The organism is Chitinophaga deserti (assembly GCF_003149455.1).
Classification (GTDB): Bacteria; Bacteroidota; Bacteroidia; order Chitinophagales; family Chitinophagaceae; genus Chitinophaga; species Chitinophaga deserti.
Genome location: NZ_QFFK01000006.1, coordinates 57,672 through 115,342, shown reverse-complemented (window position 1 = coordinate 115,342; position 57,671 = coordinate 57,672). Strand labels below are relative to the sequence as shown.

50 protein-coding genes (1 of these 50 only partly in view) are annotated in these 57,671 nt (G+C 50.0%); 19 read left to right on the top strand and 31 right to left on the bottom strand.

All coding sequences use genetic code 11. From position 1 onward, the window contains the following. Together DEV76_RS14945 and DEV76_RS14940 are read right to left on the bottom strand one after the other, a co-directional pair. On the bottom strand, nt 1-698 hold the 5' portion of the coding sequence (locus tag DEV76_RS14945) for a tetratricopeptide repeat protein (protein WP_109698728.1). Its footprint begins 1,036 nt before the window's first position; only the first 698 of its 1,734 coding nucleotides appear in the window; its start codon is at nt 696-698; its stop codon lies beyond the left edge, outside the window. A 172-nt stretch (nt 699-870) separates the two neighbouring features. Next, nucleotides 871-1,284: a DUF3592 domain-containing protein gene (locus DEV76_RS14940; RefSeq protein WP_109698727.1), complete on the bottom strand. Its 414-nt coding sequence runs from the start codon at nt 1,282-1,284 to the stop codon at nt 871-873. 211 nt (nt 1,285-1,495) lie between these two features. On the opposite strand from DEV76_RS14940, the gene DEV76_RS14935 reads away from it, so the two are divergent. After that, a complete protein-coding gene (locus tag DEV76_RS14935; RefSeq protein WP_109698726.1) occupies nt 1,496-2,242 on the top strand; it encodes a GNAT family N-acetyltransferase in 747 nt (248 codons plus the stop codon). 78 nt (nt 2,243-2,320) lie between these two features. Here the strand turns inward: DEV76_RS14935 and DEV76_RS14930 are convergent, their stop codons facing one another. Further along, nucleotides 2,321-2,923 (bottom strand): hypothetical protein, encoded by a 603-nt coding sequence (locus DEV76_RS14930; RefSeq protein WP_109698725.1) that lies wholly within the window; start codon nt 2,921-2,923, stop codon nt 2,321-2,323. 272 nt (nt 2,924-3,195) lie between these two features. Here DEV76_RS14930 and DEV76_RS14925 point away from each other — a divergent pair, with 272 nt between their 5' ends. The 3 genes from DEV76_RS14925 to DEV76_RS14915 are packed head-to-tail and all read left to right on the top strand — an operon-like array spanning nt 3,196 to nt 6,056. Then, entirely contained in the window at nt 3,196-5,436 is a 2,241-nt protein-coding gene (locus DEV76_RS14925; RefSeq protein WP_157962905.1) for a hypothetical protein, read from the top strand. Between the two features lie 11 nt (nt 5,437-5,447). Then, nucleotides 5,448-5,789: a hypothetical protein gene (locus DEV76_RS14920; protein ID WP_109698723.1), complete on the top strand. Its 342-nt coding sequence runs from the start codon at nt 5,448-5,450 to the stop codon at nt 5,787-5,789. A gap of 12 nt (nt 5,790-5,801) precedes the next feature. Then, nucleotides 5,802-6,056 carry a hypothetical protein gene (locus tag DEV76_RS14915; RefSeq protein WP_109698722.1) on the top strand — a complete coding sequence of 85 codons (255 nt, stop codon included), beginning with the start codon at nt 5,802-5,804 and terminating at the stop codon, nt 6,054-6,056. 257 nt (nt 6,057-6,313) lie between these two features. On the opposite strand, the gene DEV76_RS14910 is transcribed toward DEV76_RS14915, so the two are convergent. After that, on the bottom strand, nt 6,314-6,691 hold the full coding sequence (locus tag DEV76_RS14910) for a hypothetical protein (RefSeq protein ID WP_109698721.1): 378 nt from the start codon (nt 6,689-6,691) through the stop codon (nt 6,314-6,316). Nucleotides 6,692-6,869: 178 nt separating this feature from the next. Between DEV76_RS14910 and DEV76_RS14905 the strand changes: the two genes are divergently transcribed. The 3 genes from DEV76_RS14905 to DEV76_RS14895 are packed head-to-tail and all read left to right on the top strand — an operon-like array spanning nt 6,870 to nt 8,228. Further along, nucleotides 6,870-7,322 carry a helix-turn-helix domain-containing protein gene (locus DEV76_RS14905; protein WP_109698720.1) on the top strand — a complete coding sequence of 151 codons (453 nt, stop codon included), beginning with the start codon at nt 6,870-6,872 and terminating at the stop codon, nt 7,320-7,322. Between the two features lie 41 nt (nt 7,323-7,363). Next, complete coding sequence (locus tag DEV76_RS14900) at nt 7,364-7,798, top strand: VOC family protein (RefSeq protein ID WP_109698719.1); 435 nt, start codon at nt 7,364-7,366, stop codon at nt 7,796-7,798. Next, nucleotides 7,782-8,228: a DUF1569 domain-containing protein gene (locus tag DEV76_RS14895; protein WP_109698718.1), complete on the top strand. Its 447-nt coding sequence runs from the start codon at nt 7,782-7,784 to the stop codon at nt 8,226-8,228. Before DEV76_RS14900 ends, DEV76_RS14895 begins: the two co-directional genes overlap by 17 nt. 182 nt (nt 8,229-8,410) lie before the next feature. Here the strand turns inward: DEV76_RS14895 and DEV76_RS14890 are convergent, their stop codons facing one another. From DEV76_RS14890 to DEV76_RS14845, 10 genes are all read right to left on the bottom strand, one after another. Continuing rightward, complete coding sequence (locus DEV76_RS14890) at nt 8,411-9,961, bottom strand: SusD/RagB family nutrient-binding outer membrane lipoprotein (RefSeq protein WP_109698717.1); 1,551 nt, start codon at nt 9,959-9,961, stop codon at nt 8,411-8,413. A gap of 30 nt (nt 9,962-9,991) precedes the next feature. Then, the gene (locus DEV76_RS14885; RefSeq protein ID WP_109698716.1) at nt 9,992-13,330 is read right to left on the bottom strand and encodes a SusC/RagA family TonB-linked outer membrane protein; all 3,339 of its coding nucleotides are present in this window, start codon (nt 13,328-13,330) and stop codon (nt 9,992-9,994) included. Nucleotides 13,331-13,361: 31 nt separating this feature from the next. Next, complete coding sequence (locus DEV76_RS14880; RefSeq protein WP_109698715.1) at nt 13,362-14,318, bottom strand: FecR family protein; 957 nt, start codon at nt 14,316-14,318, stop codon at nt 13,362-13,364. Nucleotides 14,319-14,375: 57 nt separating this feature from the next. Beyond that, nucleotides 14,376-14,963 (bottom strand): RNA polymerase sigma factor, encoded by a 588-nt coding sequence (locus DEV76_RS14875; RefSeq protein ID WP_109698714.1) that lies wholly within the window; start codon nt 14,961-14,963, stop codon nt 14,376-14,378. 408 nt (nt 14,964-15,371) lie between these two features. Further along, the gene (locus DEV76_RS14870; RefSeq protein ID WP_109698713.1) at nt 15,372-16,217 is read right to left on the bottom strand and encodes an ROK family protein; all 846 of its coding nucleotides are present in this window, start codon (nt 16,215-16,217) and stop codon (nt 15,372-15,374) included. 9 nt (nt 16,218-16,226) lie between these two features. Beyond that, the gene (locus DEV76_RS14865; protein ID WP_109698712.1) at nt 16,227-17,561 is read right to left on the bottom strand and encodes a GH36-type glycosyl hydrolase domain-containing protein; all 1,335 of its coding nucleotides are present in this window, start codon (nt 17,559-17,561) and stop codon (nt 16,227-16,229) included. A 49-nt stretch (nt 17,562-17,610) separates the two neighbouring features. After that, nucleotides 17,611-18,807, bottom strand: coding sequence for a DUF4998 domain-containing protein (locus tag DEV76_RS14860; RefSeq protein ID WP_198652080.1), 1,197 nt, complete (start codon nt 18,805-18,807; stop codon nt 17,611-17,613). Between the two features lie 25 nt (nt 18,808-18,832). Next, nucleotides 18,833-19,999, bottom strand: coding sequence for a DUF5000 domain-containing lipoprotein (locus DEV76_RS14855; protein ID WP_198652079.1), 1,167 nt, complete (start codon nt 19,997-19,999; stop codon nt 18,833-18,835). A 47-nt stretch (nt 20,000-20,046) separates the two neighbouring features. Next, nucleotides 20,047-21,951 carry a RagB/SusD family nutrient uptake outer membrane protein gene (locus DEV76_RS14850; protein WP_232826957.1) on the bottom strand — a complete coding sequence of 635 codons (1,905 nt, stop codon included), beginning with the start codon at nt 21,949-21,951 and terminating at the stop codon, nt 20,047-20,049. Nucleotides 21,952-21,996: 45 nt separating this feature from the next. Next, complete coding sequence (locus DEV76_RS14845) at nt 21,997-25,137, bottom strand: SusC/RagA family TonB-linked outer membrane protein (protein WP_109698708.1); 3,141 nt, start codon at nt 25,135-25,137, stop codon at nt 21,997-21,999. Nucleotides 25,138-25,393: 256 nt separating this feature from the next. On the opposite strand from DEV76_RS14845, the gene DEV76_RS14840 reads away from it, so the two are divergent. From DEV76_RS14840 to DEV76_RS14825, 4 genes are all read left to right on the top strand, one after another. Next, the gene (locus tag DEV76_RS14840; RefSeq protein WP_109698707.1) at nt 25,394-26,128 is read left to right on the top strand and encodes a GntR family transcriptional regulator; all 735 of its coding nucleotides are present in this window, start codon (nt 25,394-25,396) and stop codon (nt 26,126-26,128) included. Nucleotides 26,129-26,209: 81 nt separating this feature from the next. Further along, entirely contained in the window at nt 26,210-28,012 is a 1,803-nt protein-coding gene (locus tag DEV76_RS14835; RefSeq protein WP_198652078.1) for a class I mannose-6-phosphate isomerase, read from the top strand. Nucleotides 28,013-28,226: 214 nt separating this feature from the next. Beyond that, on the top strand, nt 28,227-31,982 hold the full coding sequence (locus tag DEV76_RS14830; RefSeq protein WP_109698706.1) for an ATP-binding protein: 3,756 nt from the start codon (nt 28,227-28,229) through the stop codon (nt 31,980-31,982). 18 nt (nt 31,983-32,000) lie between these two features. Further along, nucleotides 32,001-32,441 (top strand): response regulator, encoded by a 441-nt coding sequence (locus DEV76_RS14825; RefSeq protein ID WP_109698705.1) that lies wholly within the window; start codon nt 32,001-32,003, stop codon nt 32,439-32,441. A gap of 71 nt (nt 32,442-32,512) precedes the next feature. Here DEV76_RS14825 and DEV76_RS14820 read toward each other — a convergent pair whose 3' ends face one another. After that, a complete protein-coding gene (locus tag DEV76_RS14820; protein WP_109698704.1) occupies nt 32,513-33,328 on the bottom strand; it encodes a class I SAM-dependent methyltransferase in 816 nt (271 codons plus the stop codon). 449 nt (nt 33,329-33,777) lie between these two features. On the opposite strand from DEV76_RS14820, the gene DEV76_RS14815 reads away from it, so the two are divergent. The 3 genes from DEV76_RS14815 (at nt 33,778) to DEV76_RS14805 (ending at nt 36,150) form a co-directional block, all read left to right on the top strand. Beyond that, nucleotides 33,778-34,554: an alpha/beta fold hydrolase gene (locus DEV76_RS14815; RefSeq protein ID WP_109698703.1), complete on the top strand. Its 777-nt coding sequence runs from the start codon at nt 33,778-33,780 to the stop codon at nt 34,552-34,554. 244 nt (nt 34,555-34,798) lie between these two features. Beyond that, a complete protein-coding gene (locus DEV76_RS14810; protein WP_109698702.1) occupies nt 34,799-35,554 on the top strand; it encodes an SDR family oxidoreductase in 756 nt (251 codons plus the stop codon). Nucleotides 35,555-35,811: 257 nt separating this feature from the next. Beyond that, nucleotides 35,812-36,150 (top strand): YciI family protein, encoded by a 339-nt coding sequence (locus DEV76_RS14805; RefSeq protein WP_232826956.1) that lies wholly within the window; start codon nt 35,812-35,814, stop codon nt 36,148-36,150. Nucleotides 36,151-36,230: 80 nt separating this feature from the next. On the opposite strand, the gene DEV76_RS14800 is transcribed toward DEV76_RS14805, so the two are convergent. The 5 genes from DEV76_RS14800 to DEV76_RS14780 form a co-directional block, all read right to left on the bottom strand. Further along, a complete protein-coding gene (locus DEV76_RS14800; RefSeq protein WP_109698700.1) occupies nt 36,231-37,010 on the bottom strand; it encodes a succinate dehydrogenase cytochrome b subunit in 780 nt (259 codons plus the stop codon). Nucleotides 37,011-37,159: 149 nt separating this feature from the next. After that, complete coding sequence (locus DEV76_RS14795; RefSeq protein ID WP_109698699.1) at nt 37,160-37,618, bottom strand: carboxymuconolactone decarboxylase family protein; 459 nt, start codon at nt 37,616-37,618, stop codon at nt 37,160-37,162. Between the two features lie 85 nt (nt 37,619-37,703). Continuing rightward, nucleotides 37,704-38,711, bottom strand: a complete 1,008-nt coding sequence (locus DEV76_RS14790) for a bestrophin family protein (protein ID WP_109698698.1) — start codon at nt 38,709-38,711, stop codon at nt 37,704-37,706. Between the two features lie 13 nt (nt 38,712-38,724). Then, the gene (locus DEV76_RS14785) at nt 38,725-38,913 is read right to left on the bottom strand and encodes a hypothetical protein (RefSeq protein WP_157962904.1); all 189 of its coding nucleotides are present in this window, start codon (nt 38,911-38,913) and stop codon (nt 38,725-38,727) included. A 161-nt stretch (nt 38,914-39,074) separates the two neighbouring features. Further along, nucleotides 39,075-40,031: an alpha/beta hydrolase gene (locus tag DEV76_RS14780; RefSeq protein ID WP_109698696.1), complete on the bottom strand. Its 957-nt coding sequence runs from the start codon at nt 40,029-40,031 to the stop codon at nt 39,075-39,077. Between the two features lie 168 nt (nt 40,032-40,199). Between DEV76_RS14780 and DEV76_RS14775 the strand changes: the two genes are divergently transcribed. The 5 genes from DEV76_RS14775 (at nt 40,200) to DEV76_RS14755 (ending at nt 45,796) form a co-directional block, all read left to right on the top strand. Further along, nucleotides 40,200-41,669 carry an ATP-dependent DNA helicase gene (locus tag DEV76_RS14775; protein WP_109698695.1) on the top strand — a complete coding sequence of 490 codons (1,470 nt, stop codon included), beginning with the start codon at nt 40,200-40,202 and terminating at the stop codon, nt 41,667-41,669. A gap of 167 nt (nt 41,670-41,836) precedes the next feature. Then, nucleotides 41,837-42,175, top strand: a complete 339-nt coding sequence (locus tag DEV76_RS14770; protein ID WP_198652077.1) for a hypothetical protein — start codon at nt 41,837-41,839, stop codon at nt 42,173-42,175. Nucleotides 42,176-42,264: 89 nt separating this feature from the next. Then, nucleotides 42,265-43,329 carry a serine hydrolase domain-containing protein gene (locus DEV76_RS14765; RefSeq protein ID WP_109698694.1) on the top strand — a complete coding sequence of 355 codons (1,065 nt, stop codon included), beginning with the start codon at nt 42,265-42,267 and terminating at the stop codon, nt 43,327-43,329. Between the two features lie 93 nt (nt 43,330-43,422). Continuing rightward, complete coding sequence (locus tag DEV76_RS14760) at nt 43,423-44,919, top strand: TlpA disulfide reductase family protein (RefSeq protein ID WP_109698693.1); 1,497 nt, start codon at nt 43,423-43,425, stop codon at nt 44,917-44,919. 133 nt (nt 44,920-45,052) lie between these two features. Continuing rightward, complete coding sequence (locus DEV76_RS14755) at nt 45,053-45,796, top strand: DNA-formamidopyrimidine glycosylase family protein (protein WP_109698692.1); 744 nt, start codon at nt 45,053-45,055, stop codon at nt 45,794-45,796. Nucleotides 45,797-45,812: 16 nt separating this feature from the next. Here the strand turns inward: DEV76_RS14755 and DEV76_RS14750 are convergent, their stop codons facing one another. The 11 genes from DEV76_RS14750 to DEV76_RS14700 form a co-directional block, all read right to left on the bottom strand. After that, nucleotides 45,813-46,214, bottom strand: a complete 402-nt coding sequence (locus DEV76_RS14750) for a hypothetical protein (RefSeq protein ID WP_109698691.1) — start codon at nt 46,212-46,214, stop codon at nt 45,813-45,815. Nucleotides 46,215-46,260: 46 nt separating this feature from the next. Beyond that, on the bottom strand, nt 46,261-47,022 hold the full coding sequence (locus tag DEV76_RS14745; protein ID WP_109698690.1) for a DUF4184 family protein: 762 nt from the start codon (nt 47,020-47,022) through the stop codon (nt 46,261-46,263). A gap of 10 nt (nt 47,023-47,032) precedes the next feature. After that, entirely contained in the window at nt 47,033-47,887 is an 855-nt protein-coding gene (locus tag DEV76_RS14740; RefSeq protein ID WP_232826955.1) for an NAD(P)-dependent oxidoreductase, read from the bottom strand. A gap of 94 nt (nt 47,888-47,981) precedes the next feature. After that, on the bottom strand, nt 47,982-48,758 hold the full coding sequence (locus DEV76_RS14735) for a 3-keto-disaccharide hydrolase (protein WP_198652076.1): 777 nt from the start codon (nt 48,756-48,758) through the stop codon (nt 47,982-47,984). Between the two features lie 37 nt (nt 48,759-48,795). Beyond that, complete coding sequence (locus DEV76_RS14730) at nt 48,796-51,501, bottom strand: c-type cytochrome (RefSeq protein ID WP_109699019.1); 2,706 nt, start codon at nt 51,499-51,501, stop codon at nt 48,796-48,798. A 142-nt stretch (nt 51,502-51,643) separates the two neighbouring features. Continuing rightward, on the bottom strand, nt 51,644-54,130 hold the full coding sequence (locus DEV76_RS14725; RefSeq protein ID WP_109698689.1) for a mechanosensitive ion channel family protein: 2,487 nt from the start codon (nt 54,128-54,130) through the stop codon (nt 51,644-51,646). Between the two features lie 80 nt (nt 54,131-54,210). Further along, nucleotides 54,211-54,942 carry a bleomycin resistance protein gene (locus DEV76_RS14720; protein ID WP_109698688.1) on the bottom strand — a complete coding sequence of 244 codons (732 nt, stop codon included), beginning with the start codon at nt 54,940-54,942 and terminating at the stop codon, nt 54,211-54,213. Between the two features lie 61 nt (nt 54,943-55,003). Next, complete coding sequence (locus DEV76_RS14715) at nt 55,004-55,801, bottom strand: AraC family transcriptional regulator (protein WP_109698687.1); 798 nt, start codon at nt 55,799-55,801, stop codon at nt 55,004-55,006. Nucleotides 55,802-55,852: 51 nt separating this feature from the next. Then, nucleotides 55,853-56,713, bottom strand: a complete 861-nt coding sequence (locus tag DEV76_RS14710) for an alpha/beta fold hydrolase (RefSeq protein WP_109698686.1) — start codon at nt 56,711-56,713, stop codon at nt 55,853-55,855. Nucleotides 56,714-56,724: 11 nt separating this feature from the next. Beyond that, nucleotides 56,725-57,228 carry an SRPBCC family protein gene (locus DEV76_RS14705; RefSeq protein ID WP_109698685.1) on the bottom strand — a complete coding sequence of 168 codons (504 nt, stop codon included), beginning with the start codon at nt 57,226-57,228 and terminating at the stop codon, nt 56,725-56,727. Then, the gene (locus DEV76_RS14700; RefSeq protein WP_109698684.1) at nt 57,188-57,562 is read right to left on the bottom strand and encodes an ArsR/SmtB family transcription factor; all 375 of its coding nucleotides are present in this window, start codon (nt 57,560-57,562) and stop codon (nt 57,188-57,190) included. Before DEV76_RS14700 ends, DEV76_RS14705 begins: the two co-directional genes overlap by 41 nt. Between the last annotated feature and the right edge of the window lie 109 nt (nt 57,563-57,671).

The following is a 57,671-nucleotide window of genomic DNA, read 5'->3' as shown; positions in this document are numbered from 1 at the left end:
TGCTCCAGCACTTTAATGATTTCAGGGGTCCAGGCTTTGGGGGCTTTGGTCTTCTTTTCATACAAATCCCAGGGATGCAGATTCATTACCGACTCTGCATACAAAGCCCCAACATCCGGATCAGAAGAAAATTGGTTATACACTTTCTTCATGGCAGCAGAATAGGCGATATCCAGTCCCGACCGGTCGGCCGGAGGATCTTTCACATACCGGGTCGCCAATGCTGCTATCAGCGCCTTTTCTTTGGGTGTACAGTTTGCAGAAAGTGCCTGTGCCTTCACTACCGCATCGTAGGCCCGCTGGAAGTTATCTTCTTCCATACCGGCGTTGTAGTTGGGACCTAATACATAAGCAAAGCCCCAATAAGCCATAGCGCATGCAGCATCCTGACGGGTGGCTTCAAAGAAAGACCTTGCCGCTTCTGCATGATTGAACCCATACGCCAGCATCAGGCCCTGATTGAAATAGGCCTGCGTTTCAGCGCTGGACGTGGTCACCTTACAGTCCACCCCCTCCAGCCCTTTAAACATAGGGGCTTTAGTACCGGCGGTATACCAGTCTTTATCGTTGGTGCGTGGCACATAGCAGCCAATGGATTGCGAAACGGAGTCTGTGGATTGATTTTCGCTTTTCCCTTTACGGTTCTTGCATGATAAAAAGATACATATCGTAATAAGTGCGAAGCAGATTTGTCTCATACAGATAGATTTGCGAGGTTGAAAAGTTATTGGGAGTTAATGCTTTACATTCATAAGTACATCCTGCCGGCTAAGTACAGATCGGGATGGCAATTGGGGAACTTTCTACTATTACGCCTAATGTACGAATATTCCTGTTAACCGGGATGTAATGAAACCAGATGTATAGTTTTCAATAATCCCCTGTACGTATCATTTCTTCCAGCTTATAAACTGCGAATATGACGAACAAAATCAATAATATAGAGAATATGAACATAGGAACGTAACTGAGGCCCCCGGTTAAGACAATCTTTGCCGGCGTATTGGGCAGGTAATGCAATGTAACCTGATCTCCCGGCTTGAATTTCCCGAATGCCGCATAGGCATGGCTGCGATGAATTTGCCCTGTATAAGTATCCCTGAACTCAATATGGAGATTATCAACAGCTCTTCCCCTTTTCATGGTCAGTACATGCTTGCTGAGAACCACTCCGTTGGTTTGAATACCCCTGCGCCTGATAAGGAAATGATTCCGCCACCGGAAGAGGGTAATCGCCAACGGTATAAAAGAGAATACAAGGAGTAATATCAATATTATCGGCATTCCGGGGTTGTTTAATGTAAAGCCTCAAATATCCAGCCAGCCACATTGTGCCATAACTTTGAATACATTTCGCAAATCCGGTATGAACGGCTGAGGATTAAAATTACAATTTTCCTGCCTCAACAACAATGCGTACTTATTGGATCGACAGGAACATTCATCCTAAAAGCAATATATTTAGCAAAGGATTTTCACTGTTAAAACCACCGTTATGCAATGGACGATCCGCAAGGTTGAATTGCAGGACATCCTGCCGCTGCGGGCACTCTTCCTGCAGGAAAATAACTTCCAGATACGGTACGATGCGCGGCACCGCCGGGGGTGGACAGACAGCTACCTCATTTCCATCAACAACCGCCCTGCCGGTTACGGGTCCATAGCCGGTAAGAAGGAACATACTGACAGGGACAGTCTCTTTGAATTTTACCTTATCCCCCCATACCGCCAGCTGGCAGCCCCCATCTGCTCCGACCTGATCCGGCTTGCCGCGGTAACCGATATCACCTGCCAGACGAACGACCTATTCCTCTGCTCCCTCACTTATCAGTTTACAAAAAACATACAGGCAGAAGCTTACCTTTTCAGCGATCACCATGTAACGCACTTCCATCTGCCAGATACAACCTTCAGAAAGCGGACGGATGCTGAAGTAATATCCGGTTATCAGCCAGACCAGATGGGCAGCTACATCCTTATTCAGGAACAGGAGATCGTGGCAACAGGTGACTTCTATCTGCATTACAACCCTCCTTTTGCAGACCTCTGGATGGAAGTGAAAAAAAGTCACCGCAGGAAAGGAATAGGTTCCTGTCTGCTGCAGGAACTGAAGAAAGAATGTTACCTCGCAGGGAGGGTTCCGGCCGCAAGGTGCAATATCGATAACGCAGCATCTAAGGCATCTTTACTGAAAGCAGGGTTACAGGTCGTGGGGAGCATGATCAGCGGGGAAGTGATGTAAAAAAGTAATGGCTTCCTTGCAGAAGCCATTAGCAATATTTGATTTTACAAAAGCAGATTCCCGCTTATTTCAATTTCGTTATTTCACAGTATTTGATTCCAATACCAGCCATCCTGCCGAGGCTCCGTCGTCCGTAGGGGTAGCCTGCACCCAGATGGTTTTATCTGCCCTGCGGATCACATACGTGGTAGTGGGTTTGTAAGCAATGAACCCATAGCCGCTGTTGAAGCGCATCCGGTTTTGCTCTATTTCGGTTAACCTGCTGTCGGGTACCTTCCCCTCATGCACCTTTACCCCGCCCAGCGCGGTTACGCTATCGGTTACTGCGGCTATAAACGCCTCGTCTGACCAGGTGCCATCCCCTTTCACACGGCTGTAGAATACACTGCCTTTAGGCACCTCATAATGATCGCCCACCCAGAAGTAAGCACTGTCTCCCGCCGCCACCGGGTTCTTTTCATAATTGGTGTAGCCTTTCCCCAGCTGTACATACGGGAAAGTGCCGAGTGGCTTGTCTGATACTGGTATCTGCTCCAGATTGAAACCTGCGGGAGCTGCAGGCGCTTCAAGTGTAGCCTGTATTGTTGCAGAGGAATCGTCTGCGGGTTTCTTTTCGCTGCTGTTACAGGCGCCCAGCGCCAATGCTGTCGTGATAGTCAGGATAATGGTTTTGTGATACATATGCACCGGTTTTTAGGGTAACCAAATATACGGTTTTAGACAGCTCATTCCTCCGGTACAGGTTGTCCTCATGTTAAATCTACCTGTGCAAGTCAGGTATTTATACCTGCCCCGGTGAATGCAAGATGAACGAACTTGCCTTCAACCCCAAAAGTAAGGCCCCAAATACATTAGCATACGTAACCGATTTTAACCGTAACAGTTCAGCAGCCCCCGGTACCTGAGGTACCGCCATGACTGTTTATTTATCAACGTTTTAAAACCCCAAAATTATGTCAATCAGATTACAGGGCATGTGGCTAGTGAAAGTCCGGTCCAAGAATGCCGATGACCCGCAGCAGTTCCGCATCAGCGGCGCCCTCACCGGCAATGGTACTTACAACGGCGTTACCTCCACGCCAGAGGTATTCGTGAATGGTGACAGCTGGTCTATCACCATCCTGAACAATCCCGGCTCCGGGTTCGTTCCTTCGGAAATGCAGATACGCTTCCCGGTATCAGCGGGCGGCTTCTACAGCTTCGACATTGAGTCGAATGATTCCGGCGGCGATGAGGATTTCAATGACCTCATCATTACCTGCCGTACGCCTATTACACCAGACGACTACATCATCTACGGTAACGTAGGGTATTACAGCGGCCATTGCTTCAACCCCTGCTATCAGCGCTACTTCGTGATCGATTCTGTACTCACCCTGCAGGAAGCACTGAAGAACCCCGCCCTTAATGCCCTCATCGCCGATTACTACCCTTCGCGGGTAAGCGAACTGCAGCAACGCGCCAATGCAGTATCCCTCAATCCGCAACCCCTCCCTCCCGGACAGGGACCCGATTTTACCCCGCTCGTAATACCGCTGAGCGATACACAACCCATACCTCCCAAACAAAGGCATCTTGTACGCAGCACCGCAGGTTCGCTGAACCTTGCCGCAGGGGATAAAAAAGCGGCGAAAGAGTCTCAGGACAGCTTCTCCTTCCGGCAGCTCACTTCTGCAGAAGCAGTACAGGAAGAATCCGTGTCACTTTTCCGCTCTGCCATCAAAGACAGCGTTCGCCAGGAGGCCATATCTGTGGCATCCCGCTTTAAGTTATTATGTGAAACAGGCCCCCTGCCTAATGCCGTTCTGCGCGTACAGGAATACGACCGCAGTGCAGCCGAATTATCCGGAGCACCATATAGCGGGCTGGGCGACCGTGAACTGCAGGGAACCACTATTTGTGACCGCAATGGTAACTACATCTTCCGCGTACGGATGACCGGAGAAAAGGTGAGCGATGAAATCCTCACCGATACCGCATCAGGTGAAAGCGCCACTTTCCAGACTGCTCCGGATGTAATGCTTCAGCTCATGTGCCCCGGAGTAGCCGTGCCGGCTTACGAATCAGCTCCTCACTGGAATATCGGGCATCTGCACCGGATCAATATCTGTGTGCCTAAAACACAATCCTGCCTTATCCCGCTCGCCTGCGATGGTATTCATATCATTCAGGGCGTAGGTAATATTGCACTGGCAGAGCCCTCTCCTTCCGGCGCACGCATTGGTGGTGGCAACTATCTGGGCTCCGACGGGCTCATTACCGCCTTCGGAAGCGGTGCCCCTGCGGCACGATGTGCTGCCTGGTATGGCACCCTGCAACTGAGGGGCTGCCTGAAGAACCCCGCCGTGAAATTCTACCGGCTTTCCTACAGAGCCATAGGCGGCAGTCTTTCTTTTATCCCCTTCAACCAGCCCTTTACTTTGCCCTTCGATAATGGCGTTACCCTTGTCGAAAGACAAGTATTCAGTTCAAGTGCTGACGCCTACATCAATGTAGAAACGAACACTACACCTACCGGCGTGTGGCTCCATGCATACCGCAACATCAAAGCGCGTATCAATACCGCGGCTTTTGCCAATGGGCCATACCTCTTCCGCATCGAGGGACTGGATGCATCGCTGAACCCCGTAGCCGGCACTGTTGAAACAGTACCATTATACTTCGATAATGCCGCTGTACAGGCGCGCATAGATCCTGAGATCAACATGGCCGGTGTGGGCACCCTGGGAGAATGTGCCCTCTTTACCCTGCCTGCCGGACAGGAAAACCCCACACTCACCATTCGTTACCGTGCCGTACACAACCTTAGTGGCAGCATTGGTTTCATGAACAGTTACGGCCTTGGTATGCTGAAAGGAAGTGGCGGATTTAGTATTACCCCGGGAGCTGCTCCCGCTATATTCCCCGCCCCCCCGTTCCTCGACGGAACCGCTAATACCGGCCGGAATTATGTATATGGCGACCACCTCAGCTGTATCCGTTACTTCCGTGGTACGATCAATGAATCGGCCGCAGACAGTGAAGGATATGTAACCGCTAATATCACGGCAGCTTCGGGTCATTGGCTGGAACCCAATCAAACGTTCTGCGCCTTTGGGGTATCTCTGAGCTACCAGTTGCGGCTCACGAACGGAGAAGGGATGTACCCGTCCACTTCAGCCGGCATGGTACTGATAGGCATACAACGCCCGTAAACAAGGCTATAATGGATTACTACTGGCTCATACCGGGCGCGCTGGCCGTTTGGCGCATCACGCATCTCTTGGCAAGGGAAGATGGTCCCTTTAACTGGATATTCGCCCTGCGGAAAAAAGCAGGCAACAGTATCTGGGGACAGCTCCTCGATTGCCCTGCATGCCTGAGCGTTTGGATCAGCGCGCCCTTTGCCGTATGGCTGGGCCACAGCTGGGAGGCCTCCCTCCTGCTGTGGCCGGCCTTCTCGGCAACAGCCATCTTACTGGAACGATGGATGGACGGTCCGCCTTCGCCACCAGCCCAATACTGGGAAGATGATCCGGAAACACCCGACACCAAACAGGAACCTTAAAAATTTACAATCATGGGATGCTGTGGAAAAAACCGGTCGGCCTATACGCCGCAATATGGTTACAACAATCGGTTTGCTGCGGAGAGCAATATGCCTGCTGCTCCCCTTACCGTTACCTTTCAATACAATGGGCAATCTGCACTTACCGTAGCAGGCCCGGTGAGTGGCAGGCGGTACCGCTTTGCCGGATTCGGTGCTCAGGTGGAAATTGATAGCAGAGATGCCCCCGGCATGAGAGGGGTACCCTATCTGCAGCGGGTAATCTGATTGAAGATACCGCAATAAAAAAGACCTTCTTTACAGCAGGTCTTTTTTTGTTGTACTGTGAAAAAACACGATTGTACTATCTCCCTGTTCGAAACATCCGGAAATTTACAGCCACATTCAACACGAATATTGGCTACATCCAGATATCTCTTTTCATCAATAACGTGGAATTTTATAAAGGCAAAACGGCTCCGTTCCCGGAGCCGTAGTTTTTTATGTGTACTACTCAATGAGTATAGAACACTGACTTAAACTCATCATACACTTTTCTTTATAACACGCTTACTCTTTTGTGATGAATAGCCAATATAACCTCCGCAAAAACCGGCAACAATAAATAACAACAACTTTGCAAATACACTTTCAGTACCCCTTCCGTTCAGTAATACTGTAAATTCGGAATTGGGAAAATAGTTATCCAGTATGGAGAACGTAAAGGTTACCAGACATGCGGCACATGAAAATATGACGGCTTTACCTGTAAAATCGACTGTGCCGGTTTCTTTCAAGACATGGCGCTCAGGATTCATTAATCCGGTATCCTTTAACTTACCGCTATCAGACGAATGGCTGGTGGAATTAGCAGGACTGGCTGGTTGTGGTGGCAGGGAAACAAAAATGGAATTCTTAATCATGGTGTGAAGTTTTTCAATTAATAAAATAACAGGCAATGGATCTCATACGCAAAATAGGATAAACAAAAACACAAAAAATAAAACAGCAGCACATTATTTTCAGCCAATGCATTTATGGAATATACTCCACACATTTCTGTATATTTAAGGTAGCAGTCAAATCCAAATCTGCAGCACCATGTCATCAGAACAATATCCAAAGGTTTATTTGTACCGGCGCATCGTGCAGGCTAAAATGTTTATTGACCGCCATTATGCTGAGGAAATTGACCTCGAAAATATCTCCGACGAAGCTTACTTCTCCAAATTCCACTTCATCCGCCTATTCAAATCCATCTACGGCAAAACACCTCAAAAGTACCTCCAGGCAGTACGTATTGAAAAAGCCCAGCTATTGCTGAAAGGTGAAACCTCCGTTTCCGATGCATGCTTTGCCGTAGGCTTCCAGAGCCTTACCACCTTCAGCGGATTGTTTAAGAAAATAGTGGGCGAAGCCCCTTCCTCCTTTGCTGCCCGCCATAAGGCCACGCAGGAACAAATCCGCAAATCCCCCCTTACTTTCATACCCCGCTGCTATGCCTACCAGCACGGCTGGCTGGAAAATAGCAATAATGAAGAACCCGAAGTGTAAGCATTAGCTGATCTTTATGGCAACAAAAACACCATTGCCATATGATCACAAAAATGACCGTTACAAACATTCACGTCCTGAATCAGGACAGTGCATTCGACTTCTATGTGAACAAGCTCGGCTTTAAAGTGGTAGACGACATACCCATGGGTCCCGATACCCGCTGGCTTACCGTTTCCCCTCCCGAACAGCCCGACCTGCAGATCGTACTGTTCCCTGTTAAAGTGAGCAAGATGTTCCCCCAGGAAACGGCAGACTCCCTTATAGCCCTTATTAAAAAAGGCATCTTCGGATGCGGGGTACTCACCTGCAAAGATGTTTTCGCCACTTATGAAGAACTTAAAGCCAAAGGCGTGGAATTCATTAAACCACCCACCAAAGAGTTCTATGGCACCGAAGCCCTTTTCAAAGACGATTCCGGTAACTACTTTTCTTTACAACCCTTAGATAATTTTGGCCATGAAGACAGTATTTGATAAATCAGTCAGGGAAGAACTGATCAGCAGGATCCATTCCCTACGCCCAAACAGCCAGCCAGGCTGGGGTAAAATGAGCGTGTTCGAGATGGCGAAGCACTGCACCACCTGGGACGAATGGGTGCAGGGCATGCACAGCCCGGAATACAAGCAGGAATTCCTCGGTAAAATATTCGGGAAGATGGCGCTGAAAAGCAATACGAAAGATGAAAGACCCCTGCAAAAGAATATGCCCGCAGGGAAACTGAAGGTAAAAGGAAGCGGCGATACCGAACAACAAAAACAACAGTGGATCACCCGGGTGGAAGGCTACGGCAATTACTCCAACCCTGCCTTCATTCATGATTTCTTTGGTAAGATGACGAAAGAACAGATCGGCGTGTTCGCCTATAAGCATGCCGATCATCACTTACGGCAGTTTGGGGTGTAAAACTCCCTACCGCAATACTACTACGTGCCCTTTAAAAAGCTGCCACTCCCCTGCAGCATCCCGCACACGGAGTATATACACATACGTACCTGCTTCCCAAGCCGGAATGCGCGCCAGACAACAAACAAAAAACCCGGGCCCTCCATCGGGAGCCCGGGTCGTACCAATCACGTCCGTTATCATTAATCTTTTAAAATCCACATCACCCCGTTCGTATTATCGCCACCCGGGTACTGGCGCTTGATCGCATCATCCATATTACGGTTGTTGTAGCTCAGCTCATTGGCCGGGTACAGCCAGCGTACCGGGAATGCAGTACTCGGGGTATTCAGGTTGGAAGTGGAATTCAGTTTAAACACCGGGTATCCCGTTCTCCTGTTCTCGTACCATGCGTTGTAGTTAGAACCCTGCAGGAAGCCTGCCAGGTACTTCTGCCGGATGATCTGCTCCAGTTGCTGCTCCGTGGTACCTGCAAGCGGATGGGCGGCTGTATAAGTCTGTATATAGGCATTATCGATCTTCATGTTGTGATGATAATCGGCCACATCCGGGGTGTATGCCGCCGTAAAGCGCATCGCCTCCCCTATTCCTGCCGCATAATAATCCTGCGCAGGAGTGGTGGTAATCCATCCGCGCAGCGCCGCTTCTGCCAGCACAAACTGCTGCTCCCAGTAACTGAACACACTCACCGGCTCAGCATTCACCAGCTGCACATAACGGTTGTTTACATCGGCATAATCTTTCGACACACGTTTATCCTGCAGCACCGGGAAAGGATCGGAAGGCTCCGCTCCGGGATATGCATCCCAGTCGGAAGGCAGCTTTCCTGCCGTGATCTGCACCGGCGACGGCTTGGCGTAATAAAACAGTCTTCTGTCGCCCAGTGCCTTCAGCTGATCGATCAGCGTCGCCGTCAGCATCGTGTAGTTCGATTTCACAAAGGAGTTACCCGAACCCGCCGGTACATCGGACCAGGGGTAGTTCTGCCCCTGTGTATTGTTATAAGTCAGCGCGAAGTTATCATTGTAATTGCGCAGCAACGGCCGGTTGGCTACAATATCCCGGAAGCGCTCGATCACTTTCAGATCGGCATCTCCCGTTTTACGGTACAACTGCATCAGTACATGCAGCTCAAACCCGTTTACCACCCGGCGCCAGTTGTCGGTAGTGCCATTAAAAATCGGATCCCCTTCGAATTTAGTACCTCTTGCAAAGAGCGCATTGGCACTGTCCAGCTCGCGAAGGATGCCGAGGAACACCGTTTTCTGGTTATCGTACTTCGGCTGCACCGTACCTTCCGATTCACCTTTTATTGCTTCGGAATAGGGAATATCTCCCACCTGCATGGTGGTATGGTAAAACTGCCATGCCCTGATGAAATGCCCCAGCCCGCGGTAGGAATTACGCAGTCCCTCGTCCGTAGCCGCAGCCACCATAGGGTCCATGTTCCGCAGCAGGGTAAGCCGGTCGAAGCTCGCCCTGTTAAATCGGTTGTATTGGAAGTTCTCCTGATTCTCACCCCAGGTAATGTATTTACCCAGCATATATGGCTGCATGAATCCTTTGGTAGTGGCGATGGTGCTCCGCGTAACATTCAGGATCATGGTGGTGGCCAGCATGGATGAGTTCACCTGGTCGGTCTTATCCGGATTTGTATTGATCTCGTCGAAGTTGGAACAGCCAGACAGTACGGTTGCTCCCAGTATAATCGTGTATAATCTTTTATGTTGCATGAGTTGTAGTTTTGATGGATGAATACCCTATCAGAAATTAACACGCAGGTTCATGCCGAGCATCCGCTGCGAAGGCGAGTTCAGGTTTTCTGTATCCACATCAGGATCGGAGAAGCGGAACTTCGTGAAGAGGAACAGGTTCTGCGCGGTAAGTGCCACCGAGGCGCTCCGGATGCTGTAACGGCTCAGGAATGAGGAAGGCAGCTTATAACCGAGCGACATCTCCCTGATTTTCACAAACGATTTCTTCTGCACCCCGTAATCTCCCGCTCTGAACTTCTGGGTGTAATCCTGGTAAGACACGGCCACATCGTTAGGCGCGTATTTACGGGTATCGCTTACAATGTTCCCGAAGTTGTCGTATGACACGGAACCAGAAATCACTTTCATACCCTGCCCTACGTAATTCGTTTTACCGTTCACTACTTCATCAAACCGCCAGTTGTTATCCGTATCCGGATGCGTACCGGTATCAAACATTTTATCGTTCACATAGTTATACATCACACCGCCGATGCGCCCGTCTACATTCAATCCCACTGTAAAATCCCCGATACGGAAGTTGTTGATGAAACCAAAGCTGAACTTAGGATCGGTATAACCATACTTCATGTCATAATCACTCGCGATGGGCATCCCGTTGTTGTGGATGATATTACCTGATGGGTCGCGCAGCCAGTAGTTATCGAGGTATGCATCTGTACGCATGCCGGGAGCCGTCCAGGGGTTCTTGGCAGAATAAACACTGTCCAGTTCTTTATAATAGCGGTGATGCGCGGTGTAGTTGATGGTGGATTGCCATTCGAAATTCTTTCTTTTGAGCACAGTTCCGCCAACTGTGATTTCCACACCTTTCCGTACATAGGTTTCATCCCAGTTGATCGTGGAAGAGGAGAAACCCGTTGCCTGCGAAATTTCAATATTACGTTTGAGGTTGTAATAATACTTATTGAAATAGGCCACATCTACATTCAGGCGGTTCTTAAAAAAGTACGCTGCGGTACCGATCTCCCAGGTACGTGCAGAGCTGGGCAGCAAACTGAGCGGGAGCAGGTTACCGGGATACACGGCGGAATTGAGGGTATTCCATGCCTGAGGTGTGGTGGCATACAGCCGGTTGATTTCATACACTTCTGCAGGCGTTTTGTAGTTAGCCCACGATCCTCTGATCTTCCACATATCAGTAAAGCGCGGCATACGGAACAGCTCAGACAGTACGATGCTCGACCCGATGGAAGGATAGAAATAATCGCGGTGATCTTTGGGCTGTGCCGAGTTCCAGTCGTTACGTCCGGTAGCTTCCAGGAATATGGCATTCTTCCATCCAATGGCCGCCCTGCCATACAGGCTGTTCACCTGACGGGCGCCGTGGTTCTGGGTAATATTAGCCGGGCCTACAGATCCTGCAATAGAATAGAAGCGCGGTGAGGATAAACCGTTACGGGTTGCCGCAGAAACTGTATCGTTCTTGTAGTAGTAAATGGTTCCGCCGGCCATGAGGTCGATGGTGAACTGACCTGCCTTCTTCTTATAAGTCAGCATGATATCATCGTTCGTGCTCCAGCCTTTGGTAGCAATATTGCGGTAATAACCTTTTGCATCCCAGCCGCCGCGGGTAGAAAAGATGTTGGCGGTAGGGTTCTGAAATGTTTCCTGATTACTGTAATTGTCGTAACCGATACGTACCAGCAGGTTGAGGTCCTGTGTGAACCTGTAATTCGCGGTAAGACTGGCATTCACGGTGTTCTGTTCGATACCGTTAAGCTTTTCGTTGGCGATCAGGTATGGGTTATCGTACCAGTTGGTGTACATCCAGTTCTGTGTTTTGTTAGGCACCTTCCAGTAGTCGCGGTATTGGCGGATGTCGTATTCAGGGCCTGTCCACATGGTGAGCTGGTAAATGTATCCCTGGTTACCGTAACCTGAACCCCATACCTGCGGCGCCATACGCTTGCTGATACCGGTGTGGCCTTCGAGTGTGAATTTATCGGAGGCTTTCAGTACGCCGCTCAGGGTAAAGTTGTACATGTTCAGTTTCGCGTTGGGAAACTGGCCTTTGCTGTAAATATGATTGAGGGAAGCACGGAAGCTGCCATGTTCACCGCTTTGTGCAACGCTGATGTTGTTGTTGGTAACGATACCCGTTTCCATGAAGTTCTTCAGATTGTCTTTCCCGATGGAACGGAGCGGACGGTTATCCTCGAACTGTTTGGTTTCCGGGTTCCAGTCGGTGGCAGTTTGCCCGATATCGAGCTTGGGGCCCCATACATAGTCATTATCGATCACCCCGTTCTGGCCACGGCCATAAGAGCCCTGTACTTTAGGGATGGCAAGGAAACCGCTTTGCAGCATGGTGTTGCTGTTGATGGAAACGGTAAGCCCGGTCCCGGCACCTTTCTTGGTTGTAACCAGCATCACACCGCCTGCCGCACGGGAACCGTAGAGCGAAGATGCGGTGGGGCCTTTCAGTACATCGATGCTTTCAATATCATCAGTAGGGATATCGCGCAGCGTCATGTTACCATATGGTACACCATCGATAACCAGCAGGGCGCCTTCGCCGCGCAGTTCTATTGTGGGGCGGGAGAAGAACTCCGTGGAGTTCTTCACTACGAGGCCCGATACATGACCCGTAAGCGAGGTAGCCATATCCACTCCTTTCACTGTTTGCATGGCTTCACCTTTCACTTTCTGTACTGCATAGCCAAGCGATTTCTCCTGGCGTTTGATACCAAGTGCGGTTACTACCAGCTGATCGAGCGCAATAGCAGAAACCTGCAGAACAATGCGGATATTATCTTCCGTACCAACGGTATATTCCTGCGGATTATAACCCACAAGCGAAAAGATGAGCACATCGCCCTGTTTTACGTTTGGCAGGGAAAATACCCCGTTACCATCGGTGATGGTACCGCGCGGCGATCCTTTCAACCGCACTACCACTCCGGGCATTACACTACCGGCAGAGTCTGCCACGGTGCCGCGGATGGTTATATCCTGTGCCGCAATGCTTCCGGAAAGGGCTTTCACCTGTTCATCGGGCGTAGTGGGCTTTACCACATAAAGCTTACCCCCGATCTTCTGGCAAAGAAGGCCCAGCGGAACGATGTAGCGGTTCAGTTCATGATCGATATTGTCTTTACTGAAAACCGAGCGGTCAGGAACAACGATCTTTTTTCCTTTTAATAAATTGGAGTTGTAGTTAAACCGTACGTCGAACCGGCTTTCCATGTCGTTGATCACCGAGATGAGTGATACCTGTTGCCGGACGGCTGCTGTATGTCCCGGCTGTGCGCTGGAGGCCGGGATGTAGCATAGCGATAGTGCTACCATGATCAGCCCGGAGCTGATGGTTTGAATTCTTTTCATAGCGAGGATGTGTTAGTTTTTGGCTGAAACGCTATTGTTTGCTCACATGTAATTTGTTGTTCACAATACTGATTTTGATGGAGAAGGTTTCTTCCAGCGTGTGTACCGACTGGCGAAGATCGTTGGCAGACAGGTACCCTGTAAACATGAGGCTGTCCATGGCAGGGCCTTCAAATTCCACTCCGTAACCGAACTGTTTCCCGAGGTGCTGCACTACTTCTCTCAATGGCTGCTCCCTGAACGGAACAAGGTCGTTTTTCCAGGAAGTATGCAGTAAAGTATCTGCATGCCTGCGCGACATCCGCCTGTGATCTGCTTCGTACACCGCCATTTCCCCCGGCTGGAGGATAACGGCATTTCCGCCATTACCTACTTTCACTTTACCGGTATTCAGTACTACCTCCGTAGCATGTTCTCCGGACTTCACGTTGAAAGTAGTTCCCAGAACGGTTACATCCAGCTGGTGCCGGGTATGTACTACGAACGGGCGGGAGGCATCGGCCGTGATGGTAAAGAAGGCTTCCCCTTCCAGCCAGGCTTCTCTCGGTGCGCTTTTACGGATAGTCAGCCGGGCAGCCCGGTTCAGACTGATTTCGGAGCCATCTTCGAGCCGGAATGTTTTTACACTGTGCGAATCATTGACATATTCTACCACTTCACTTGAAGAGGGCCGGCTCCAGAAGAGCCAGGCAGCCACGCCTGCCAGGGGCAGTACAACGGCAGCGGCTTTCCACCAGCCCATACGGCGAATCCGTGTGGTATGAACGGGCTGCGCTTCCGAAAGGATCTGCATACGGATGCGGTCTGCATCATGCTCCGGCATATCGGGCCAGCCTGTTTTAGGACGCAGCTCATCGGCCAGGGGCAGGTCTTCAGGCAAAGGGTTACCCTCCAGGTGCTGCAGCAGCTCCTGCCTTTCATCGGGCGTGGAAGTACCTTCCGCCAGTTTGACGAACAATTGCCTGATCTTTTGCTGTTTGTCCTCCATCACAAGTAATACGATCGGGAAATGGGATAAGACGATCCCCGGAGAAAAAATATTTTTTTACTGCTGGATAGCATGCACCGCGGCGAGTAGTACCGCTATATCTGCATTTCTTAAAAGGTACATCCGTACGAAACGGGTGGCCTTCACGAGCTGGTCGCGCACGGTATTGATGGAAATACCCAGCATATCGGCTATTTCCCGGTTGCTGAGACCATCTACCTTACTCATGTTGTAAATCAGCTGCCTTTGGGCGGGCAGGCGGGATACGGCGTTATGCCGGATGGATTCAAGTTGCTTGGTGTAGAGCAGGTGTTCGGAAGATGCGGTGCCTTCCGCGAAGGCATCCATAAAGTATTGCCGGAAGGTTTGCTGGTGAACAGCCTTCTTCAGATAATCGAGCACATAGTTACGGGCAGATCGGAAAAGATAGGATTTGATGGAACGTTCCGGGTCGAGGGTTTCGGAACGGAGCCACACCTGCATGTAAATCTCCTGCACAGCGTCCATCGCCACATCCTGCGAGCCGCAGAGATTAATTACATAGCCGTACAGCTGGCGCCGGTACCGGTCGTACAATACAGTAAAAGCTGCGGCATCTCCCTTGCGGATCATTCCGCATAACACTTCGTCGGTCGCTTCCAACATCGCGAATTAGATTTGGAGCCAAAATAAGAAAAAAGTGGATTCCCTGACACATCTTCGCTTTTCCCCCTTTTTGAAAGTACGCCTGGTGAGTACTTAAAGGGTACTTAATGGGTACTTAAAGCATACTTACTGTATACTTAAAGTATATCTAATGTATATCCAGGGATAATTTACTGCTAACGCACACCCTCTGTACCCCTTAATTATCAATACTTTAACCCATAACCTGACAACAGGTTAGTACCCATCCCCCCTGTATTTAGTACTGTTACCCCTTAAGTATTGACACAAATTGGTAGGAATGGTGGCAAAAGTGCCTGCTGAAGACGCCGGATGACACAAAAAAAGGGCCGCCTCTATTTGGTGAGACGGCCCTTAGCTGACTAATGTATACTGATAAACAAGAAGTTAGTGTACACTTACCGGGGCATACATAGCCGCAGCACCCAGTAACATGGCATCCTCCCCCAGTGTGGATATCTGGAAGCGGTACTTATGCCCCTGCCGGGCAAGCCCCTGCATCAGCGGCTCTCCGAACAGGTGGAAAGCCCGGGCGATGTTGCCCCCCAGCAGGATGGTATCCACTTCCGGGGCCGCTGCAGCCACAAAGCTGGCCAGCTGGGCGCCAAAGCGTTGGAATACTTCCCTGCCTTCTTCCTTTAACGCCAGTTCCCTGACCGACTGCAGCACCTCTCTCCCAGATAAAGCATACTCTTTCAGGAGCCAGCGGGAGGAGAAGTAATCATCTGCAATTGAGGCGCCGAAAGGCACAGACCAGTATTCCGGGGAGGAATATTCTTCCCGCGACCGGATAACCGACCCGAAGCCGGTACCCAGTGTTAAACCCAGTACATTTTCATCCGCACCCAGGCATCCTGCAAAATAATGCCCCCGCAAAAAGCAGCTGGCGTCGTTATCCATCAGGATGTTACTAGCTGGAATGGAAAGGCGCTCCGCCAGTGCTTCCTTTACATTGATTCCATAAAGGGCATCAAACTTCGACTGGTCTTTGATATACGAAACACCGGCATCATAATCAAAAGGGCCGGGCATGGCGATGGCAATCTGCCCGGTATCGTTCATTTCTGCACACCGGCCAATGGCTGCCGCCCAGCCATCCAGCAGTGCTGCTGCCGGATTGCGGGAATCTACCATTTGCCGGGATACTGATTCCGCAGCGCATTGCCTGTTTTCCATTTCAACGGCTGCTACAGTAATGTGCGAGCCGCCAATGTCCACCGCTGTAATCTTCATGACTGAGAATTATTTTGCCTTTTGTGCCCACTTGCGGAGCATTTGAATTGCATCGTACAATACACCTGCTTCTCCCCTGAATTCACCGGAGCCTGAAGGCTTGCCGGAACGTACTTCATACCATTCGTGGAAGCCGTGTTTAATCACACGGTCGAGCATGGGGCTCATTTCCGCATACGCTTCGGTATTCATACCATACAGGTGAAGTGCATGAATCATACGGCCGCCAAACCACGTCCAGTCACCGGCATTCTGGTAATGATACGCTGCCATGTTAGGGAATACTTCCACGGGATAGGGCGGGTAAACCGTCATACCAATGGTAGCAAACTTCTCTTTCTCTGCTGCGTCAAGAAACTGGTTGTTGATAGCACGGATTTCATTTTTGCTGTGCAATCCTGCCAGTACAGCACAGGCGGTACCACCGGTATACAGCATTTTGTTTTCATCAAAATTTGCCGGGAAAGGACTACCGTTCAGGTAAATATGCGGGATGTATTTATTCGACTTAGCATCCCAGAGGTGCTTGCGGATATTCTTCTTAATCCCTTTCGCAGTTTCGTTGTATTTCTTATAGATATCGCTGCTCTTAGGCACAATAGTCATGAAGTCGTTCAGTGCGATCACGAACATGGCGTTGTCGTAAATATCGATACACCATTTTGTTTTTTCATTGATCGCAACACCCCAGCCGGTTTCAGGCTGTACATCACCCCAGTCTATGGTAGTGGCGCCTTTGATAAGGCCATACTCAGGTGCCCAGCGTTCTTTCAGCAGGAAGTCCATTGCTGCTTCCATACGCTGCAGTACGGTTTGTTCACCAACCTTTTCTTCGAGGATGCTTTTATCTCCGGTGGCGTCGATGTATTTCCTTACAGCCTGTATGAGTGAAGTTTCCTGGTCGGTTTCCACGGTATTCTTGTGGCTTTTCCAGCCTGGTGCCAGGTCGGTTTTGCTGTACTGATAGCTAAGGCGTGCATGTGCTTCGTTTATGGCACCATCACAGATGTTACCATCTGCCCCCTGAAGTTTGAAGAACAGCAGGAGCGCATCCTTCACATCTTTCCGGTCACGTACTTTAAGTGATCCGATGATGAAAGTGTTGAAGTCACGGATCCATATTTCACCATATCCCGATCCGGCATTAAAACCGTTTAGTATCCGCAGGGCGCGGGCCTCCACAGTATCCAGCCTGCTGTCTGTCAAAATCTGGTTTGCCAGCACCTTATCTCTGATTGCTGTCCCGTCTGTCCTTCCCGGATAAGACACCAGCTTCACGTCTCCCGTCTGCGCCTGTGCTGCTACCGAAGTAAATAATAATCCTGTAAAAAGTAATCGTTTCATGCGATTGGTTTATGGTTCCGGTTTATTGTTTTCTCATGTCTTCCGGATACTACCGGTCGTGTGTAAATAAAGATATTTCCCCCATGGTCATGAATGCACTGCCACCCCAGTTGGTCAGCAATTTAAAGCGGTAATACCTGAATTTGGGTGTACCCTCTGCAAGGGGGAAGCTTTCTCCCGCCAGTGCGTAATCGATATCTTCCTGCGTATTCTCCCCTACCGGTTTGCCGGAAGGCTTCACGGAAGAGAATGCACCTATCTGCGTCCAGCTGGCCCAGCTGCCATCGGGTGCCGGATTATTGCTGCCATATAATTCAAATGTTTTCACGTTCTCGATCCTGTACAGCCTGTCTGTAGCCTGCCAGAATTTAATACGGCCGAGCGAAGCGGTTTGTCCTGCATCGATCGTAAACCAGCACGGCACTACGTTCTGTGTGGCGAAGCCGGAGTTGATATTATCATCCCAGAGGTAATGCATCAGCCATCCGTGGTTACTCTTTACGTCGCCGGGCAGTTCCAGTACGCTGAATCCGGCCTTGGAAAGTTGCCTTTCAAATACAGGCAACGTAGCGGTGGACACGGGAGGATAGAAGTATTCGAACGCCATGCTGTCTGGCTTATACTGCGAACGGTAGCTCAGCAGCGACTTGCTTTCGTAATCCGGCAGGGTGGTTACCAGGTCTCCCGGTTGCACGGTAATCGTTTTCTCCAGTCCGTCTACCCCTTTGTACTTCACTTCAATACCCAGCTCACCACCTGCAGGTTCTCCCCAGTTAAGGATGATCTGGCTGCCATCGGTGGACTGCTCTATGGATTTCAAAGTACGGTTTACCAGCGAGCTGGCATAGTTTGCTCCGTAAGTAATCCCGAAAGCGTTCACCACTACTGAAATGTGCCCTTCGGAATCGTAGGTATGTATGGTAAAGTTATAATTGCCTTCTTTCAGGTTAGGGATCATCACTTCCACCGTATCTCTACCCGAAGTACGTTTAACGGGTACGGTAAGCGAATCGGCTTTATTGCTCCAGAACACGCGGAGCTGCGTCACCAGCGGGTCGTTCCCTAAAACCACCCGTAGCTTGATACGGTTTTGACCGGGGTGTACCAATACGGTATCGGCGCGGCCGGGATAGATGATTTCACCACCTTTCATAAAGTCCTTGAATGCATCGCCACTTGTTTTGGTGCAGGATGCGGCGGCCAGTACGAATATCCCCAGTATTGATTTTATCAGTAAATCCTTCATGGTATTGTCAGATTGATGGGATGAATTAATGGGTATCGCCCCACATTTTAATTTCATGGAAATTCACGTAAGTACCGTTAGACCAGTTTTTGTTTGTCTTAAAGCGGATGTAACGGACTTTAGGCGTATTCAGGGGGAAGGTAACGGTATGCCCTGCCACTGCGGCATCCTGGTCTGCCTGGGAGAGCTGTCCTTCCGGGAGGCCCGATGGCTTTATTTGCGTATTGGTTGTCAGCAACACCCAGCTGTCGTCGAAGCTGCCATTGGGATTGGGGTTATTGGAACCCCAGATCTCCACTTCCTTCGGGTTATGCAGGGAATAGTAAAACCCGGGGCGCATGAACCATACGAGGCGGCTCAGTTTGGCGGTTACCCCCATGTCATAAGTGAACCACTGCGGCATACGGGCGTCGTCAGATGAGTGATAGAAGCCTGCCTGTGTATTGCCGTCAAACAATCCTGCTATGGAACCGAGGTGACCGATAGGAGCATCTGTAGGCAGTATTTCGCCATGCATCTTCGTACGGTCGAGCTGCTCTTCAAAAAGCGGTGTAAGCGTGGTGATGAGCGTATCAGACAGGTTGCCCCAGCGGTCGCGGAGGTATACACCGAAGCGGGTAGGCTTGTTGGGCATATTGCGGGTAGAGAAATCGCCCTGTTTCAGTTTGGTATACTGCGTGGTAAGGGGTGAAAACTGACCCAGTGTATCGTCAGACAATACCACGATGGCCAGGTCCTTCTCTCCTTCGTTGGTGAAGCCAACATTCACGCCCCCAAAGTCGGGTGCCAGTACAATAGTTTTACGGACGGTCCAGATGGGTGGTACCAGCGGTTTAACGGTGATGTCTACAGGTTGTGAAACATTCTCACTTTTGTCTACCGTATAGAGCGTAACGGTGTATCTGCTTGTATCTCCAAAGCCTTCCATGGTGATGCTGCGGTTATACCGGCTCACTTTGGATTCGCGCACTACGCCACCGGGTGTGGTGTAACGGGCTTTTACATATTGCAGGTCTTTATCTACCGGTAATTCGAAAGTAATCTTAGCGGCTCCGGGCAGGTTTTCCACAGATAGACTGTGTACTACGCCGGGGGCGATATCATCCTTTTCAACCGGGCCTAATTTATCACTTGTACAGGCGCCTGCCGCCAGTAATATGGTGAATGCGGTAAGTGAAATTTTATTTGGCATACCAATATGTTTTTGCTGCTTTCGCATGCGTTATCGTGAATTGTAGCTTACCACCCGGGGTTCTGCACCAGGTTGGGATTTACCTGCAGATTAGCTTCGGCAATAGGCCAGAAGTAATCGCGGGGTGCAATGAACTGCGGGCTGTATAGCAGCACGCGGCGGTTATAATCTTCGTAGGTAGATTGCTGGATATCCCATCCGTAAATAGCCTTGCTCAGCTCCAGCGGTGCGGTTTTCCAGCGGCGTACATCCCAGAAGCGGCTGCCTTCAAAGGCCATTTCGATATGGCGCTCCTGCTGGATGATTGCCCGGAGACCTTCTTTGGTAGTGAACTTGGATGGATTGGAAGAATAGGTTGTCCAGGAGCTTTCCACAGATTTCAGTCCTGCCCTTTCCCGGATGAGGTTCAGATAGCGCAGGGCTTCCGGACGGTTTCCTGTTTCATTCAAAGCCTCCGCATACAGCAGGTACAGATCGCCGAGGCGCATCACCGGCCAGGGATAGCTTTCTACGGTAAGGTTGGTTTTATCGAATACCAGGTTCCAGTTCACGATCTTTTTGGTATAGTAACCGGTAATGGAATAGATGCGGCTTTGTTTTTTACCGGAGTACTGATCCATTTTACTTTGCACGTTAAACGTTCCGTTGCGCATGAACCAGGTGGATCCGTCGAAAGCCAGATCGGCATAGAAGCGCGGTTCTCTCTCAAAGTGAAGCCCCACAGTTTTGTAGCCTTCCTGTATACCCGAATCTAAGCTGGTAGCGGTGCGCAGCTGGAAACGGCCGGCATGGTTCCAGGTTTTGTCTTCCGTAATAGGCACCCCGTTTTTGGTATAGAACATCTCCGCGATCTTCATGGGAGGTGCCAGTTTGGCCTTCAGGTTGATGTTGAAGTTGTTGGGATCCAGCTGGGGGCATGCATAGGTTTGCAGCCAGTAGGTGGGGGTGGCGCCTGCAGTATTACCCCAGATCAGCTCACTGTTCCATTTCTCACCAACCGCGTTGCGGATATTCAGTTCCACCTGCGTGAAGTGATCTACCTGCAGAATGGCGGAGTTGAAGTAATACAGCTTAACACCGTTGGAAGCGGCTGCATCGATGGCGGCTTTACAGGCTTCCGCAGCACGCACCCATTTCTGGTCGTCGTACTGAGGATTGAAAAGCACCTGGCCGTTGTTGTTCTTCATCCCGGTGAAATCGTTGTTGCCATTGAACAGCGGACTGGCCAATGTTACGAGCGCCCTGGCTTTGATAGCAAGTGCCGTTACTTTCGTAATGCGTCCCAGTTCAGTGGAAACACTTGTAATTTTGGAAGGCAATGCATCTTCTGCTGCAACTTCATCCAATACTTTCACGATGTAGTTTACGACAGAATCTACCGGCTGGCGGTAAACTTTCATAGCCTCCGGGGGAGCATCGATGGCGAGGTTCTTATCCACGATGGGAATAGGACCGTACATGCGGAAGAGGTACCAGTGAAAGTAAGCCTTCAGGAATTTAGCTTCCGCCTTCCAGCGGGCTTTTTCATAAGGCTGCAGTTCAAGCACACGGTCTATATTCTCCAGGAAAATATTACATACCCTAATGCCCTGCCAGAGCGATTTCTGATCATATCCATCCCAATAGTTCATATATGGGTTGGCTTTGTTTTGTACACCGCGGGCAATATAATAGGGATCGAGTGCAATGAAATCCTGCTGCATGGGCCAGTACGTCCAGGCTTCATCACCACTGTTAAAACCGGGGTTGATATCCGGATGCCCTTCTTTGGGAAGATAGGCGTAGCAGGTGAACAGGTATTTTTCGGCTTCAAGGCGTGTGGCGAACGCGTGGTCGAGTGTGGGTACGTTGTCGGGCACAATGTCGAGGAACCCCTTCATGCAGGATCCCAGCATCACCGATACGCACAACAGCGCCATCGCAACCCGTGCCTTCATAACTCTAACTGACATGTAAATATGTTGTTACTGGTGATTGAAATGTTGATGTGTACAGGTTTACAGCTGCACGTTTACGCCAAAGTTGAACACACGCTGGATGGGATATCCCAATCCGTTTCCACCCTGTTCAGGATCCCAGAGTTTGAATGCGCTGATCACAAAAAGGTTGGTAGCGTTAACATACAGGCGCAGTCCGGCGATGCGGTATTTCTTCAACCCCTTGTCACCGATATTGTATCCCAGCTCCGCGCTCTTCATCCGGAGGAAAGCACCATTGCGCATCCACCAGCTGGAAAGCTTGTTGTTGTTCTCGTTCTGCGTAAGTCCCAGCCGTGGCCAGAAAGCGTAGATGTTGCGGTTATCTTCCGACCAGTGATCGTTCGCAATCACATCCAGCAGGCCATTCTCACTAGCCCCGTCAGCCACAAATGGAGAAATACCGGAAGGATCGATATACAGGGCAGACCGTGCAGAACCCTGGAAGAAGGTGCTGATATCGAAATTCTTATACCCTACCGAAAAGCCGAAACCGTAAATTACTTCAGGCGTTACCGGGAAGCCCAGGCCGTTTGCCATATCCAGATCGGTGATCTGCCCGTCGTTATTCAGATCTCTGTATTTAATATCACCGCCGCGTACTTCACCGAAATTCTGCCGCGGAGAGTTCTTCACATCTTCATCATCCACAAACAATCTTTCCGCAATCAGCCCGTACCGCTGCCCGATAGAATGCCCTACCCGCGACAGGTACTTCATGTTAGATGCATAATCAGGTTCTTCGTTCACCAATAACTCGCTGGCGGCATATGTGAAGGTTCCGCGTGCTTGCACCCATAATTTCCCGAAAGTCTTATTGTAGTCAGCAGCCAGGTCAAACCCGCGGCCTTCCGCCACACCTACGTTAGCACTTACCGGTGCGGTAAGACCCATGGTGTTAGGAACATAAGCGCGTGACATGAGGATGCTCGTGCGGCGTTCCTTATAGATATCCATTGTAAGGTTCAATGCATGCCAGAAACTGATATCCATCCCGAGGTTCGCCTTGTTCGCACGCTCCCAGGAGATCAGCTCGTTGGGATAGCGGGATATGGAAACACCCGGACGAGTATATGCATAATCTTCACCGAACCACGATTGCAGGCCGCCATCGTTCAGGTTAACGTTAGACAGGTAGAAGAAACGGTCTTCCGCCCTGCCGATCTGATCGTTACCCACGAGGCCGTAGGTAGCACGGAGTTTAAGTTTGGAAACGGTATTGGTGATGTCTTCAAAGAAATCTTCACTGCTCACATTCCAGGCAACGCCTACAGACGGGAAGAAGCCAAAGCGGTTCTTTCTTGCAAAACGCTCAGATCCATTATACCCGAAATTACCTTCCAGCATATAGCGGTCGTCGTACCCATAAGTAACACGGCCGGAGAGGCCCTGGTTACGGAAAGGCAGAGATTGCTGAAGGTCCGAAGACTGCCCGCTGATGTAATTCCTGCGGATGCCGATCAGCAATGCACCAATATTGTGTACTTTATTGAAGGTACGGTTATAATTCACGGCAGCCTCCGCATAACTGGTTGTTTCCACCAGTTTTTCTCCGGGGCTATAGCCGAGATATTCCGTGCCTGTTTTTTCATTCAGGATGGAAAGGGTATAGCCGGAACTGGCGTCCAGAGAAGGATTCGCGGCATAATAGAAAGGACTGTACCTACGGCTCATGGAGAACCGGGAGTAACGCTTGGTATATACCATCACACGGGCAGAGAGACCGGGCGTCAGGAAATTGAAATCCTGCTTCAGCTCCAGCTGCACATTGAGTGTTGAAGTATTATACTGCTGGAAGCCGGATACCATTTCTGCATATGGGTTCTTGAAAACCTCTCCCTCATTGCCTCTTGCCGCGTTACCAAACAGCGGGTGTTTGACGTTGGGAAGGTCTGAAGCAGGGAAAATAGCAGGGAACCGTACCGGGTTCGCTTTCAGCACGCTGTTGAAGATAGCGCTGCCACCGCCAACGGGGCCATTATAATCATCGAAGTTACCGGTGGTACGGATGATGGCTTCAGTAGTGTTGGTGAGTTTCAGGTTAACGTTGGAACGTACCTCGTAACTGCGCAATTTGATGTTGCTGTTGAAACCGCTGCCACGCTGTGTTTTGAGGATACCATTATCCTGGTTCATGGTGGCGCCAACATAATATTGAGCCTTGGGGCTGCCGCCGTTCAGGTTGATGTTGAGGCGCTGGTTGTTCGTATTCTTTTTGATGAGCTGGTCTATCCAGTTATTGTTGGGGTATAGGAGCGGATTATCGCCCGCCACAGTGTGATCGATCTTGTTCTGCGGATAGAGGAGCTTGCCGAGAGGGTCGCGGGTGAGCGATGCTTCGTTGGCCAGACGCATGTAGGTAATGTTATCCGCCAGTTTGAAGTTGCGGGTATTGGAGGCCATGGAGTTCTCGAAGCGGACGTTCATCCGTGTAGCTCCTGATTTACCGGATTTGGTATTCACGAGGATAACACCGTTGGCACCGCGTGCCCCATAGAGGGAAGAAGCTGCAGCATCTTTTAATACGGAGAAGCCTGCAATATCATCCGGCTGGAGGCGTGCCAGCTCCGTGGAGGTGGATTCCATACCATCAATTAAGATGAGAGGGTCCTGTTTACCCGAGCCGAAGGAGGTGATGCCCCTGATGAAGAAGGAGGCATTGTCTGCCCCGGGTTCACCGCTGCGCTGATAGGATACCATGCCCGAGATACGGCCTGCCAGCATGGTGGTCAGGTTACTGGTAGGGCCTTTTAGTTCCTTTGGATTGATGGTGGTGATGGAGCTCACCATGCTTTGTTTCTTCTGATGGCCATAAGCCACGATTACCACATCATCGAGGTCGTTTTTATCTTCCAGCAGCACTACGTTAATAGTACTGCGGCCATCCACGGCAACTTCCTGCTTCTGGAAACCAACGAATGAGAACACCAGTGTGTCTGTCGCGGATTTCAGCTGAAGTGTGTAATCACCTTCCGGGTTGGTGACGACGCCAGACTGGGTATTCTTGATGCGGATGTTTACGCCAGGGATGGCTTGTCCCTTCGTATCCAATACCCTGCCGGTAACCTTCTGTGCCTGTGCCAGGTTGATGTTGGCGATCAGGAGTAGTAACCAGCTAAAAAGGTACCGTTTTCTAAGTAGTAACAGCGATTTCTTCTTCATAGTGAACGGGAATGATGAATATGTTCTAATTGTGTGTACATATTTACAGAGAAAGCGCTGAATTCCAAACTTTTTATGGAGAAATATTTTAACGATTTCATAACGTTTTGATAATACACACTTTATACATACCTGTCAATTCCGTTGCATCATCTAAAACGCTACAGAAAATCGTTTTTGCTGAAGGATAAGGGGTTAAGGGTGCTTGGCATGGAATTATTGTATAATTTGCATGTAGGCATATATTGCTACATGTATGAACTTAGAAATTGACCATCAAAGCACGGTTCCCCTTCATATTCAGGCGGAAAACCTGCTGCGCGACCTGATTAAACAGCCTGAATATCAGGCAGGTAAACTGTTGCCCAACGAAGTGGAACTGGCCAAGCGCCTGGCTATTTCGCGCACAACGCTGCGCCAGGCAATTAATAAACTGGTGTATGAAGAGCTGCTGGTGCGCAAGAAGCGCCTCGGCACCAAAGTGGCACATCCCAAGATGAGCTCCAAATCCATGAACTGGCTCAGCTTTTCGCAGGAAATGCAGGCCCGCGACATTGCGATAAAGAACTATGAACTCCACATCAGCTGGGTGTTTCCGGATGAAAATGTGGCTAACTTCTTCGATATCAAGACCGACCGGAAAGTGATGAAACTCGAGCGCCTGCGTGGCAATACCCAGGAGCCGTTCGTATATTTTATCTCCTATTTCCATCCGCGGATTGGCCTCACCGGAGAGGAAGACTTTAAGAAACCACTCTATGAAATGCTGGAACAGGAGCACTTCGTGGTAGCGACCCTCTCAAAAGAAGAAATCAGCGCCAGGCTGGCCGATAAGCAGATTGCCAACAAGCTGGAAGTGGATGTGGACAGTGCCATCCTCCTCCGTAAACGCTTTGTTTTCGACCAGGGCGACCGCCCCATAGAATACAACCTCGGTTATTACAAAGCAGAAAGCTTCGTTTACACCGTAGAAAGCCGTCGTTCCTCCTGATATTTTTAAACCAGGCGTTCCTTGCTTGGTTTTTAATTAACCTTGGATTATGTTTGTACATTATAACATTGATATACGAACATGTCCACATCCTTTTCATCACAAACCCAATCGAGTCAGTTGCGGGCTACCGATCAATTCCTGGCCCCTAAAACCAAGGATACCCTGCAACATACCGGCTACGACATTTATCCCTGTTTCAGCGCGCAAGGCCCTGTTTTCTCCGGCTTCGACACCCTTCTCAGCAGGATACTTCAATACCAGAGCTATATTATCATTGATGGCTATGCAGGCGTTCAATGGGAAGCTTTCATCAGTCAGCTCAAAATCCAACTGGCACAGCAAAACATTTCCGCAAGTTTCGTGGATGTAAATACCGCCCTGCTCCCCCATTCGGGCCGCGATGCCCTCCTGGCAGACAGTATCGGGAACAGCGATCCGCTGTTCGGGAAAATATTCACCGGCAGCCTGTCAGATTTCTTTTCTCCCGAAAAGCTTGAAGCCTTACAACCCGCAAAAGGTACTCTGAACATCATTTACGGCTGTGGCGCCGCACTAAGCGGCTGGGAAGGCGCACTCCTGTATATAGACCTTCCTAAAAACGAGATACAATTCCGCTCACGCGCAGGCAAAGTGTGTAACCTCGGGCATACCACTCCCTCCGGTAATGCACGCCTCCAATACAAACAATTTTACTTTGCAGACTGGCCGGTACTCAACCGGCATAAAAAAGACATCCTGCCGCGGGTAAATCTGATCATCGACGAACAGCGCCCCGACGAGATAACCTGGTGCGAAGGCTCCACCCTGCGCAATACCCTCGCCACCATGTCCAAAAACATGTTTCGTGCAAGGCCATGGTTCGAACCTGGTGTATGGGGCGGCCACTGGATCAGGGAGAACATCGCTGAACTGAACCCCAATGTGGTGAATTATGCATGGTCGTTTGAACTGATTGCTCCTGAAAACGGCGTGCTCCTGGAACATGAAGGCCTCCTGCTGGAAGTTTCGCTCGATACCATGCTCATGCTGGACAATAAAGCCGTACTCGGTAAAGCCGCACAACGCTTCGGTACCAGCTTCCCCATCCGGTTCGATTTCCTCGACACCTTCAACGGCGGTAACCTTTCCATACAATGCCACCCCAGCGTACCCTACACCCAACAGCACTTCGGTGAACCTTTCACACAGGATGAAACCTATTACATCCTCGACAGTAAACCCGGTGCGGAAGTATATCTTGGTTTCCAGGAAAACATCGATGCGCAGGAATTCAGAAATGTACTGGAAGAAAGCGCGCTGCATAATACGCCTGTAGATATTGAAAAGTATGTACAGGTTTTCCCCTCACATAAACATGATTTGTTCCTTATCCCCAATGGTACGGTACACAGCTCAGGTAAAAACAACCTGGTACTGGAGATCAGCGCCACCCCTTACATTTTTACATTTAAGATGTACGACTGGCTACGGACAGACCTCAACGGCAAGCCCCGCACCCTCAACATTGCCCGTGCATTCGATAATCTTAAATTCAGCCGTAAAGGTGCCGTAGTGCAGGATACCCTGATCTCTGTGCCTGTTGTTATCGAACAGGGGGCCGACTGGCGCCTGCTGAACCTGCCCACCCACCCCGAACATTTCTATCGTATCGAGCGGGTAGAACTCAACAGCCGTGTTACGCTGGATACCCGGGGCCACTGTCATATTCTCAGTCTTGTAGAAGGCGGCCGCATCCGCGTCATTACAAACGGACTGGAACAAACCGTTCATTATGCCGAAACCTTTATTATCCCTGCTGCCGCCGGCCAATATACCCTCATCAATGAGGGAGAAGGGGAAGCAAAAGTGGTGCGGTCTTTTGTAAAAGACGACTGCTGCTAAACCGCATGCATACTCTCCGGACGCCATTCGGAATACTTCAAACCCTGTATTGCATTATCCTGAAAAGTGCAAAAGCCTCCACACCGGGGGCTTTTGCTTTTTGGGGCTTCCAGGTATCATAAAACAACAGTAGCCATATTCCAATTGCAGGAAGCATTTTACTCATGCAAATCCGCTATATTGCCAGCCGGAATTCAATTAGTCTCCTGGATTTATGTCTACTACCGGTTTACCTGAATTTTTGCTGGGCGGCGGCGAAATGGGTGCGCGTATCAGGGCCTTTAACTGGGCGGAAACTCCGCTTGGCCCCGTGAGCACCTGGCCCCAGAGTCTGAAAACATGTATCAGGATCATGCTTACTTCCCGACAGCCCATCTGGCTCGGTTGGGGGAAAGAACTCATTAAACTTTACAACGACCCTTATAAGGATATCGTCCGTGGTAAACACACCTGGGCATTGGGGCAACCCGCATCCGTAGTCTGGAAAGAAGTGTGGGAAGATATCGGCCCGATGCTGAAAAAGGTAATGGAGCAGGACGAAGGCATCTACGTGGAATCGCAGCTGCTTATCATGGAACGGAACGGTTACCCGGAAGAAACATATTACACCTTCTCCTACACACCTATACCGGGAGATGACGGCCGCACAGCCGGCATGATCTGCGCCAATACCGACGATACAGAACGGATCATCAGCGACCGTCACCTTAAAACACTCACACAGCTGGGAAAGGGACTGGCAGATTGTAAACAGGCACCGGAAGTAACCGAAAAAACAATTGCCTGCCTGCGTAATAACCGGCATGATTTTCCATTTGCACTCTTCTATACATTCAACAACGGTAAAGCCGTTCTCACTGAAACTTCTGACCCGGGGCTCAGCACCTTCCCTGTTTCCATTGATCTGGAAACCGGTTGTCCGTTTGCAGTGTTTTTGAAGACCGCTATGGAAAGCAGGAAGCTGCAGATACTGGAAAACGATCCTGCATTGTTTACCGGCATGCCGCAAGGAGCATGGAAGGTCACGGCAGATACTGCTATCATCCTCCCCATCATGCAGGCTACTTCGAATGATCCGTATGGGTTCCTTGTTTTTGGAAAGAACCCTTATTGCCTGGCAGATGAAAAGTATTGCAGTTTCTTTAACCTCCTGGCCGACCAGGTAGCTACCAGCTTCGCCAATGTAAACGCACTCGAACAGGAACGAAAAAGAATTGCTGCCCTTGCGGAAATCGACAGTGCCAAAACCACCTTCTTTTCCAACATCAGTCATGAATTCAGGACACCGCTTACCCTGCTGCTTGCACCAGTTGAGGAAACACTGAATGATCCGCAAACACCTCCGGAAGTAAGAACACGGATGGAACTCGCCTTCCGCAATGCACTGCGGATGCAGAAGCTGGTGAATACCCTGCTTGAATTTTCAAGGATAGAAGCCGGCAGAGTGGAAGGGAAATTTACCCGGGTCGATCTCGGTTCCCTCACTGCCAACCTCGCCAGTGTTTTCCGCTCTGCCATTGAAAAAGCAGGTATGCAGCTGGATATCATTCAGGGTAAAATAGAAGATGAAGTATATGTGGATATCGATATGTGGGAAAAGATCATTCTAAACCTCATATCTAATGCTATTAAGTACAGTGAACGCGGTAATATCACGATCGATATCCGGCAGGAGAACGGGCATGCCCATGTAGCCATTTCCGATAACGGCATCGGTATAGATGAAGATCAGCTCCAGAAAATATTCGAACGTTTCCACCGAATAGAAAGCACTGGCGGCCGGAGTATCGAAGGTACCGGCATCGGGCTTGCCATGGTGAAAGAACTCGTCAGATTACATCACGGCACCATACAGGCACATAGCCGCAAAGGAAGCGGGTCTACATTTACCGTTTCCATACCCCTGGGGAAAGCACATATATCGCCGCAAAGGATCGTTGAATCTGCTGCCAACAACTATGCAACCGGGCATTTCGCAGAATTTGTGTCGGAAGCCCTGAAGTGGATCCCTGATACCATTACGCCCTCTGCATCTGCACAAAATGGCGGAACTGCACTGGCAGAGATAGGGCAGGCGGAAGCAAAGCGAACCGTATTGCTGGCAGACGACAATACCGATTTACGGGATTACCTCCACCGGATACTGTCACAGCAATTCAGGGTTATAACTGCTACTGACGGGGAAGATGCTTACAGCAAAGCCCTTCAGCATAAGCCAGACCTGTTACTGTCCGACATCATGATGCCCAAACTGGATGGGCTGGGTTTACTGCGTAAAATCCGGGACCATCATCAGACACGTGATATACCTGTCATCCTCCTATCTGCAAGAGCAGGGGAAGAAGCTAAAATAGAAGGGATCGCTACCGGTGCAGATGATTACCTGATCAAACCATTTTCTGCCAAAGAAGTGGTTGCCAAAGTAGATGCCCATCTCAAAATAGCACTTAGCAGGCGGCAGGCGGAACAACACCTCCGCAGCTTCCTCATGCAGGCACCCGCTGCCATTGCCATCGTACATGGCCCGGAACATATCTATACACTTGCCAATGCACAGTTCCAGTCACTTTCCAACAAAACGGAAAATGAGCTCATCGGCCAATCCATCCGTCAGATCTGGCCGGAGATCGAAGGACAGGGCATCCTCCATATCCTGAACCATGTGTTTACTACCGGCCAACCCTATACTGCCATAGAGCTGCCCACCTCATTTAATAGCAGCAACGGAACAGTAACCGGCTATTATGATTACGTAGTACACCCCATCCTGAACAGTGAAGGGCATGTGGCCGACCTGATGATCTTTGCGCATGAAGTAACTGATAAAGTACTGGCACGCAAAACGGTGGAAGAAAGTGAACAAAACCTCCGGCAACTGGCGGATTCCATGCCGCAAATCGTATGGACTGCCCTGCCCGACGGCCGGATTGATTACTATAACAACCGCTTGTATGAATATGCCGGCTTCTCTGAAAATGATAATACAGCAGGATGGCTCCCCCTCCTCCACCCTGCCGACCGCCAGCATACGATCGACGCATGGGCTGCTGCCGTAGCTTCAGGTAATACATTCGAAACACAACACCGCCTGCGTGAGCATAGCGGCGAAGGCTACCGCTGGTTCCTGGCCAAAGCCCTGCCCATCAGGAATAATGAAGGCATCATCACGAAATGGATTGGCAGTACTACAGATATCGATGATCAGAAACGTTTTGAAGAAAAGCTGGAATCTACCGTGGAGAAAAGAACGCGGGAATTGCAGCGGTCTAACGAAGACCTCATGCATTTCGCGCACGTAGCGAGCCATGATCTCAAAGAGCCTGTACGCAAGATCAAAACATTCGAAAAAAGACTGCACGATGAATATGCCGAGCTGCTTCCGGAAAGAGGACAAACTTACATCCGGAAAGTATTAAAAGCTTCTGACAGGATGCTGTCCGTTATCGAGGGCATACTCCGTTACTCCGCCATCAGCGCTTCCGATCAGCCGTTTTCCCAAATAGATCTGAACGATCTTGTTGCCAACATACAAAGCGATCTGGAAGTACTGATCCAACAGAAAGGTGCAACCATCAAAACCGGTTCATTACCGGTAATAGAAGGCGAACCTATTCTCATACATCAGCTGCTTTATAATATCATCCAGAATGCCGTTAAGTTCTCACGGGAGCACGAGTCTTCTTCCGTATCGGTATCCGGCAGTTGCATTACTATTGATGACATTGAATATGCGCAGATTGTTGTGCAGGATAACGGAATCGGATTCGATGAGCAATATGCAGTAAGGATATTTGAAACCTTTGCCAGGCTGCATCCGGCAGACCGTTATGAAGGTACCGGCTTAGGATTGGCCCTTTGCAAGAAAATTGCCGAACGCCATGGAGGCTCCATCGTTGCCCGCAGTCAGGTAAACAGAGGAGCGGAATTTATCATAACATTACCCATCCACCATAAAAAAGAAAGCCTTTAAAAGCAAACATACTACTCTATGTATAAGCGAATCCTATTGGTAGACGATGATACAGACGATACTGAAATTTTTGAAGAAGCATTGGGAGAAATCAATCCCGGAATAACTTTTTATAAAGCCGAAAACGGACAGGATGCATTCGATAAAATGATGCAGCAGGATACCGCACTTCCGGATCTCATTTTCCTGGATGTGAATATGCCCGGCATGAACGGCTGGCAGTTCCTTTCGCTCATAAAACAGGATGCAGGTTATAAAGACATTCCGGTGCTCATGTATTCTACTTCATCGGCCAAACGCGACATCGATCAGGCGGAGCAACTGGGTGCCACCGGGTTTCTCATAAAACCGGCAGACTATATCGGGTTGAAGAAAGCACTGGTGCTGTTACTGGAGCAAACCACCCAGGAAGGATTACAAAAATCCGCAGAACTTATCAGGAAGTCGGAAGGGTATTGATCTTACTGATTTCCCAATTAACAACAAACCTCCGGTATTGCCCGGAGGTTTGTTGTTATATTTCATTCGCACTACCTGCGCAACACCGTCACCTTCAGAAAAGTAGCGGGGATGAGGGTAGCCGAATCACTGCCGCTTTTATTCTGGCTTACAAACAATGTTTCCAGTTCCTGCTGCAGTTCTTCAGCTTTGCCATTCTTTTCAGCGGCTTCAAATGCATTCATGGTTGGACCGTAAAACTTCCGGAACCGCTCTACAAACGCTGCCGGCGTACAGTTAAGCTCAAAATTGAAGGTTTCCTTTTCTAAGGTGATATCTTCTTTCGCTACGCCTGCATTGCCGAATCTCTCGATCACATGACTGTCTACCCCCCAAAGCATAGGACTGATGAAGCCTTCAGGCGGAGGAGGTGTATATGCTGAACTGATCTTCAGTATCTGTGCAACCAGTGTGGGATCTCCGGGTATCCAGTTACCCATAACGATCCTGCCGCCTGGTTTAGTAACTCGAACCAGCTCACTGGCCACTTCCATGGGTTTGGGAGCAAACATAGCACCGAAGATGCTGACGGAGAGATCGAATGTTTCATCCTGCAGGTCTTTCAGATCAGTGGCATCGCCTTCCTGAAAGGTGCAATTACTTAAGTTTTCTGCTGCCGCCCGCTGCTGGCCTGCAGCCACCAGGTTACTGGCGATATCCACGCCCGTTACATCCGCACCAAGCCTGGCGGAAGGAATGGCTGTGGTGCCGTCGCCACAGCCGAGGTCCAGTACTTTCATTCCATTGGTAATTCCGAGTTTGGAAACGAGGGCAGTACCGCTGTCGCGCATACTTTCCGCCAGTTTAGTAAAGTCGCCTTTTTCCCAGAGCGCTTTGTTTGGATTCATAGTAATTGAATTTTAACATGAAATAATACCTAAAGCTGCCATTGGCGCATATTCAGGATACTTTGGGGTTATCCGGGGCATCCGGCTGCAGGGAGTTTGCAGGGAATGCTTTACCGGGAAAAAATTGGAGCATTGATTATTTTGCAATGTTAGTAAATCCCGGAATTGTTGAAATGAATGACCAGTTCAATTGGTTGACTTTACAGGCCAGGCGGCGGTTTTTATTGAAAACCCGGTTCTCTGCTGTTGAACCGCAGCAATACTGCATCCTCACTCCCCGAAATACAGCACATCCCTCCATGCATTCACGATATACCGTCACTAAAAAGAAGTAAACCCCTCCTACAGCATTGATTATCAAACATCAGGTAAATGGGCCTGCCACTTGCAAAGCTGTTATGCACATGCTGCACGAAACCTCGTTTTCTACACTTTTCAATAATCATCGTATGACTGTAATCAAAAAAATCGTGGCTGCTACTGCAATAACAGCGGCCCACTCAGCACCTGGCGCTGCCAATGCACAATCGGCTACCATGCCTAAAGGCGTTAAAAACATTGTGCTGGTACATGGCGCCTTTGCAGATGGCTCCAGCTGGTCGAAAGTAATCCCCCGCCTGCAGGCTGGCGGCATGAACGTGATCGCTGTCCAGAACCCGCTTGTATCCCTCGAAGAAGATGTGGCCGCTACAAAAAGAGCCATCGCCATCCTCGAAGGACCGGTATTGCTCGTTGGCCATTCCTATGGTGGCATCGTGATCTCAGAAGCGGGTAATGATCCTAAAGTGGCAGGACTGGTATATGTGTGTGCCCTGATCCCGAACGACGGGCAATCGGTTCAGGACGTGGTATCGGCCTTCCCTCCTGCACCCGGCAGTGCAGAATTCAGGCAGGATGCTTCCGGATTCCTGAGTTTATCTGCAAAAGGTATCCATTCACATTTCGCGCAGGATCTGCCGGCTGCGGAAAGAAATGTAATGGTGGCTACACAAACACCCTGGGCTGCACAGGCCACCATGACCAAAGTTGCTTCCCCGGCATGGAAAATGAAACCATCGTGGTGCATCATTGGTACGGAAGATCATATGGTCCCCCCCCAACTGGCGAGGGCCGAAGCGAAAATGATCAAAGCAAAAACCATTGAGCTAACATCCAGCCACGTACCCATGATCTCCCAACCGGAGAAAGTGGCGGAAGTTATCCTGAAAGCCGCACGGGAACTATAGCCTTTGCTGGTAAAAATGCAGGGAAAGCCGGAACCAGGGTGTTTCGGCTTTTTTATTTCCGGGGGTAGGTGCCACCACTATATTTCGTTAATACACGCTGAATACAGTGACAGAATTGTTAATGGAAAAACTTAATCGACTGATTACCTGTTAATTGATGCAATGGCACTTCGCTTGCAAAATACTTTGGCACAAATGGAATTATTCACCATTGCCTTAGAACAGGCATCATAAAACTATGATAATGAAGATAGTAGTCATTGGCGGGAGCGGCCTCATAGGCTCCAAGACAGTTGCTGCGCTCCGGCAGCAGGGGCACGAAGTAATTGCCGCATCGCCTGCATCGGGCATTAATACCATTACCGGTGAAGGCCTGGCAGAAGCACTAAAGGGCGCTGAGGTGGTGATAGACGTGGCCAATTCCCCTTCGTTCGAGGATAAGGCGGTGATGGATTTCTTTGAAACATCCGGCCGCAACCTGCTTTCCGCAGAAGCAAATGCTGGTGTGCAACACCACATTGCACTTTCCGTAGTGGGTACCGACCGCCTGCAGGATAGCGGTTACTTCCGCGCTAAGGCAGCCCAGGAAGCCCTTATTAAACAATCCGGCATCCCTTATTCCATCATACACTCCACCCAGTTTTTCGAGTTCCTGGGCGGCATTGCGGCATCTTCTGCCAAAGGGGAGTCTATCCATTTATCACCGGCACCGGTTCAACCCATTGCGTCCGACGATGTGGCTACCGCAGTAGCAAAGGTAGCCACCGGCGCTCCGGTAAACGGTACAGTGGAAATAGCGGGGCCTGAAAAAGTGAGTCTCGCTGCACTCGTATCCCGCTATCTCAGGGAAGTGAACGACCCACGCACTGTGGTATCCGATGTTACCGCACCTTACTTCGGTGCTGTACTCAATGATCAGTCGCTGGTACCTGGTGCAGATGCCCATATCGCGGCAACAGGTTTTGAAGCCTGGTTCGCCGGCAGACCAGTAAGCAGTTAATTATTCCGGCATGCCTGGCGCCATTTGTAACGAAGATGACGGGTGCCAGCTCGTTGTGGCTGTTGTAAACGGTATGCGCTTTCCACCCGTTCGCGCATAATTTGAACCCCAAACGCCGGCGCGGCTTCCGCGACATTCCGGTCAACAACGCAACGATACAAAGGCGCCTGGCATGCCTCCCTTTTTCATCCATCGTTTGTAACCCTCCCCCTCTTTTATTTATCAAACAATTTACAAACCATGTAAGAGCTCCTCTAGTGATCCACAGAGATTTCACCAGTGCTAACCCAACCCCTACCCCCGATCAGATGAAAGAAGCCCTCAAACCTTACCAGGAATGGGTGGCAGGCATTGCCGCACAGGACAGGCTGGTAGCGCCTCCCAAACGCTGGGATCTGGACGGCAGGGTTATCCGCCAGGAAAACAAACAGGAAAAAGTACTGAACGGCCCATATGCCGAAGGTAAAGCATCCATCGGCGGCCTCTTCCTCATCCGCGCCAATGATTACGATGATGCGGTTGAAATTGCAAAAGGCTGCCCCATTATCGAATACGGCGCCATTGTAGAAGTACGGATGGCAGTCCCCGTAACCTGATTTTAGATTGATATCCCTGCGTAAACAAAAGGCCGTCTCTCAAATGAGGACGGCCTTCTTGTTATCATAAGCAGTTTACGCTACAAAAGACTTTTGATATAAAACACCACCGGCATCGATGCAAAGGTCAGCGGAATAATGACTGCAAAAACCCAGGTACCGATAAACTTAATTACCGGCGTATACCGCCGGTGCGTGAGCCCTGTAGTTTGAAAAGCACTCTGAAAACCATGGTACATATGATACGCCACTGCCACCATGGCCACCAGGTACAGTAATACATACCACCACAGACTAAAGCTTTCCGAAACGATCACATAGAGGTCTTTTACCCGCACAACTTCTACCTGCTGTTCCATGAACACTGCATATTCAAATTCTGCGGATTCCGGTATATACACTGCAGAAGTTTGCTTCCCTGTCTGCAGATCTGTCCGGTATTCGCGGTAAGAGCCTTCGGTAAACTTGTAGCGGCCCCAGAAATTGGTCATATGGATGACAAGGAACAGAAAGATAATGCTCCCGAGGAATCCCATATTCAGGGATGCCCAGCTCACACGGGCCTTCGGAGTTACCGCATACTTCACTGGCCGGGCCTTCCGGTTCTTCAAGGTAAGGATGAGCGCATAAAACGCATGGATCAGGATTGATATATACAGCACATATCCGATAATTTCCACAGGCAGGAAATTGGTCATGAAATGAGCATAAATATTAAAGTTGTAACCTTCATCGCCGGCGAAAAGTGTGAGATTTCCCCCAAGATGCACAATGAGGAATAAACAGAGGAATAAGCCGGTAGAGGCCATCACGAGCTTCCTGCCCAGCGAGGAATGCAGCAGTTGTTTTACAGGTAACATAACAAATAGTATTCAGGCCCGGGAAGGCCCGGGCAAAAAATGTTACAATAATGTTGTTGGAATCTGATCCGTATGGCCGCCACCGGTTTACTGATCCCGGTGGCGGTAACATCCGGCATGTTATGCTGCTAACAGTTCAACTCCGGCAATCAGCCGAATTGTCCTACGCGGTAAGTACCCACGGCAGCCACATCGTGAAATGCGATGTTGAGGCGGTTCCAGGTATTGATCTGGGTAACCAGGAATGTGAGGTCTACCAGCTCTTCTTCCGTAAAATGCTCTCTTACGCGTACATAAATTTCATCCGGAACATTACATGCAGTAACCGCTTCGGCCCATGCAAGGGCAGCTCTTTCCCGGTCGGTAAAGAAAGGCGTTTCGCGCCAGCAGCTTACGCTGTATAAACGTTGCTCCGTTTCTCCATGGGCACGCGCCTCTTTCGAGTGCATATCAAGGCAATAAGCACAGCCGTTGATCTGCGACACCCGGAACTCTACCAGCTCCTGCAGCGTATGATCCAGCGGGGATTTCTTCAGGTAAGCACCGCCTGCAAAGAGCCCTTTCAAAGCGCCCTGCCCTTTCTCCATTAAATTAACTCTTGGTTCCATGTGATATATCATTTGATTTGTTACTAATGGAATAATGCCTGACTTTTCCCGGATTGGACATCCTGCCCAAAATATTTTTCAGAATTTATACAAGTATATCCCGTTGCGGCATTATTTCCGGGGGAAGGTCCTTCTCACCAAGCATTCCGCGCAGGTCGATTTCGATAACCCTGCAGATCTGGGAAATGGGGACATCGTTCGCACTCCCTTCAAACGGGTTTTCCGTACTTTCCCCCACCTGCACCAGCGAGGTATACATCCAGGAAATAATCACACTAAAAGGCACTGCCAGCCAAATCATATGCCCGCTCATGATTCCTGTAATATGATCATTCAGCTTATCGAACTCCTGCAACATGCCAAAGGGCAGCAGCAATACGAACATCCGCACAAAAATAGTACTGATAATGGCATACTGCCGGGGATATGGTGTGTCTTTCAGGGATTCGCACTGGCCCTGCAGGTTATAAAACCCGCCCAGCATACGCTGCAATTCCATGAACTGTGCGGGCACAATAGCCTGTGTGGCGAACACCTCCCTGATATCCCTGCTTTGCATGGCAATCAATTGCCCGGGTTTGTCCCGTGCAGCAGACAGCAGCTCCAGCTCTCCTTCCGGTATAAATTTCAGCATTTCGGATGTAAAATCGTGCTGCCGTTCCGGGATCGTGTAATAACGCAGGTATTCCGCGTTATGTGCACTGTCCGTCACTTCCCATATCCTGTTTTCCCGCAGCTGGTACCGCAGGGCGGTAAGCCAGGCAAAGTGGCGGTAGATCTGGCGCTTTGTCAGTGCAGGATCTTCAAAATAATCCCGGCAAACAATACCCCAGGTTTTACTGGCATTACTGATACTCGTCCATACCGTATGCCCATCCCAGGTGCGGCTATAGGTTTGGGTGTTTTTAAACCCTACGATGAATGCGGTAGCGGTTCCGAGTAGGGATACCACCGTCCACGGAACCGCCAGCCATTTCAGGCCTAAAACATGATACAACACTACCGGGATTATACCCAGTATAACCAGTACATAAAGCTTACGCCTTGTCCAGATGATGAAATCCCTCAGTTTATAAGACTTTCCGATGTGCATATGTTACCAGGGCTCAGCGTGTAAAAAACTGGTTCATGTCATCTTCGGCATCGTCTGTCCGGATCATATCATCGAGGTACTCAGCTCCCAGGGTTACATCTTTTTCCGGCTCAGGATGGGCGGGCATATCGTCTGGAATACCGGAAGTATAGCTGACACTGCCGGGAAAGAGAAAGTGGAAAAAGAAAGATAATGGTCTCATGGTAATGGATTTAACGGTTGCCTGCAACGGGATTGTTGCGGAAAAGGGTTGTCAACCCACATGCCACAGGGATAACAAACTGACAACCAGTTAAATACCAAAATCAGGAAACACGAAATATCGCCAGTACGCGGGGGATTCCCCGGAATAACGTAACAGGGTTACATACAACCCTTTATCAGCTGCAGGCAATAAGTGGCAGCAGGCTTTGTAGCGCCAAATACCACCATGGTATGTGCCATGCCGGCAAAGCGTACTGCCTGAACGGGTACACCTGCCGAATGAAGCGCAGCGGCATAGGCCTCCCCTTCATCGCGCAGGGGATCATATTCGGAAGTGATGACCAGTGCCGGCGGGAGGCCACGGAGGTCTGGAGCACTGAGGGGAGATGCATAGCTGCCTGCAGCATCGGAAGGGTCACGGAAATACTTCCCTTCGAAGTAATCCATGGCTGTGCGGGTTAGGCCATAACCTTCTGCATATTTACTGATGGAAGGGAAATGCTGACGGTGGGTAACACGGGCGTTAATCAATATCTGCCGGTAAATGGGTAAACGTGCCCCGTGTAAGTTGCGTAATGCCAGTCCTGCAGCGAGGTTGCCCCCGGCACTGTCGCCCGCGATGGAAATGCGCTTTGGATCGAAACCATACTTACCTGCTTTATCATACATCCATTGCAGGGCGGCCACGGCATCGCTTAATCCTGCCGGGTACGGAGCTTCCGGAGCACGGCGGTAATCAACACCTGCTACGGCTGCATGGGCATGGTAAGCGATGTTTTTCATTACTCGGAGGTAGCTGGAGCTGTCTGTCAGCATACCACCGCCCCCATGGAAATACAATACCGCAGGTAAAACCTCATCGGTATCCGGCCGTACGATGCGCATTCCTATTTCCCCGCCTTCCCCATTCATCTTCTGATAACGGTGCCGGAAAGTACCCTTATACAACCGGTGTGTCATGAACCGGGTGGCGAGGTGTACCATGGCACGCATTACCGGCACAGGCATCTTTACATTAAAGTTGCCCTGTCTTTTGAATTGCTGCATCAGTGCAGCATCAGGAGGCAGGGAAATAACCCCTTCGGGCCAGGTTTCCACGCGGAATTTTGTATCCATGTATTTGAGGGGTATTTTCAGATCCTAAAGTTGAACAATACATCCGGCAATCAGGTGATGAGTACTGCTCAAATGTCGATACCCGTTTACTTAATGTGCGGGCTGAACGTTGAAGTGCTCTATGCAACAAACCCAATATTCACTACCTTCGCGCTTTCCAAATGAAGGATGGTCAAGCTTATCAAACAATATAACGACAACCCGGAGGCGCAGGAAGTGATACGCCTGATCACCTATACGCAGCAGTCCGTTTTCCTCACCGGTAAAGCCGGCACAGGTAAATCCACCCTGCTCCGCAATCTCATCGCACACATTCCTAAAAAGTACATCGTACTCGCCTCTACCGGCGTGGCAGCTCTCAATGTGGGCGGCCAAACCATCCATTCCTTTTTCCTCATAGAGCCGCGGCCTTACCTTCCGGGAGACAAAGGTGCGGCTGATCTGAATGAAGAAAAAACTGAACTGCTGAGGCAGGTGGATATGATTATCATCGACGAGATATCGATGGTACGCTGCGACCTTATGCAGGCCATAGACCTTACCCTTCGTAAAAACCTCAGTACCAATCTGCCCTTCGGCGGAAAGCAATTACTCCTTATAGGCGACCTGCTACAGTTACCGCCCGTGATCGACAATAAACGCGCCGGTGAAGTGGAGATCATTGCCAACAACTACACTACCCCCTATTTCTTCAGCGCCAAAAGCTTCGAGCATGGATTTGGCATGCAGATTATTGAGCTGAAGAAAGTATACCGCCAGCCCGACCCTTCGTTTGTACAGGTGCTGAACGCCGTGCGCGATAACACCGTACAGCCACATCACCTAGCAGTTCTCAACACCCGTCATGAGCCGGAGTATGAACCTTCCGGCGAAGATCTGGAACTGATGCTCTGCACCACCAATGCCATTGCAGACAGCGTTAATGAGCAACGCCTGGCTGCGCTCGAAGGTGATGCCAGCTCCTATAGCGCACTGCTGACGGGAGACTTTGCCGATAGCGCCCGCCAGCACAACAAAATGCCGGCAGATGTAGAACTACAGCTGAAGAAAGGCGCACAGGTTATGTTTATTAAAAACGACCAAAGCAGGCGCTGGGTGAACGGCACACTGGGTAAAATCACCCAGCTGAATGAAGAGTATGTGGAAGTAGAACTGGAACAGGGTGCCGTAAAGCACCGGGTCGATAAAGCCGAGTGGGAAAATATAGAGTACAAATGGAACCGGCAGAAAGAAGAGATCGAAAAGATCGTTACCGGCAGCTTCAGACAACTACCGCTGAAACTGGCCTGGGCAGTTACCATCCATAAAAGCCAGGGACAAACCTTCCAGAAAGTAATCATCGACCTGGGCAAAGGCGCCTTTGCAACCGGACAAACCTATGTAGCCCTTAGCCGCTGTACCAGTCTCGAAGGCATCCGGCTTAAGAAAAAAGTAATGCTCCGCGATATCAGTTACGATTCACGCATTGAATTCTATCTCCACCAACGAATGGGCCCCCATATGGAAGCGCTGAAGCAGCGTGCTATTGCAGAAGGCATCCGGGAACGGCTGGAAGCCATTAAAGCCGGAGAATCCGTGGAGGAGGAAGAACGCATCGCTTTACTGGAAGAATTCGCATTGTTTAAGCAATTCTGCTAACCACTTCCCCCCATATTCCAACTTCCCGCTCTATACCCTCATTTCCCTTCTCTGAAAAAAATCCCCAACATTACTTTGTAATTCAAAGTGAATTACGTTAACTTTGGATTACAAAGTACTTTTACAACAACAGTACCTGACTGCACAACACTAAATTTCAATCAGTTATGAACTATATGAATTCATCTTACCAGCACTCCTTCTTTACTACCACCCTGCTAAAGCGAATGCTCATCGGTGGAGCCATAGGGCTAACGATGATGATGATCTTTCTTTCGGGGGTAGATGAACCGGATCCTTCCTGGCCCCAATACTGGATGGTACGCCCATTGGTAGTAATCGCATTTGCCGGAGCTGCAGGTGGTGCTTTCTTTCACCTGATGAGCCCTTTTCGCCTCAAAGGAGGATGGAAGAAAATCACAGCGCTTTTCCTGAGCCTCCTGGTTTTCATCTTCTGCCTGTGGATCGGGTCTGTTTTGGGCCTCGACGGTACTTTATGGGACTAATCCTGCTCTTTCCTTCCGCCATTCGGAAAAGCCGGTAATCTCTCATCTTTTACATGTAAATTCATACCATATCCCCTAATCTATCCGGTATGAAGTTATGCACCCTTATCCTGGCCATATGGCTGGTACAGCCCGTTTCCGCTCAGCTTAGATTACAACGTGCCACCGCCGATCTGCTGTTTCAGCAATATGATACCCTCCAAACCAGCGGAATCAGTGTACTGGTCATTAAAAACGGCAAAAAACTGTACGACCGCTCGTTCGGTCTTTCCAACATAGAACCACGCGAAAAAGCCACTTCACACAGTAACTACCGGATCGCCTCCGTCACCAAATCCTTTACGGCCATGGCGATTATGATGCTTAGAGACGATGGAAAGCTTTCCCTCAACGATCCCCTGTCTAAGTTTTTCCCTGAAACCGCTCCCTGTGGTAATACGGTCACTATCCGCCAGATGCTCAACCATACTGCTGGTTTGCCAAATTATGGCAACCTTCTGCCCCCCAATCAGCAGGAACCACTGTCTGACCAGGATGTTCTGCATATCATCGAGAGGCAGGACAGCACCCTCTTCCCACCCGGCAGCCGGTTCGATTACAGCAACACCGCCTACGTTATGCTGGGGCTCATCGTGGAACAGGCATCCGGGCTCACCTTTGCAGAATTCCTGCAAAGGCGGATCTTCCAGCCACTCATGATGGAGCATTCCACGGTGAACAGCAGAACCGGCAACATAGCTAACCGTGCATACGGGTACAGTCTGACAGAAGGAAAGATCATTCCGAAAGATCAGAGCATATTCAGCTACCTCCGGGGCGATGGTGGCATTTATACTTCAACACATGATTTCTATTATTGGGATCAGGCCCTATATACCGAAAAACTGGTAAAGGCCGCTACGCTGAAAGAAATGTTTACCGAAAGTTCCCGCCGCAGCGCTGAAACAGGATACGGCTACGGCTGGGAAATTGAAAACCGGTATGGGCAGGAAAGGATATTCCACTCCGGGGGCACATCGGGCTTTTCATCGTTTTATGTCCGCTATCCCGCACGCAGGTTTTCCATTATCATCCTCGCTAATCAGAGCACTGGTGTGGATCTTGAACGTTATGTAAATGCACTTGAGAAAATATTCCTGAAAGACGCCCGGTAGCCACGTCCCGCAAACCTGCTTATTCATCCCGCAGATTGTGCAGCTCGTCACATACCCGGCAGCTATAAGGGTGTACAGCTTAGCTTTACCTTTATGAAAAAGCCCCTTTGCCTCATCATCCTCTTACTGGCAACCCTTCAGCTCTCCGCTCAGTTCACACTGAGCGGCACCATCCGCTTTACAGGGGAAAAACCTGACCTTACGATTAACATCCCCACAGTTTTTGGCTATCACAGGGAAAACACCATTGTTGTTCCCGTCACTGATTCCGGCCGGTTTCACATCACCATTCCCTGTAACAGCCCTAAATTCGCCACGCTCATTTTCCGGCAAACCTTGTTTACACTGCTCCTGACCCCGGAAAGTAAAGTTGAAATAGCATTGAATGCCGAAAACCGCTCCATCCAATTTATTGCTGGTAATGCAGTAAAAGAAAATCAGGTATTGCAGGAAATTGGAATCGACCAAACGCCCTACTTCATTGAAAACGCTACATTAAGTGCACTTCCGCCGGACTCTATCCGCCGGCTGCTGTTAAAACCTTACCTGCTTCATCAAAACCGGCAGGTTCAGGCGGTACTATCATCCGGCATATCAGCTGTCAACAAGCAACTCATTATTTCGGAATTCATCAGCTGTCACCTCAACCACTTCAATGATTTTCTCAGGACAGGGGTTAAAGACCGCAATACCGTAAACGAGCTCCTGGTGGAAGTGTTTGATGCCACCTCCATTACCCCGGCCAGCACAACCCCGGGACCGCAATATTTCACCTTTGCAGATAATTACCTCCGGTATCTCGAAACAAAAGCTTTTATGCGCATCAAGTCGGAAAACATTCCACCCAGCGCACCTATCCCTTATTACAACATCTCACTCGACAGTGCAAACGTCATTGTCGCCAAACACGGTAAGCCTTACTGGCGCTGGATAGGGAGCCTGCAAAATTTCCCGCCTGAAATTGCAGAGCCATACAACTACCAGCAAATTCAAAATCAATATTATGACCGCGACCTTGGACAAACGGAAAGTCTTGCCGGCGCCTTTAAACAGCAATTCCCCAACAGCCCATATAATGCAGACATTGAAAAGATGATCACACAGCTCCACACCATGCGGGTGGCCAATTCCAATAACGATAAAATCGCCATACTGAATGATGACGGGAATCTTGCTTCCGTGTACAGTGCAGTGAAGCAATTGAAAGGGAAAGTAGTATACCTGGACATCTGGGGCACCTGGTGTGGCCCTTGCAAGGAAGAGATAAAGTTCCTCCCTGAACTGCGTGCTGCCTTTACAGGAAAAGATGTAGCCTTCCTCTTTCTGGCAATGGATGATGACAGCCGGGATGCCATCTGGAGAGAATTTATTCGGGTAAATGGCATGGAAGGACTTCACTTCCGCAAAACCCGTAAAACCATTGATCCCATCTGGAAAGAGCTGCTGGCAAACCACCCCGACAAATCAGAATACTACCCGCAATACTTCCTCTTCGACAAATCGGGCAGGCTGGCCATAGCCAAAGCCAAACGTCCCAGTGATGGTGCAGCGTTGTATGAACAGATTAATGCGTTAATGGGTAAACAGTAAAGTTTAAATAAAACCGTTCCATACCAACACCAATATGTAGCACATCATCACCAATAAAGCGGTTTAATTAGAGTAACAGCCATACAATCCGTCCCGGTGCGGTTCTTGACTGCAGTATAATTAAAAATGCACCATGCCCGAAGGTCCTTCACTTGTTATATGGAAAGAAGCACTGGCGAAGTTCACCGGTAAAAAAGTTACTGCTGCTGAGGGAACTGTGGATATTCCTGTAAAGGAATTAAAAGGCAAAAAGATTATTGAGATACGCACCTTTGGTAAAGAACTCCTGATCCGGTTTCCAGCATTTACGATACGGATTCATTTCATGTTATTCGGTACTTGCCTGATTAATGAAAGAAAGGAAACTCCCCCTGCATTACGCCTTTCATTCGGTAAGCAGGAAGTAAATCTGTATACCCGCACCATCCGCATCCTCCATGAGCCGCTGGATGAATTGTATGACTGGAGTGCGGACGTTCTCAATCCCAATTGGAACGCGGCAAATGCACGTAAAAAACTCCGGCAGCATCCTGATATGCTGGTTTGCGATGCATTACTGAACCAAAAGATATTCGCCGGAGCAGGAAACATTATCAAAAATGAAGTTCTCTTCCGCACACGCATACACCCGGCAACTCACATCAGTGCACTACCTCCCGCAAAACTAAGGCAGCTGGTGAATGACGTTGTGGAGTACAGTTTTCAGTTTATGGAATGGAAAAAAGAAGGAGTATTAAAAAGAAACTGGCAAATCCATACTAAAAAGACTTGTCCCCGTTGCAAAATACCCGTACACAAGGAATATATGGGCATTACAAAACGGAGAACATTCTTCTGCGACAGTTGTCAGCAGTTGTATAAAACAAAGAAAAAGTAAAAATCTTACCCGTCACCTACACTTTCGAAGCAACCCGCTCCACATGCCGTCCTTCCAGCCATGCGAGTCCCCCTACTACTACGATTTGCAGGATGAGGAAAACTTTACCGAAAACGGAAGCACCACCAAAATAGTATATCAGCATTCCCACACTCACCGCGGTCCACAACCAGTTAGCGAGCACCAGCCATTGTACAGGCTTAGGTTTCAGCGGTTTCATAATTGCCAGGCAAACTGCCATCATTGCATACAACCCGGTTACCGCCGCAATAATGAGCACCAACCTGTCAGGCAGCCCCAGGAATCTGCTCCACCAGCCGTAAAGGGCAAGGCCTGCCACGGCAGTTGCACCGCCTATAAAAGCATCGGCCCACAGGATTTTCCTTAGTTTCGGAATGTCGTTCAGGATAGTTTTCATATGATCGGCGCATTAACTTCAAATGGTTTGTACGGCTGGGCAACACTCACCTCCCCCCTTCTCCTGCTGCTTTCCTGTCGCCCATATTTATACCCCTCAATACCAGCGGGGTGAGTATCAGTGCTGCCAGCAAAGCGGCTATAAAGGTAACTACCAGGTTTCCATATGCTGTTACCTGTAACCCCATCAGTAACCTCACACCTACAATTGTAGCTGTAATCCCGGTTACTACACACCAATACCGGAAGTCAGTTGACTGAGTGGACTGATTGCCCACCGGAAGTTTATGAATGAACAATAGTATCATCAATGCACCGGCAAGTGTACTGCCGTGTTGCAATATCTTGTATACCGGCACTTCCATGCTCCCCCATGTAACCATTCCCGTCAAAGCCTGCCAGTTTTCCACAAAGTACCCATGTTCATGAGTAAAGCTGTCCCAAAGAACATGGGAGGCCGCGCCCAGCAATACTGAATAGCACACTACCGGCCAGTATCCGGTAAAATACCGGCGCCATGAGAATCCGGCAAAGGGGCTGTAACGGACCTGCAGGTATCCGGGAAGGTTGGGTATCAGCGATGGCTTCACCAGTTCATGAAACACAAATGCCATCAGTATGCCCAGCGGCAGGTCGAAGGCAGCCAGTCCCCATAAAGTATGACTGTAAGCACTATGTACTTTCATGCGGAGGAAATACTCAAAATCCGGTGCCATACTACCCGCAATGAGCCCTGTGGCAGAAAACCGCCTGCGAGGTAACACTGCCAGTGGCAAAACGATAGCGGGATGTGAAAAGGTGAATGGCATGAAAATACTTTTATTTAACCGCGTCTTTCGCAATCACATTCCAGTCGTTGTTACCGAATCCCTTTGAGATCCATTCGTCCATCAGTGCAGCAATGGCCGGCATAACAGCCAGGTTGCCGCCGCTCTGCTGAACAGTATCAATGAAAATCTGCGTGTCTTTCCTGGCCATATCCAGTTCCCAAGATGGTTTGGTGTAGTCACCTCCGCTCATACGGCGTATACGTGCCGGCAACATCTGTGCAGGGTTCCATATCTCGAAAAGCCCGCTGATATCACGGGGCTGTTGCCCTAATGCACCTGCCAGCACAAAGGTATCGCGCAATCCTGCCGTGAACGCCACGAGGAAGCAGTTGCCAATCAGTTTCATGGCTGCGGCCTTCCCTTCTTCCGGGCCCAGTGGTATCAGCTGCCCCGTCATTTTCTCCAGCAAAGGAGTTACTTTTTCCACTACTGCCGGATCGCCCGATACCAGCATATAACCACTGCCTTCACGCGCATTGGCGGGCCCCATAAACACCGGGGCATGTAGATAGGTGAAGCCTTTATCTTTCCATGCCTGCGTACGTGCAATAGCCCCTTCCCTGGTAGTTGTAGTATGGTCGATGATTATGGCGCCCGGCTGCAGGCCGGTTTCTGCCGCTGCTAGCACTTCATCCACACTATTATCGTCTTTTAAAGTGATGTGTACAACAGCAGCTCCCTGCACTGCACGGGCAGGTGTGGCAAATACGGAAGCGCCCAAGGGCTCCAGTGCGGCGGCTTTTGCTGCGCTGCGGTTCCAAACATGTACTTTATCACCCTTTTCCAACATCGCTGTTACGAAATTCGATCCCAGCAGTCCCATTCCTAAAAATGCTTTCACCATGTCTGATATTTTTTTTTAAAGGTAAGGAATGTACGTTTTGCAGCAGCACCCGCATCCTATAAAAAAGGCCGCCCTTTTACCGGCGGCCTTTACTTTATTGTTTGAGCTGAATGTCTTTAAACTCCACTTTCATGGGTGGCCCTGAATGAATCTGCAAACCCAGCCAGCCCTTGAGCCTGCGGTTAACAGTATCATTGTCCGTCACATCACTCATAAGGGTGCCGTTGATGTAATGCTGCAACCGGTTACCTTTGGCTACGAGGAGGTACTCGTTCCATTCGTTGTTTTTAATAACGGACAGGAGCGCTTCCGCTTCCCCGAGGGTTTCCGTTACCTGCACCGCTGCCCAGGCATTGTGTTTGATGCCTTCGTGTATTGCTACATTGCTTTCAGGAACTGTTACCCGCTGCCCGCGGTAAGCCAGCGTGGTACGCCCTTCTTCATCAAAGTTCTGCCCGGAATAGCGGTTAGCACCATCAATATCGGCCTGATAGCCCTTCAGGGCATACGTTGAACCTTCCTTCTTTTCACTCCTGTAGTTAATTCCGCTGTTGCCGCCCGAGGTAATCCGAAACTGTAGTTTCAGTTCAAAATCTCCCGGCTGGCCACCCTGCCAGATGATATAGGTATTGTGCAATAAAGGTTTCTCAGGCGTGATCTCTCCTGTCAGGATACCATTCTCCGCACTCCAGTGAACTGTATCTCCATCCCAGCCACGGAGGTCTTTTCCGTTGAAGATGGATGTATAGCCGGCATCAGTATTTACCTCCGTCGAATCTCCCGACTGCTTTCCCGTACCACTGCCACAACTGGAAAAGAGCATCATACAAGGTGCGACGGCAACAGTTATTACTTTGAGCTTTGATATCATTTTCACGTGTGTTTACCTGTCGGGTTTACGATATGCATCAGCGGCTGGCTGAGCGTTGATTGTTGCTGTATATCGTGTCTTTCACGTTGCCGCCGGATTTCAGGTAAGCCATCAGATCTACCAGTTCCTGCGGGCTCAGCCTGTTGATCATCCCCGGCAGCATGGGCGATACTTCCGACACGCGTGTTTTAGACACACTGCTTTTTTCCACTTTACGGATATCCTGCGGTGAAAAAGGATTCTGGGAGATGTAATACAACTTGTCATCCTCATTGATCAGCCTGCCCATGATGCTACCTCCTTCTTTCAGAAAGAAAACAGTGGCGCCATACTGATCGGAGATGGTTTTATTCGGATCGATGATGGATTCGAGGATGTCTTTATTACTGAACCGGGTGCCAAGCTGTGTAAGATCCGGCCCTGCTACGCCGCCCTGCCCGGCAATGGAATGACAGGCGCCGCATAGCGATGCGGCAAACATAGCCTGACCCTGTTCGAAATTAACGCTTCCATAGCCGATACTATCTACCATCTTCACCGCTTCCTCTACCTTCCAGCCACGGCCGGGCCCTTTGGGCTGTATCCCTTTTACTGCGGTAAAGTTCCCCCCTGCTTTCACGATGGAGTCGCCCGACAATGTATTGAGCTGCGCGAATTGTTCTTTGGGAGCCAGTGCCAGTGCGTTTTTACGTGCGTTATTGATATATCCCACAAAGCTGTTGCCGCCCTGGTAGGCGAAGGCGCCGGCAAACCATTTGAAGTATTGCTCACGCAGCGGATCCGTCCAGCCTTCTTTCGCAGCGGAAAGCACCGTTGCATAATAGGTTTGTTGTGCAGGGGGAATTTTAGCCAGCATGCCACCGATAGTCATACCGTATTGCGGATTGCGCATAATCAGGTCTGCCGATGTGAGCAATGATTGCTGCGTAGCCGTATCATCTTTTGCATGCGCCATCAGCTCCAGCGTGGTACTTACGGCCCCGGGGGCGCCTATATGCACCAGCAGCTTGCTCAGCATGCGGTTCAGCTCATTGGTTCTGGCAGGGAAATGCGGCTGCAGGTAGGCTGCCAATGCATTATTTGCTTCACCTTCCGGCTTACCCATACGGGCTATGGTGAGTTCCGCCGCACGCAGAATATCTATCTGCTGGGCTTCCGTCAGTTTCGCATAATCGATTTGTACCAGTTTATTTAAGATGCTGTCGCGCAGCGAAGCGTTCCCGTTCCGGGCCAGCGCAATGGAAGACTGAATAACCGTTACCGGATCGGTTTCCGTAAATACTTTAGCCTTCCACTGTTCCACGGGTTGGTGTTCCAGGGCAATACGGGCTGCATATCTTACAAAGCGGTCTGCATGTTTCAGCTGGGGCCATACAGCTTCAATAGCTGCCGGATTGGGACCATGGTGATATTGCTCCATTTGCAGGCGCACGGCATGTGCTGCAGGAGGTTCAGGTGCTTTCAGCGGTTCTGAAAAATCGTCAGCATCTTCGTGATAAACGCGATAAAGATCTGATTCCAGCCTTCTGCCACCTGTGAGGAAATATAGTGCTCCATCAGGCCCAATCACCCCGTCTGTCAACGGCAGTGGTGATCCTGAAATGAATTCTTCTCCTTTGGCGGTATAGGATGCGCCATCGGCTTCCACCTGCAGGGCATATACGATTCCGAAGCTCCAGTCGAATGCGAACATAGACCTGCGGTATTTCTCCGGGAACCGGGCATTGCCACCATATACCAGGTTGGTGGGCGATCCCTGCCCGATATTGATTACGGGCGGCAGGTTATCCGGATAGGTAGCAGACCATTTCATGGTTCCTGTACGCCACCCGAAATCGCTCCCTCCTGCTGCATGGCAGATCCGTGTGGGGCGGTACCAGGGCAGTCCAAAATCCCATTCCATATCGGAATCATAAGTAAAGAGGTCGCCCGCATCATTAAATGCAATATCAAATGGATTGCGGTAACCCGCGCTTACCAGCTCCCAGTGCTTTCCTTCCGGATCAATCTTCGCAATCCACCCGCCCGGCGCCATTCTGTTTACGGCATGCCCGTTAGGGTCTACCATACGGGGGATCAGGTTGTCTTCATTCCAGTTTTTGGGTAACATATACGCATCCATCTCCGGCAAATCGGTATGATTACCTGCGATGAGGTAGATGGATTTTTTATCCGGGGAAAGGATGATACTGTGCGGACCATGCTCGCCTGATCCCTCCATGGCTTTCATGAGGGTGATTTTATCGAACTGATCATCGCCATTGGTATCCTGCAGGCGGTAAAGCCCGCTGCCTTTGTCGAAGTTCTTATTGGGGTTGTGATTTACCATCACATACAGGCTGTTGAAAGCATATAGCAGCCCCTGCGCATAACCTATGGATACTTTAGGGGAAACGGAATCCGTACCGGGAATGGTATCGGTGCCGAGGCCGAGGGGGGCTATTATTACTTTCTGTGTACTGTCTGCCCCGATTGCCGGCAGTTGTAAACGGTAAAGGGCGCCGTACTGATCGGAAACGATAAGGCGGCCCTTGTCATCGAAAGTCATGGCCACCCAGGATCCACGGCCGCTGTCAGACGGACTAAAGAGATGCTCCGCCACGAAGCCATCAGGTACTTTGAGTTTATCCGTTTTCGGATGTGCAGGGCGCACGGGGCGCTCGTTGCAGGAAGTAGCTCCGGTGAGGCATGCCGCCATCAGCACCGGTAAGCACTTTAACAGGGAAATTCCAGGTATACGCATGGGCATTAAAAAAGCTGTAATGTGGGAACGGCTTACGCTTCCACAACGTGGTTTAAACTAGATTCCCACAATATAATAACCAGGCTATAAAAATTCCGGAGATTGTGACGGATAGCAGAAATATTGCTTAAACAGCTATTAATCAATCAGATGCGCCGTCATCACCTTTATCCTCCCGCGGATCAGGTGCTTGTTTGATATGTACGTCGCGCTGCGGGAATGGGATCACGATGCCCTGTTCACGGAAAGCAGCATGTATGGCGAAGATCAGCCGGCTTTTGGCAATTTTCCCGGAACGCAGGCCGGGGGTCCAGAAGTAAATTTGTAATTGTATGCTGCTGTCGCTAAACTCAGTAGCGAAAATCACCGGCTCGGGGCTAGCCAATACATGTTCCTGTTCTTTTACCAACCGGTACAGCGTCTTCTCCACTTCTTCCAGGTTGGAATCATACGATACACCCACTGTCAGCTCACTATGACGCTTTGGCTGCTGCATGTTCCAGTTCACCAGCTGATCGTTCAGCAATTCTCCGTTTGGTATTACGAGGTGAGATCCTTCCAGGGTATGCAGCACGCTGCTCCGGAAACCGATAGACTGTACCAGTCCGGCTTTTCCTTTCACCTCTACAAGATCGCCAACGTTCAGCGGCTTCTCGAATGCCAGTATCACACCACTTACCAGGTTATTGACGAGGGATTGCAGGCCGAAGCCAATACCCACACCCAGGGCGCCCATCACGAAGGTAGCCTTGTCCAGCGGAATGCCTGCTACTGCAAATGCCAGTAAAAGGCCTATTACGAAGATAAATATCCTCACTACCAGTAACCAGCTACCGAGGCCCGCAGCACCACCGCTATCGGTTCCGTGATTCGTTTTATCGGATGCGAAGAAGGAAACTATTTTAGAGATGATGGACGACAGGATGAGGATGCCGAAGAATGCCAGTACACTGAAAAATGAGAAACTATACTGACCGATCGTGCGCTGATCAAACAGGAAATCCGTCACCGGCTGGGTTACCAGTTTAAATGCGTAGAACGTTCGGGCGAAAAGTATGAACCAGCCTATCACGAGGAAGAAGTAAAAGAACCGGGGTGCTTTACGGCCCACGGCTGCAAAGTTCACGAAGAACAGCTGGCGCTCTGGTGTTTGGTAAATATCTGAAGCCAGTGTGAGCGCTTCATTGATCAGGCGTACGGTCCACAGGAACATGATAGCGATAATAACGCTGATGAAGCCACTGGCCATGAGTGCCTTTGCGAGATTGAAACGCCCTGAAATATTAGCGATAACCGACAGCAACTCCACGCCTACGATAAAGTACATGAAATACACGATCCACTTTTCCCGGAGATCTTCCCGCCGCCCGCGTATCAGGAACAGCGAGCTGACAACTATACCCGCCACCGCCAGGCACAACATCGCCCAGCGCTCTTCCCGCGAAGCCTGCAGAATGAGATTATCCGCACAGGCAAGAAGGAACAGGCCCCACATCACGCACCAGAAGCGTAGCCAATGGGTAGTGATGAAACGGTGAAAGATTATCGTGAGGCTACCGGATGCAAGTACCCACAGTATACATACGAAAACAAAAGGCGGATCGGGGAAAATGAACTGGAAAATACTGATGATGATCATGATGGCCGACAAGGTGGGATAGCGCAATACTAACTGGCTGTCCCAATCCTTCCGCAGCATGCCATCGGCCTGTACTTTCTTTTTCAGGGTACGCAGGAAAACAGTACAGAATATTATCAGCAAAATAAGGGAAGCTACTTTTCCGATATTGTTGCGGACATAAAACCAAAGGATGAGTTCATTCTTCTTTATGGTTTGCGTGAGTATTTCACGCAGTGGCCTTGCATTTTTAGGCGGTTCGTTGAGGCCGCTTACTTCGCGCCGGAATGTTTCTTCTGCCAGTACTTTTTCATACTGTATGATCTGTTCGAGTCCCGATTGCAGCTGGTACACGGTCAGGTCCAGCTCATCTTTGGCATGCTGCACATTTTTAAGGGAAGCAGATAGCGTACTGTCGATAGGGCTTACCTCCCGTGCGGCTACATATAGTTTGCGAACAAGCTGTACAAACTCTGTTGAATCTGCCGGGGTAGCGTACAGGTGAGGACTGCTCGCGATGGAGTCGAAATTATGCCGCAGGCTCACGAGCTTTTTCTTGTAGGTGTCTACCTGCAACTTCTTCACTTTCGCCAGCTCCAGCAGTTCGTGGAGCAGCTTATAGGATGTAGTGAGATTTCTTTCCGTCTGAAGGGTTCCGGTATTGGTGAATACCCCATCCGCAGCGATATTGTACCAGTTACGGATGTCTGCCAGATCGCGATGAATTGCATTGGTATCCGGACCGCTCTTCAGGAAATCGCGGGTAACGCGGATGGATTTAAGCAAAGCATCCAGCAATGCGTCCTGCTCATTGGCAATGGTATGCTCCTTGTATTTGGCAGCGTAATCAGCAGGAGCGGCTTCCATTACTTTGCGGAAGTGTTGCAGGAGGGAATCTTTCACACGGAGGCGAACAGAATCGGGTTGTTGTGCCAATCCGGTGAAAGACAGCAGGCAGAGCCATGTACTCAACAAAACAAGCGGGAAACGATTGCCGAACAGCGTTTTCATATTCAACAATTTACAAATTTTCCCGCCTGTTTGTTGGGTATAGGAGTAGATTTTTGTCAGGATGGATGACTCAGCAAGTTCTATATATTTTCCTGGCCGGATATTATTGCTTCCAGATCCGCGACGCGTTGCAGCACGGTATAAAACTTCTCCCGGTCGGCCATCAGCGGATGAGTCTTTACGGCTGCCAGCAATTGCTTTGCCAGCGGCAGATCACCCAGGCGGATGGCATAGTCGGCACGGAGGTTCATGACTTTGAAAAGATTGTCGCAGGGATACTCCTTATCGCGTTCGATAGCTTTATCCAGCAAGCCCGGTAATTTATCATACTCCCCTTCGTCATCTTCAAAACGATAGGCGTAATCCAGTACCAGCGCCAGCCGTTTGGCCGCTGCAGTAGTTGCGCGATCACTTTCTTCAGAAGCATTTTGCACCAGCTTCCGGCCAATACGGATACAGTTACCCGCCGGATCAGAGAACATGAATTCGCGCACCCCATATGCTTTATCACGAATCTCACTGATGCGGGGAAGCCCCCGCGTTGGTAACTTACCGTTACTTTTCCGCATGCCGGCCGTAAAGGTCTCATACAATTCATCTGTAGCTTCCGTCAGGATATAACAGGTGTGATATGTCTTTTTAGGATCGTGGTGAGAGATCCCGTAAAAGTCAAGGCGCATCCAGTCTTTTTCCACGGTAGCGTATAAATTGGGAGATTTCTGACGGTAGGTGACTTCAAAGCCAATCTGGCAATAAAACGCAAGGAGTTCGTCCAGATCTTTGCAGGGGAGAATGGGTATCATCCGGTTCATAAGCTGTATTTTCCACAAAATTCCGGCGCCGGAGAAACTTAAAATTGTACAGTTGCGACAATCATTCTTCAGGGAATGGCAGCCCGCTGATAGCCTTACGGTACTGCCCCGGCGCCATGCCCGCCAGTTCATGGAAATCGCGGATGAAATGCGCCTGATCATAATAACCCGCCCCCAATGCCACATCGGTCAGGCGGTCATTTCCCGGCATCTTGCCTATTGCACGTTCAAATCGGCGGATGCGGCTGTACATACCCGGAGATAACCCCACGGCAGATTTAAACAACCGCTCAAACTGCCTCCGTGAAGTATGGAAGCGTTCCGCCAGTTTTTCTATCCCTGCCTCTTTACCCGGCTGCCCGAGTGAGCGCACCGCAGATGTTATCACTACATCATCCTTCTGCCGGATGATGGAACTTAAAAACGCTTCTGCCAGCACCGCTCTTTCTGTATTGTCTGCAGCCGCCAGCATCCGTGCCTGCCATTGAGCGCCCTTTTTCCCCAGAATACTACCCAGGTCTTCGAACTGCCCGGTCAATTCCGGTGCCGGTATACCGAAAAGCGCAGTAAGCGCACCCGGCTCCAGTTCAATTCCAAAAATCCCCGACTTCTCAGCAGAAACAAACTGGGCATGTTCCATGGTTTGGCCCTGAAAGCCTGCTACGAACGACGGCTCCCATCCACCCCCGGGCATTTCTTTTCCGAACCTGCCTTCGTAGTGGAAAATGATACGTGCAGCGCTCTTGGCTACCGACAAATGCCGGAGCTCCTCTCCGTTTGCAGGAGTAAGGCTGCCAGACCAGCAATATTGCACCAACCCTGCCAACCGCGCGGGAGGTGGTATCCTGTAATAATGCATATTGATGTGAAGAAAGAGCAAATTAAGCAATCTGCCCGAGGGCAGCGCCAATCATTTTTCGCTGCTGCTGCATGCCAGAAACTCCTCAACCATAGCCGCTGTGGAGGCCGGGGCACGGCTACCGGGCACCCATGCCGCGGCTTCTCCGAGGTAAGCGCCGTGGCCACCGGGGAAGATGGCCAGCTGTCCTTTAGGAAACAACTGAAATAAAGCTGTGGTATGTGCCAGCGTGGCTACATCCTGGTTTCCGGCCATTAGCAGCACAGGTTGCTGAATACCACGCAGCATACTATCGGGCCAGTCCTTAAACGTGAGCAGCCGCCCCATGAGTTTGGAGACCAATGTGTCGATCTTTTGCGGGTGCGGCGAAGTGGATGTATAGGCATTCCGTAAGGCCGGTGGCATCCCGGCAGCATCAGCTTTGCGGAACATCGCTTCCAGCCCGGGCACCCAGCCTTCCTTTTTATAAAACACGGAACACAATACCAGCCTCCGCACTTTTGACGGGTGGCGTACGGCCAGCTGCATCGCTGCGTTGCCCCCGTTACTGAAGCCCATAACATCGGCCTGTGCAATGCCCAGCTGCGAAAGCAAAGCCGCTGCATCGTCGGCATCCTGCTCAAAGCTGAATGGGCTATTACGGTCGGCCGTATGGCCGTGGCCCTGTGGCTCCAGGGCAATCACACGGCGGTGGGCCGACAACATGGGCAGGATAACGCCATAAGTAGTCTGAATGGTAGAACCGCCACCCGGCAATAGCAGGAGCGGCAAACCGCCATCTGCTCCATGTATCTCATAATACATCCGTAAACCATTCACGGTGGCGTATCCGGATTTAACGGGCACAGTGTCGGGGGATGCGGCAAATGTTTGCATGTACAATAACACAAACAGATAAACAAGGTATTTCATCAGGCAATAATTTATGCGCCGAGCGCGGTTTCCATATGATCGAGCATTTGCAGCCAGCTGGGGTATGCGCCTGTTCTGCGCGCTACATCTGCCGGTGCTGCCTGGTGGATGGTGAGTTCCGTCTGATCGTTACCCATGTCGCGGAAGGTAACCGTAACCAGGGTTTCATCGGGCCAGGCGGGGTCCATACCGGCTGCTGCTGAGGTACGGCGGTTACCGGCTTCGTCTGCAATAGCGATGTTGTACACTATTCTTTCAGGCGCCGTCACTTCCAGATACTCCCCCACACACCAGCAGTCTTTTCCGTCGGGCGTATGTACGCAGGAGTGAAAGCGGCCACCCGGCCAGACTTCCAGCTTTTCGAAATGGATTCCGCAATTGTCAGGGGCAAACCAGCGCGGGAGATGTTCGGGATCTGTCCAGATCTTAAACACCAGTTCGCGGGGGAATTTCACCGTACGGGTGATCCATACATCATTTGCCGCGTGGCTTTCGGGTGTTTTCGGATTTTGCATTTTTTGATTTTTTTTGATGTTCGCTAACTTCCAGCAAATAAGTTTCCATGTTATCGAGCGTTTTGCTCCAGGCTTTCGCGTATTGACTCACCCAGTCCGACACCTCCGCCAGCTTCTCCAGCTTTGCTTCGCAATGGCGCTCCCTCCCCTCTTTACGGATCACTACCAGCCCGCATTCTATGAGCGTTTTCACATGCTCTGAAATGGTAGGGCGCGTAGTATCAAAGTAATCCGCTATGGCGTTCATTGTCATAGACTGGCCCGCCAGCAAAGCAATTATGCCCCGCCTGGTAGGATCCGCTATCGCCTGAAATACATCTCTCCGTTTTTCCATTATATAGGCATTTCCCGACAAATATAAGAATATGTAGGGAAATCCCTACCTATTTATTTTTAAGATCCATAAAAAAGGTGGAACAATCAGGGTAATTCCTCTCCGCGTA

Coding starts and splice junctions, on each gene's coding strand:
- DEV76_RS14920 (WP_109698723.1), top strand. CDS start 5,448: ATGGATTACTACTGGCTCATACCGGGCGCGCTGGCCGTTTGGCGCATC.
- DEV76_RS14760 (WP_109698693.1), top strand. CDS start 43,423: ATGAAAAAGCCCCTTTGCCTCATCATCCTCTTACTGGCAACCCTTCAG.
- DEV76_RS14745 (WP_109698690.1), bottom strand. CDS start 47,022: ATGCCATTCACCTTTTCACATCCCGCTATCGTTTTGCCACTGGCAGTG.
- DEV76_RS14725 (WP_109698689.1), bottom strand. CDS start 54,130: ATGAAAACGCTGTTCGGCAATCGTTTCCCGCTTGTTTTGTTGAGTACA.
- DEV76_RS14795 (WP_109698699.1), bottom strand. CDS start 37,618: ATGGAACCAAGAGTTAATTTAATGGAGAAAGGGCAGGGCGCTTTGAAA.
- DEV76_RS14835 (WP_198652078.1), top strand. CDS start 26,210: ATGTCCACATCCTTTTCATCACAAACCCAATCGAGTCAGTTGCGGGCT.
- DEV76_RS14790 (WP_109698698.1), bottom strand. CDS start 38,711: ATGCACATCGGAAAGTCTTATAAACTGAGGGATTTCATCATCTGGACA.
- DEV76_RS14925 (WP_157962905.1), top strand. CDS start 3,196: ATGTCAATCAGATTACAGGGCATGTGGCTAGTGAAAGTCCGGTCCAAG.
- DEV76_RS14820 (WP_109698704.1), bottom strand. CDS start 33,328: ATGAATCCAAACAAAGCGCTCTGGGAAAAAGGCGACTTTACTAAACTG.
- DEV76_RS14755 (WP_109698692.1), top strand. CDS start 45,053: ATGCCCGAAGGTCCTTCACTTGTTATATGGAAAGAAGCACTGGCGAAG.
- DEV76_RS14915 (WP_109698722.1), top strand. CDS start 5,802: ATGGGATGCTGTGGAAAAAACCGGTCGGCCTATACGCCGCAATATGGT.
- DEV76_RS14730 (WP_109699019.1), bottom strand. CDS start 51,501: ATGCGTATACCTGGAATTTCCCTGTTAAAGTGCTTACCGGTGCTGATG.
- DEV76_RS14700 (WP_109698684.1), bottom strand. CDS start 57,562: ATGGAAAAACGGAGAGATGTATTTCAGGCGATAGCGGATCCTACCAGG.
- DEV76_RS14910 (WP_109698721.1), bottom strand. CDS start 6,691: ATGATTAAGAATTCCATTTTTGTTTCCCTGCCACCACAACCAGCCAGT.
- DEV76_RS14935 (WP_109698726.1), top strand. CDS start 1,496: ATGCAATGGACGATCCGCAAGGTTGAATTGCAGGACATCCTGCCGCTG.
- DEV76_RS14705 (WP_109698685.1), bottom strand. CDS start 57,228: ATGCAAAATCCGAAAACACCCGAAAGCCACGCGGCAAATGATGTATGG.
- DEV76_RS14865 (WP_109698712.1), bottom strand. CDS start 17,561: ATGAAACGATTACTTTTTACAGGATTATTATTTACTTCGGTAGCAGCA.
- DEV76_RS14885 (WP_109698716.1), bottom strand. CDS start 13,330: ATGAAAAGAATTCAAACCATCAGCTCCGGGCTGATCATGGTAGCACTA.
- DEV76_RS14850 (WP_232826957.1), bottom strand. CDS start 21,951: ATGTCAGTTAGAGTTATGAAGGCACGGGTTGCGATGGCGCTGTTGTGC.
- DEV76_RS14875 (WP_109698714.1), bottom strand. CDS start 14,963: ATGTTGGAAGCGACCGACGAAGTGTTATGCGGAATGATCCGCAAGGGA.
- DEV76_RS14880 (WP_109698715.1), bottom strand. CDS start 14,318: ATGGAGGACAAACAGCAAAAGATCAGGCAATTGTTCGTCAAACTGGCG.
- DEV76_RS14775 (WP_109698695.1), top strand. CDS start 40,200: ATGGTCAAGCTTATCAAACAATATAACGACAACCCGGAGGCGCAGGAA.
- DEV76_RS14815 (WP_109698703.1), top strand. CDS start 33,778: ATGACTGTAATCAAAAAAATCGTGGCTGCTACTGCAATAACAGCGGCC.
- DEV76_RS14845 (WP_109698708.1), bottom strand. CDS start 25,137: ATGAAGAAGAAATCGCTGTTACTACTTAGAAAACGGTACCTTTTTAGC.
- DEV76_RS14780 (WP_109698696.1), bottom strand. CDS start 40,031: ATGGATACAAAATTCCGCGTGGAAACCTGGCCCGAAGGGGTTATTTCC.
- DEV76_RS14735 (WP_198652076.1), bottom strand. CDS start 48,758: ATGATATCAAAGCTCAAAGTAATAACTGTTGCCGTCGCACCTTGTATG.
- DEV76_RS14900 (WP_109698719.1), top strand. CDS start 7,364: ATGATCACAAAAATGACCGTTACAAACATTCACGTCCTGAATCAGGAC.
- DEV76_RS14905 (WP_109698720.1), top strand. CDS start 6,870: ATGTCATCAGAACAATATCCAAAGGTTTATTTGTACCGGCGCATCGTG.
- DEV76_RS14895 (WP_109698718.1), top strand. CDS start 7,782: ATGAAGACAGTATTTGATAAATCAGTCAGGGAAGAACTGATCAGCAGG.
- DEV76_RS14770 (WP_198652077.1), top strand. CDS start 41,837: ATGAACTATATGAATTCATCTTACCAGCACTCCTTCTTTACTACCACC.
- DEV76_RS14710 (WP_109698686.1), bottom strand. CDS start 56,713: ATGAAATACCTTGTTTATCTGTTTGTGTTATTGTACATGCAAACATTT.
- DEV76_RS14825 (WP_109698705.1), top strand. CDS start 32,001: ATGTATAAGCGAATCCTATTGGTAGACGATGATACAGACGATACTGAA.
- DEV76_RS14930 (WP_109698725.1), bottom strand. CDS start 2,923: ATGTATCACAAAACCATTATCCTGACTATCACGACAGCATTGGCGCTG.
- DEV76_RS14740 (WP_232826955.1), bottom strand. CDS start 47,887: ATGGTGAAAGCATTTTTAGGAATGGGACTGCTGGGATCGAATTTCGTA.
- DEV76_RS14870 (WP_109698713.1), bottom strand. CDS start 16,217: ATGAAGATTACAGCGGTGGACATTGGCGGCTCGCACATTACTGTAGCA.
- DEV76_RS14810 (WP_109698702.1), top strand. CDS start 34,799: ATGAAGATAGTAGTCATTGGCGGGAGCGGCCTCATAGGCTCCAAGACA.
- DEV76_RS14785 (WP_157962904.1), bottom strand. CDS start 38,913: ATGAGACCATTATCTTTCTTTTTCCACTTTCTCTTTCCCGGCAGTGTC.
- DEV76_RS14830 (WP_109698706.1), top strand. CDS start 28,227: ATGTCTACTACCGGTTTACCTGAATTTTTGCTGGGCGGCGGCGAAATG.
- DEV76_RS14840 (WP_109698707.1), top strand. CDS start 25,394: ATGAACTTAGAAATTGACCATCAAAGCACGGTTCCCCTTCATATTCAG.
- DEV76_RS14890 (WP_109698717.1), bottom strand. CDS start 9,961: ATGCAACATAAAAGATTATACACGATTATACTGGGAGCAACCGTACTG.
- DEV76_RS14860 (WP_198652080.1), bottom strand. CDS start 18,807: ATGAAGGATTTACTGATAAAATCAATACTGGGGATATTCGTACTGGCC.
- DEV76_RS14750 (WP_109698691.1), bottom strand. CDS start 46,214: ATGAAAACTATCCTGAACGACATTCCGAAACTAAGGAAAATCCTGTGG.
- DEV76_RS14855 (WP_198652079.1), bottom strand. CDS start 19,999: ATGCCAAATAAAATTTCACTTACCGCATTCACCATATTACTGGCGGCA.
- DEV76_RS14765 (WP_109698694.1), top strand. CDS start 42,265: ATGAAGTTATGCACCCTTATCCTGGCCATATGGCTGGTACAGCCCGTT.
- DEV76_RS14940 (WP_109698727.1), bottom strand. CDS start 1,284: ATGCCGATAATATTGATATTACTCCTTGTATTCTCTTTTATACCGTTG.
- DEV76_RS14715 (WP_109698687.1), bottom strand. CDS start 55,801: ATGCATTATTACAGGATACCACCTCCCGCGCGGTTGGCAGGGTTGGTG.
- DEV76_RS14720 (WP_109698688.1), bottom strand. CDS start 54,942: ATGAACCGGATGATACCCATTCTCCCCTGCAAAGATCTGGACGAACTC.
- DEV76_RS14800 (WP_109698700.1), bottom strand. CDS start 37,010: ATGTTACCTGTAAAACAACTGCTGCATTCCTCGCTGGGCAGGAAGCTC.